Source organism: Flavobacterium sp. NRK F10 (genome assembly GCF_024054235.1).
GTDB lineage: Bacteria > Bacteroidota > Bacteroidia > Flavobacteriales > Flavobacteriaceae > Flavobacterium > Flavobacterium sediminis.
Genome location: NZ_JAMXLC010000001.1, coordinates 3,032,311 through 3,089,981, shown reverse-complemented (window position 1 = coordinate 3,089,981; position 57,671 = coordinate 3,032,311). Strand labels below are relative to the sequence as shown.

Annotated in this window: 53 protein-coding genes, 3 tRNA genes, 1 pseudogene and 1 riboswitch (1 of these 58 running past the window's edge); of the genes and pseudogenes, 25 read left to right on the top strand and 32 right to left on the bottom strand. The window is 34.2% G+C overall.

Annotation, left to right across the window (positions count from 1 at the left end):
* Positions 1-401, bottom strand: the beginning of a protein-coding gene (locus NHF50_RS14100; protein WP_245896430.1) for a translocation/assembly module TamB domain-containing protein. The gene continues 4,042 nt to the left of window position 1, outside the view; 401 of the gene's 4,443 nt are visible here — the first part of the coding sequence; its start codon is at positions 399-401; its stop codon lies off the left edge, out of view.
* A gap of 160 nt (positions 402-561) precedes the next feature.
* On the opposite strand from NHF50_RS14100, the gene tsaD reads away from it, so the two are divergent.
* The 8 genes from tsaD (at position 562) to NHF50_RS14060 (ending at position 7,453) form a co-directional block, all read left to right on the top strand.
* A complete protein-coding gene (tsaD, locus tag NHF50_RS14095; RefSeq protein ID WP_252777053.1) occupies positions 562-1,584 on the top strand; it encodes a tRNA (adenosine(37)-N6)-threonylcarbamoyltransferase complex transferase subunit TsaD in 1,023 nt (340 codons plus the stop codon).
* Between the two features lie 4 nt (positions 1,585-1,588).
* Positions 1,589-2,293: a 16S rRNA (uracil(1498)-N(3))-methyltransferase gene (locus NHF50_RS14090; protein ID WP_109570694.1), complete on the top strand. Its 705-nt coding sequence runs from the start codon at positions 1,589-1,591 to the stop codon at positions 2,291-2,293.
* A gap of 6 nt (positions 2,294-2,299) precedes the next feature.
* A complete protein-coding gene (locus NHF50_RS14085) occupies positions 2,300-2,953 on the top strand; it encodes a DUF4159 domain-containing protein (protein ID WP_252777052.1) in 654 nt (217 codons plus the stop codon).
* Between the two features lie 3 nt (positions 2,954-2,956).
* Entirely contained in the window at positions 2,957-3,469 is a 513-nt protein-coding gene (locus NHF50_RS14080) for a TrmH family RNA methyltransferase (protein ID WP_109570255.1), read from the top strand.
* A 118-nt stretch (positions 3,470-3,587) separates the two neighbouring features.
* Complete coding sequence (locus tag NHF50_RS14075) at positions 3,588-4,556, top strand: zinc metalloprotease (protein ID WP_109570254.1); 969 nt, start codon at positions 3,588-3,590, stop codon at positions 4,554-4,556.
* A 59-nt stretch (positions 4,557-4,615) separates the two neighbouring features.
* Positions 4,616-5,701 carry an AI-2E family transporter gene (locus tag NHF50_RS14070; protein WP_109570253.1) on the top strand — a complete coding sequence of 362 codons (1,086 nt, stop codon included), beginning with the start codon at positions 4,616-4,618 and terminating at the stop codon, positions 5,699-5,701.
* 4 nt (positions 5,702-5,705) lie between these two features.
* Positions 5,706-6,884: a class I SAM-dependent methyltransferase gene (locus NHF50_RS14065; RefSeq protein ID WP_252777051.1), complete on the top strand. Its 1,179-nt coding sequence runs from the start codon at positions 5,706-5,708 to the stop codon at positions 6,882-6,884.
* Between the two features lie 2 nt (positions 6,885-6,886).
* On the top strand, positions 6,887-7,453 hold the full coding sequence (locus NHF50_RS14060; RefSeq protein WP_252777050.1) for a hypothetical protein: 567 nt from the start codon (positions 6,887-6,889) through the stop codon (positions 7,451-7,453).
* Positions 7,454-7,486: 33 nt separating this feature from the next.
* Here the strand turns inward: NHF50_RS14060 and NHF50_RS14055 are convergent, their stop codons facing one another.
* From NHF50_RS14055 to NHF50_RS14030, 7 genes are all read right to left on the bottom strand, one after another.
* On the bottom strand, positions 7,487-7,873 hold the full coding sequence (locus NHF50_RS14055; protein WP_109570250.1) for an acyl-CoA thioesterase: 387 nt from the start codon (positions 7,871-7,873) through the stop codon (positions 7,487-7,489).
* Positions 7,863-7,988 carry a hypothetical protein gene (locus NHF50_RS15765; protein ID WP_256476019.1) on the bottom strand — a complete coding sequence of 42 codons (126 nt, stop codon included), beginning with the start codon at positions 7,986-7,988 and terminating at the stop codon, positions 7,863-7,865. Before NHF50_RS15765 ends, NHF50_RS14055 begins: the two co-directional genes overlap by 11 nt.
* A gap of 158 nt (positions 7,989-8,146) precedes the next feature.
* Positions 8,147-8,334, bottom strand: a riboswitch (cobalamin riboswitch).
* Positions 8,335-8,428: 94 nt separating this feature from the next.
* Positions 8,429-8,932 (bottom strand): hypothetical protein, encoded by a 504-nt coding sequence (locus tag NHF50_RS14050; protein WP_252777048.1) that lies wholly within the window; start codon positions 8,930-8,932, stop codon positions 8,429-8,431.
* A gap of 142 nt (positions 8,933-9,074) precedes the next feature.
* Positions 9,075-9,512, bottom strand: coding sequence for a hypothetical protein (locus NHF50_RS14045; RefSeq protein ID WP_252777047.1), 438 nt, complete (start codon positions 9,510-9,512; stop codon positions 9,075-9,077).
* Positions 9,513-9,640: 128 nt separating this feature from the next.
* A tRNA-Arg gene (locus NHF50_RS14040) sits at positions 9,641-9,714 on the bottom strand.
* A gap of 13 nt (positions 9,715-9,727) precedes the next feature.
* Positions 9,728-9,802, bottom strand: a tRNA-Pro gene (locus NHF50_RS14035).
* A gap of 10 nt (positions 9,803-9,812) precedes the next feature.
* Positions 9,813-9,896 (bottom strand) — tRNA-Ser (locus NHF50_RS14030).
* Positions 9,897-10,159: 263 nt separating this feature from the next.
* Here NHF50_RS14030 and NHF50_RS14025 point away from each other — a divergent pair.
* Positions 10,160-11,338, top strand: coding sequence for an acetyl-CoA C-acyltransferase (locus NHF50_RS14025; RefSeq protein ID WP_252777046.1), 1,179 nt, complete (start codon positions 10,160-10,162; stop codon positions 11,336-11,338).
* A gap of 67 nt (positions 11,339-11,405) precedes the next feature.
* The gene (locus NHF50_RS14020; protein ID WP_109570246.1) at positions 11,406-12,167 is read left to right on the top strand and encodes a C40 family peptidase; all 762 of its coding nucleotides are present in this window, start codon (positions 11,406-11,408) and stop codon (positions 12,165-12,167) included.
* A gap of 57 nt (positions 12,168-12,224) precedes the next feature.
* Here NHF50_RS14020 and NHF50_RS14015 read toward each other — a convergent pair whose 3' ends face one another.
* Together NHF50_RS14015 and NHF50_RS14010 are read right to left on the bottom strand one after the other, a co-directional pair.
* Complete coding sequence (locus NHF50_RS14015; protein WP_109570693.1) at positions 12,225-13,265, bottom strand: PLP-dependent cysteine synthase family protein; 1,041 nt, start codon at positions 13,263-13,265, stop codon at positions 12,225-12,227.
* Positions 13,266-13,348: 83 nt separating this feature from the next.
* Positions 13,349-15,409, bottom strand: a complete 2,061-nt coding sequence (locus tag NHF50_RS14010; RefSeq protein ID WP_252777341.1) for a S9 family peptidase — start codon at positions 15,407-15,409, stop codon at positions 13,349-13,351.
* Positions 15,410-15,549: 140 nt separating this feature from the next.
* On the opposite strand from NHF50_RS14010, the gene NHF50_RS14005 reads away from it, so the two are divergent.
* Positions 15,550-15,873 (top strand): YbaB/EbfC family nucleoid-associated protein, encoded by a 324-nt coding sequence (locus NHF50_RS14005; RefSeq protein ID WP_252777045.1) that lies wholly within the window; start codon positions 15,550-15,552, stop codon positions 15,871-15,873.
* Between the two features lie 72 nt (positions 15,874-15,945).
* Positions 15,946-16,434, top strand: coding sequence for a general stress protein (locus tag NHF50_RS14000; RefSeq protein ID WP_109570244.1), 489 nt, complete (start codon positions 15,946-15,948; stop codon positions 16,432-16,434).
* A gap of 47 nt (positions 16,435-16,481) precedes the next feature.
* On the opposite strand, the gene NHF50_RS13995 is transcribed toward NHF50_RS14000, so the two are convergent.
* A complete protein-coding gene (locus NHF50_RS13995; RefSeq protein ID WP_109570243.1) occupies positions 16,482-17,501 on the bottom strand; it encodes a low specificity L-threonine aldolase in 1,020 nt (339 codons plus the stop codon).
* A 47-nt stretch (positions 17,502-17,548) separates the two neighbouring features.
* Here NHF50_RS13995 and prfB point away from each other — a divergent pair.
* Positions 17,549-18,647 (top strand): peptide chain release factor 2 gene (gene prfB / locus NHF50_RS13990; RefSeq protein WP_109570242.1). Its coding sequence is split into 2 segments (ribosomal slippage): positions 17,549-17,611 and positions 17,613-18,647, totalling 1,098 coding nucleotides; the frame shifts between segments, so codons are not numbered across the junction.
* A gap of 73 nt (positions 18,648-18,720) precedes the next feature.
* Here the strand turns inward: prfB and NHF50_RS13985 are convergent.
* The 3 genes from NHF50_RS13985 to NHF50_RS13975 all read right to left on the bottom strand — a co-directional run bounded on the left by NHF50_RS13985 (position 18,721) and on the right by NHF50_RS13975 (position 24,350).
* Positions 18,721-19,764 carry a phytase gene (locus tag NHF50_RS13985; RefSeq protein ID WP_252777044.1) on the bottom strand — a complete coding sequence of 348 codons (1,044 nt, stop codon included), beginning with the start codon at positions 19,762-19,764 and terminating at the stop codon, positions 18,721-18,723.
* A 15-nt stretch (positions 19,765-19,779) separates the two neighbouring features.
* On the bottom strand, positions 19,780-22,632 hold the full coding sequence (locus NHF50_RS13980; RefSeq protein WP_252777043.1) for a TonB-dependent receptor: 2,853 nt from the start codon (positions 22,630-22,632) through the stop codon (positions 19,780-19,782).
* A gap of 167 nt (positions 22,633-22,799) precedes the next feature.
* Positions 22,800-24,350, bottom strand: a complete 1,551-nt coding sequence (locus tag NHF50_RS13975; protein ID WP_252777042.1) for a tetratricopeptide repeat protein — start codon at positions 24,348-24,350, stop codon at positions 22,800-22,802.
* A 161-nt stretch (positions 24,351-24,511) separates the two neighbouring features.
* On the opposite strand from NHF50_RS13975, the gene NHF50_RS13970 reads away from it, so the two are divergent.
* The 6 genes from NHF50_RS13970 (at position 24,512) to NHF50_RS13945 (ending at position 31,861) form a co-directional block, all read left to right on the top strand.
* Positions 24,512-25,750, top strand: coding sequence for an outer membrane beta-barrel protein (locus NHF50_RS13970; RefSeq protein ID WP_109570239.1), 1,239 nt, complete (start codon positions 24,512-24,514; stop codon positions 25,748-25,750).
* A 95-nt stretch (positions 25,751-25,845) separates the two neighbouring features.
* A complete protein-coding gene (locus NHF50_RS13965) occupies positions 25,846-27,489 on the top strand; it encodes an acyl-CoA carboxylase subunit beta (protein ID WP_252777041.1) in 1,644 nt (547 codons plus the stop codon).
* A gap of 81 nt (positions 27,490-27,570) precedes the next feature.
* Positions 27,571-29,232 (top strand): RluA family pseudouridine synthase, encoded by a 1,662-nt coding sequence (locus tag NHF50_RS13960; RefSeq protein WP_252777040.1) that lies wholly within the window; start codon positions 27,571-27,573, stop codon positions 29,230-29,232.
* A 9-nt stretch (positions 29,233-29,241) separates the two neighbouring features.
* Positions 29,242-29,709 (top strand): hypothetical protein, encoded by a 468-nt coding sequence (locus NHF50_RS13955; protein ID WP_252777039.1) that lies wholly within the window; start codon positions 29,242-29,244, stop codon positions 29,707-29,709.
* A complete protein-coding gene (locus NHF50_RS13950; RefSeq protein ID WP_252777038.1) occupies positions 29,710-31,338 on the top strand; it encodes a M1 family metallopeptidase in 1,629 nt (542 codons plus the stop codon).
* 100 nt (positions 31,339-31,438) lie between these two features.
* Positions 31,439-31,861 carry a DoxX family protein gene (locus NHF50_RS13945; protein WP_109570234.1) on the top strand — a complete coding sequence of 141 codons (423 nt, stop codon included), beginning with the start codon at positions 31,439-31,441 and terminating at the stop codon, positions 31,859-31,861.
* An 8-nt stretch (positions 31,862-31,869) separates the two neighbouring features.
* On the opposite strand, the gene NHF50_RS13940 is transcribed toward NHF50_RS13945, so the two are convergent.
* A complete protein-coding gene (locus tag NHF50_RS13940; RefSeq protein WP_252777037.1) occupies positions 31,870-32,919 on the bottom strand; it encodes an AMP-binding protein in 1,050 nt (349 codons plus the stop codon).
* Between the two features lie 6 nt (positions 32,920-32,925).
* The gene (locus tag NHF50_RS13935; RefSeq protein ID WP_252777036.1) at positions 32,926-33,813 is read right to left on the bottom strand and encodes a CPBP family intramembrane glutamic endopeptidase; all 888 of its coding nucleotides are present in this window, start codon (positions 33,811-33,813) and stop codon (positions 32,926-32,928) included.
* A 111-nt stretch (positions 33,814-33,924) separates the two neighbouring features.
* Between NHF50_RS13935 and arsC the strand changes: the two genes are divergently transcribed.
* The 3 genes from arsC to NHF50_RS13920 all read left to right on the top strand — a co-directional run bounded on the left by arsC (position 33,925) and on the right by NHF50_RS13920 (position 37,273).
* Positions 33,925-34,266, top strand: a complete 342-nt coding sequence (gene arsC / locus NHF50_RS13930; protein WP_252777035.1) for an arsenate reductase (glutaredoxin) — start codon at positions 33,925-33,927, stop codon at positions 34,264-34,266.
* Positions 34,267-34,650, top strand: coding sequence for a VOC family protein (locus NHF50_RS13925; protein WP_252777033.1), 384 nt, complete (start codon positions 34,267-34,269; stop codon positions 34,648-34,650).
* Positions 34,651-34,804: 154 nt separating this feature from the next.
* The gene (locus NHF50_RS13920) at positions 34,805-37,273 is read left to right on the top strand and encodes a TonB-dependent receptor domain-containing protein (RefSeq protein WP_252777031.1); all 2,469 of its coding nucleotides are present in this window, start codon (positions 34,805-34,807) and stop codon (positions 37,271-37,273) included.
* A 67-nt stretch (positions 37,274-37,340) separates the two neighbouring features.
* Here NHF50_RS13920 and NHF50_RS13915 read toward each other — a convergent pair whose 3' ends face one another.
* A complete protein-coding gene (locus tag NHF50_RS13915) occupies positions 37,341-37,508 on the bottom strand; it encodes a hypothetical protein (RefSeq protein WP_170108218.1) in 168 nt (55 codons plus the stop codon).
* A gap of 103 nt (positions 37,509-37,611) precedes the next feature.
* Between NHF50_RS13915 and fumC the strand changes: the two genes are divergently transcribed.
* On the top strand, positions 37,612-38,991 hold the full coding sequence (fumC, locus tag NHF50_RS13910; protein WP_252777030.1) for a class II fumarate hydratase: 1,380 nt from the start codon (positions 37,612-37,614) through the stop codon (positions 38,989-38,991).
* Positions 38,992-39,042: 51 nt separating this feature from the next.
* Here the strand turns inward: fumC and NHF50_RS13905 are convergent, their stop codons facing one another.
* On the bottom strand, positions 39,043-39,762 hold the full coding sequence (locus NHF50_RS13905) for a DUF1003 domain-containing protein (protein WP_252777029.1): 720 nt from the start codon (positions 39,760-39,762) through the stop codon (positions 39,043-39,045).
* Positions 39,763-39,772: 10 nt separating this feature from the next.
* The gene (corA, locus tag NHF50_RS13900) at positions 39,773-40,843 is read right to left on the bottom strand and encodes a magnesium/cobalt transporter CorA (RefSeq protein ID WP_252777028.1); all 1,071 of its coding nucleotides are present in this window, start codon (positions 40,841-40,843) and stop codon (positions 39,773-39,775) included.
* Positions 40,844-40,915: 72 nt separating this feature from the next.
* Here corA and hutI point away from each other — a divergent pair, with 72 nt between their 5' ends.
* Complete coding sequence (hutI, locus tag NHF50_RS13895; protein WP_252777027.1) at positions 40,916-42,154, top strand: imidazolonepropionase; 1,239 nt, start codon at positions 40,916-40,918, stop codon at positions 42,152-42,154.
* Positions 42,155-42,202: 48 nt separating this feature from the next.
* Here the strand turns inward: hutI and NHF50_RS13890 are convergent, their stop codons facing one another.
* Entirely contained in the window at positions 42,203-43,081 is an 879-nt protein-coding gene (locus tag NHF50_RS13890; protein ID WP_109570226.1) for a hypothetical protein, read from the bottom strand.
* A gap of 125 nt (positions 43,082-43,206) precedes the next feature.
* Here NHF50_RS13890 and NHF50_RS13885 point away from each other — a divergent pair, with 125 nt between their 5' ends.
* The gene (locus tag NHF50_RS13885; protein WP_252777026.1) at positions 43,207-44,235 is read left to right on the top strand and encodes a formimidoylglutamase; all 1,029 of its coding nucleotides are present in this window, start codon (positions 43,207-43,209) and stop codon (positions 44,233-44,235) included.
* 187 nt (positions 44,236-44,422) lie between these two features.
* Here NHF50_RS13885 and NHF50_RS13880 read toward each other — a convergent pair whose 3' ends face one another.
* The 12 genes and pseudogenes from NHF50_RS13880 to NHF50_RS13835 all read right to left on the bottom strand — a co-directional run.
* Positions 44,423-44,839, bottom strand: coding sequence for a hypothetical protein (locus NHF50_RS13880; protein WP_252777025.1), 417 nt, complete (start codon positions 44,837-44,839; stop codon positions 44,423-44,425).
* Between the two features lie 38 nt (positions 44,840-44,877).
* On the bottom strand, positions 44,878-45,009 hold the full coding sequence (locus tag NHF50_RS15760) for a hypothetical protein (RefSeq protein WP_256476018.1): 132 nt from the start codon (positions 45,007-45,009) through the stop codon (positions 44,878-44,880).
* A 52-nt stretch (positions 45,010-45,061) separates the two neighbouring features.
* Positions 45,062-45,613 (bottom strand): STM3941 family protein, encoded by a 552-nt coding sequence (locus NHF50_RS13875; protein WP_252777024.1) that lies wholly within the window; start codon positions 45,611-45,613, stop codon positions 45,062-45,064.
* Positions 45,614-45,620: 7 nt separating this feature from the next.
* A pseudogene (locus NHF50_RS15850) lies at positions 45,621-45,689 on the bottom strand (hypothetical protein); the annotation flags it as partial.
* 388 nt (positions 45,690-46,077) lie between these two features.
* Positions 46,078-46,440, bottom strand: a complete 363-nt coding sequence (locus tag NHF50_RS13870; RefSeq protein ID WP_252777022.1) for a hypothetical protein — start codon at positions 46,438-46,440, stop codon at positions 46,078-46,080.
* A 65-nt stretch (positions 46,441-46,505) separates the two neighbouring features.
* A complete protein-coding gene (locus NHF50_RS13865) occupies positions 46,506-47,156 on the bottom strand; it encodes an RHS repeat domain-containing protein (RefSeq protein WP_252777021.1) in 651 nt (216 codons plus the stop codon).
* A gap of 244 nt (positions 47,157-47,400) precedes the next feature.
* The gene (locus NHF50_RS13860) at positions 47,401-47,955 is read right to left on the bottom strand and encodes a hypothetical protein (RefSeq protein WP_252777020.1); all 555 of its coding nucleotides are present in this window, start codon (positions 47,953-47,955) and stop codon (positions 47,401-47,403) included.
* On the bottom strand, positions 47,924-49,141 hold the full coding sequence (locus NHF50_RS13855; protein WP_252777019.1) for an RHS repeat domain-containing protein: 1,218 nt from the start codon (positions 49,139-49,141) through the stop codon (positions 47,924-47,926). The genes NHF50_RS13860 and NHF50_RS13855 overlap by 32 nt, the downstream gene beginning before the upstream one ends.
* A gap of 57 nt (positions 49,142-49,198) precedes the next feature.
* Entirely contained in the window at positions 49,199-49,621 is a 423-nt protein-coding gene (locus NHF50_RS13850; protein WP_252777018.1) for a hypothetical protein, read from the bottom strand.
* Between the two features lie 32 nt (positions 49,622-49,653).
* A complete protein-coding gene (locus NHF50_RS13845; RefSeq protein WP_252777017.1) occupies positions 49,654-53,694 on the bottom strand; it encodes a DUF6443 domain-containing protein in 4,041 nt (1,346 codons plus the stop codon).
* An 11-nt stretch (positions 53,695-53,705) separates the two neighbouring features.
* Positions 53,706-56,858 carry a hypothetical protein gene (locus NHF50_RS13840; RefSeq protein WP_252777016.1) on the bottom strand — a complete coding sequence of 1,051 codons (3,153 nt, stop codon included), beginning with the start codon at positions 56,856-56,858 and terminating at the stop codon, positions 53,706-53,708.
* A 20-nt stretch (positions 56,859-56,878) separates the two neighbouring features.
* The coding region (locus tag NHF50_RS13835) for a T9SS type A sorting domain-containing protein (protein WP_252777015.1) at positions 56,879-57,671 on the bottom strand (793 nt) is incomplete at its 5' end.

The following is a 57,671-nucleotide window of genomic DNA, read 5'->3' as shown; positions in this document are numbered from 1 at the left end:
GCATCGACTTTCATTCTGAACTTACCGGATGAAGGAGTACCGTCGTCAAAAGCTGCTACAAACTTATCCAGATTAGTCTCTTTTTCTCCTTTGTATTCGATGATCTTTGTATCCAGTCCGTGAATGGTGACTTCTCCCAGATATGGATGTCCTTTTTGGTATAGTGCTTTGAAATTTAAAATGGAAGTATTAAGTTTTTCTATATAGAACAACGTGTCTTTGTGGTGATCTCTTACCAGCACATCTCCCAGCTTTACATTTCCGAAAGGAGAAATAGCCACACGATCAATAGTAATATCCGTACCAAACTCCTTATTCAGTGCGTCAGTGGCATAACGTCCTAAAAAAGTTTGTACAAAAGGTAACGACAATAATATTCCTAACAGCAGTAAGAATAACAAAAGGTAAGTTACCGTGCGAACTATTATTTTTTTTACTTTTCCGATAGCTTATTTTATTCGTAAATTTGCTGAAAAATCAGCAAAAAACACAATTTAACAAAAGTAATGAATTTTGTAAGATATTTACAAGTTAGAATTCATCAAATTTTATGCCTTTTTTATGAGTACTGAAAACATTTACACCTTAGCAATAGAAAGTTCTTGCGATGACACTTCAGCAGCTGTTTTGCTTAACGATAAAGTACTATCGAATATTGTGGCAAGACAGTCTGTTCACGAAGAATATGGTGGCGTTGTTCCGGAGCTTGCTTCCAGAGCTCACCAGCAAAATATTGTTCCTGTTGTAGATGTTGCCTTAAAAAAAGCTGGAATCCGAAAAAATGACCTGTCTTGTATCGCTTTTACACAAGGACCGGGACTCATGGGGTCTTTACTTGTAGGTGGTTCTTTTGCTAAATCTATGAGCCTTGCATTAGAGATTCCTCTTATTGCCGTCAATCATATGAAAGCACATATTCTGGCTCACTTCATTGCAGAAGAAGGATTTGACAAACCTACCTTTCCGTTTTTAGCTTTAACCATTTCCGGAGGACATACTCAAATTGTAAAAGTAAACAGCTTCTTTGACATGGAAATAATCGGCGAAACTACTGACGATGCGGTGGGTGAAGCTTTTGATAAATCTGCTAAAATACTAGGATTACCTTATCCCGGAGGACCACTAATTGATAAATTTGCCCAAGAAGGAAACCCCAAGGCATTTCCGTTCACTAAACCCAAAGTAGATGGTTTAAATTTCAGTTTCAGCGGATTAAAAACACAAATTTTATATTTCATACAGAAAAAAGTCGCTGAAAACCCTGATTTCATAGAAGAGAATAAAGCCGATATCTGTGCTTCCATTCAATATACCATTATCAATATATTAATGGATAAGCTAAAAGAAGCCGTCAAACAAACCGGCATTAAACAAATTGCTATTGGTGGCGGTGTTTCTGCAAACTCCGGAATTCGTAAAACGCTGAAAGAAGCTGAAAAAAAATACGGCTGGAAAACTTTTATTCCTAAATTTGAATACACAACCGATAATGCGGCTATGATCGGCATTGTGGGATATTATAATTTTTTAGAACATAATTTCAGTCACTCTGATATTGTTTCTAAAGCAAGAATCGAATTTTAAACACATGCAATTATTCTATAACGCTAACATTCAAGATTCGGATACTTTCTTTACTTTTGACAAAGAAGAAAGCAGACATATTGTCAAAGTATTACGCAAATCCGAAGGTGATATTGTCTTTATAACAAACGGCTTAGGTACTTTATTTACATCTGAGATTAGCATTGCTTCAGATAAAAAATGTGAAGTTAAAATCACAGAGATCCGCTCTTTTCCTAAATCAGAATATCATTTACATATTGCTGTAGCACCGACAAAAATGAACGACCGACTGGAATGGTTCTTAGAAAAAGCAACTGAAATAGGCATTCAGGAGATCACACCTGTTATCTGTGAACATTCTGAGCGTAAAGTTTATAAAACTGACCGGGCTGAAAAGATTTTACAATCAGCCATGAAACAATCGTTACAATATTATTTGCCAAAAATCAATGAACCGGTTTCTTTTAAAGATTTTATTCAGAAGGCTACTGCCCAAAATAAATTCATTGCCCATTGTGTGGAAAGCGAACGAAAATCATTAAAAGATTGCATCAAACCAAAAGAAGAATACCTGATCTTAATTGGTCCCGAAGGTGATTTTTCCGAAAAAGAAATTGAATTAGCTTTAACCAATAACTATCAGGCTGTATTGCTTGGCAACACTCGCTTAAGAACAGAAACAGCTGCTTTAGTAGCATGTCATACGGTTGCCCTGTTAAATGAATAACTGACTATGAAAAAAAAGAGATTGATTTTTAATTTAGTAATAAGTATACTACTGTTTAATTGGGGATTCTCTCAGGATATTGCACTACTTAAATATTCCGGCGGAGGCGATTGGTATGCTAACCCTACTTCCTTACCTAATTTAGTAGCATTCTGTAACCAAAATGCTCATACTAAGATCAATCCTAAAATCAATACGGTAACAGCCGAAAGTTCTGAATTGTTCTCCTACCCTTTTGTTCATATGACCGGACACGGGAATGTTCTCTTTTCACCCAATGAAGTTGAGAATTTAAGAAATTACCTGAATTCCGGCGGCTTTTTACATATCGACGACAATTACGGAATAGACGAATATATTCGCAGGGAAATTAAAAAAATTTTCCCGAATGACGATTTAGTTGAAATTCCTGTAAACCATCCTATTTTTAAGGCTCCTTATAAATTTCCTAACGGACTTCCGAAAATCCATGAACACGACAATAAAAGACCTAAAGCTTTCGGAATCTTTAGTGGTGACCGGCTGGTATTGCTTTATACTTATGAATGTGACTTAGGAGACGGTTGGGAAGACACAGAAGTACACAACGACCCCGAAAGCGTTCGTATGAAAGCGTTACAAATGGGAGCCAATATTCTCTATTATATTTTCAGTAACTAAAATTTGGAACAACTTACCCATTATAACAGTTCTTTTGAACCCCGTCGTTTCCCTATAACCGTTATTTGTGATGCGGTTTATTTTCAGCAAAATATCGGCAGTATATTTAGAATTTGTGATGCATTCGGTGTTTCCAAAATCCTCTTTACCGGAGAGCATTTTATTTTTTCGGAACGAAAAATCAACAAAACTTCCCGCAATACTCACAAAACAGTTCCTTTTGAAATTATAAAAGATAAAGAGCTTCTCATTGAGCGACTAAAAAAAGACAACTTTTACCTTATTGCTATTGAAATTACGGATAACAGTATCCCTATCGAAAACCTTCAGTTAAAAGACAAAAAGGCAACACCATTAGCACTCATCATCGGAAATGAGATCTCCGGGATATCAAAAGAATTATTACGTATATCTGATCAGACTGCCCATATCAATATGTATGGTCAAAACAGTAGTATGAATGTTGTACAAGCCTTATCCATTGGACTTTTCGCAATAACACAAGCTATAAAATAATATTCTTACAAAAATTTTCTTCTATTTTTTAGGTTTATTAACTTTTTATTATAAATTTGTTATAATAATTTAAACTATTAACCTAATTGTATTTTTATTAACAAATTTTTTTAAAATTATGAGAAAATTATTTTTATCTGTTGCCGTAGCAGCGGTATTATTTTCTTGCAGCAATGAAGAAAATAATAGTGAAATGGAAATCAGTAACAATTCGGTTACTAGTAGAAATTGTGCTTCAAACGATGTTTTGGAAGCTCAATTAAAAGAAAATCCACAATTAGCCGTGAAAATGGCTGAAATTGAAAATTTCACTGAAAGCTTTTTAAACAATCCTACGAGTCAAATGCGTTTAGTAAACGGTAGTATTGAAATCCCTGTTGTGGTGAATGTTTTATACAACTCTGCTTCTGAAAATATTTCTTTAGCACAAATCCAATCTCAAATTGATATCTTGAATCAGGATTTTAACGGAAATAATCCCGATTTCAACCAAGTTCCTTCACTTTTTAGTGGTGTAAAAGCAGATATCGGAATCTCTTTTGTCTTAGATAATGTCATCCGAAAATCAACCCGAAAATCATCATGGGGAACCAGAGATGCCATGAAAAGTAGCAAAAGAGGCGGAATTGATGCTACTAGCCCTGATACTAAGCTAAACATCTGGGTTTGTACAATCGGTGGCGGAATCTTAGGTTACGCTCAGTTTCCGGGAGGTTCTTCTTCTACTGACGGTGTCGTAATTGATTCCAGATATTTCGGAAATACCGGTACTGCAACAGCTCCGTTTGACAAAGGTAGAACTGCTACTCACGAAATCGGTCACTGGATGAACTTAAGACACATTTGGGGTGACACAACTTGCGGAACTGACTATGTTGCGGATACTCCGACTCATAATACTGCGAATTACGGTTGTCCGTCATACCCTCATTATTCTACATGTAGCGGTACTCCGGTAGAAATGACAATGAACTACATGGATTACACTGACGATGCTTGTATGTATATGTTTACAAACGGGCAAAAAAGCAGAATGATGGCTATTTTTGCAGCCGGTGGTCCGAGAGAAACTTTTGCTCAACCTTAAAAAATATAAATTACACATAAAAACTCGCCTTCAAACGGCGAGTTTTTTTATTTTTGTATATGACTTCAAAAGAACTATCAAACGGAATATTACGAACTATAGGCATACTTTGCCTTATCGTTGTGGGTTTTTATCTGGCTTACAAATTATCAGCTCTTTTGATTTACATTCTTATTTCACTGGTACTAACCTTATTGACGAATCCTGTAGTTCAATTTTTAAAAAGGAAATTAAAATTCAAAAATACCTTAGCTGTTATTACTACCTTGTTCTTAGTCTTATTACTTATTTCAGGTTTCATATTGCTCTTTGTTCCACTTTTAATCACTCAGGGACAAAACCTTTCCTTATTAGATATCAAAACTTTAGAAAATAATTACAACGAACTCATACAAACCATTAGTCATTTTTTAGAAACAAATGGTTTTCATTTAGAAGATGTGGCAACCAGCGATATCTTTTCAGCTTTAAACCTTAATTTTTTATCTGATTTTTTTAACAGTCTGTTAAACTTCATCAGTAATCTAGGTATCGGATTAGCATCTGTACTTTTTGTCACTTTTTTTCTTTTAAAAGAGAAAGATTCTTTTTTCAATGCTTTCAAAGCTGTTTTACCCGATGAACAAAAATCAAAGGTGTTAACATCAATAGACAAGATCAACCAACTTTTGAGCCGTTATTTCGGAGGCTTATTACTTCAACTTTTTATCATTTTAATCCTGAATCTCATTGTTTTTTTGATCTTTGGTGTTGAAAATGCTTTTATAATTGCATTGTTGTGTGCTATTTTAAATATCATTCCCTATTTAGGTCCATTATTAGCCATGATCGTAGCAAGTTCTTTAGTAATGCTAAGTGGCATAGGTCAAGATTTTATAAATGATGTCTTACCGACAACCCTTTATGTGATCATTGGAATGACTATTGTTCAATTAATCGATAACAACATTAACCAACCTATTATTTTTTCAAAAAGTACTAAAAGTCATCCATTAGAAATATTTTTAGTCATTTTAGCTTCAGGAAGCTTATTTGGGGTTTTAGGAATGATTGTTGCAGTCCCTACATATACAGCTTTAAAAGTGATCGCTAAAGAATTTTTACCCAATAACAGACTTATTAAAGCTTTAACCAAAAACATTTAATCTTTTGAAGATACAAGCTTTACTCGACAAAGAAGTTCAGGATTTTATTAACCGGAATATCGATCAACAGGTTACACAATTAGCTTTACAAAAAAAACAATTCAACGGAATAGCATTAAGTGAAGTGGTACAACAGGTAGCTGCAAAACAAAAAGCAGAAAAAAAATTGCCCACTTGGTTTGCTACTGCAAATATCATTTATCCGTCAAAAGTTTCAGTTGAACAAACTTCCTCAGAGCAAACTGCAGCTTATAAAGCTTCATTAATCAGCGGAAAAACATTATTAGATGCCACCGGCGGTTTCGGGGTGGATGATTACTATTTCGCACAGCAATTTCAAAAAGTCATTCATTGCGAATGGAACCAGGAACTATCCGAAATTGTGAAGCACAATGCTGAACTCTTAAAAGTAAATAATCTGGAATGCCTTTCCGGTGATAGTACTGAAATCATAAAAAAACGGGATCAACAACTAGACTGGATTTATATAGATCCGTCACGCCGACATGATCATAAAGGAAAAGTATTCATGCTAAAAGATTGTGAACCGAATGTTCCTGACCTGTTAGAATTCTATTTTCAATATACTTCTAACATCCTCATAAAAACGGCTCCGCTACTCGATCTAAAAGCCGGTTTAAGTGAGTTAAAATACGTAAAGAAAATTCACATTATTGCACTTGATAACGAAGTTAAAGAATTGCTTTGGGAAATTCACCGCAATTATGAAGGTGACCTTAGCATTTCTGCCGTTACAATTGAAAAAGGAAAGCCATTAAAAAGTGAGTTCAATTGGAACACAAACTATCAGTCCACATTCAGCAAACCTAAAAAATATTTGTTCGAACCCAATGCTGCTTTATTAAAATCCGGTATGTTTGACGCTGTTTCTGCTGTTTTTCACATCGATAAATTACACCAACATTCCCATTTGTATACAACTGACGAAGACTTAAATTTACCGGGACGTAATTTTATAATTGATCAGGTAGTTCCTTTTGATAAAAATTCAGCCAAAACATACCTTCTCAATCAAAAACTTAATATTTCTACCCGGAACTTCCCCTTGAAACCGGAAGAATTAAGAAAGAAATACAAAATCAAAGACGGTGGTGATACTTATGTATTTTTCACAACTAATTCAGAAAATAAAAAAATTATCCTATTTTGCACAAAAAAATAAATATGCGCTATTTAATTCTATTTTTACTAGCCTCTGTTACTCTTTTCTCTCAGTCTAAAAGTTGTAAATATGAAATTGAAGAAAAAACAGATTCCACTTCTTTAAGAATACTGAAAGAGCAACTTTTCTCAGAAAAAGTTTTCGGTTCTAAAAAAGAACTTATACAAGCAACCTTATTAAACAATAACGGAATTCCGACTTTAGGTCTACAAATCGTAGAAAAAAACACGATTTTTATCCCTACCAAATGTCTGAACAGAAGTTCAAAAGTTATACTTCAGCTAGAAAACGGTAAAATTGTGACCCTACTAAGCATCAATGAAGATATCTGTTCTGCTTTGAGTTATATTGAGGAAGACAAAGCTAATATTCGTATATTGAATGCTTATTTTGTCTTTACAAAACAAAACTACGACGAACTCAAAAGCTCTCCGGTTTCACTGATGCGGATACAATTTTCAGGCGAAAGTCAGGATTACATCATCAAAAAAGAGATACAATCAGAACTTTTAAAAGAAACCTTCTACCCAAGTCGTTTATTTATGGATTATCTGACATGTATTGAATAATAAAAGCCCGTAAAACGGGCTTTCTTTTTCAGATCAACTTACTATTCTTACAGGCTGTTTATCCTCATTCAAAGCAACAAACGTAAATTCTCCATGAATTGCTTTGTCTCTTTCTTCCGAATACATCTCCTCAATAAATATTTCTACAGAAACTCTTAAACTGGTATTGCCTACATGGCAAACTTTACCAACTAACTCTATAATAGTTCCTCCGGGAATCGGTTTTTTAAAATCAATTCTGTCACTACATACAGTAACTACTTTCTGCCTGCAGAAACGCGTTGCCGCAATAAAAGCTACTTCATCCATCAATTGCATTGCCGTTCCTCCAAATAACGTATCATAATGATTGGTCGTATTAGGAAATACAGCTTTAAAAATTCTGGTTTCCGATTGTACGATTCTTTGCTCAATTGTCATAACCTTCTTTTTTCAGCGTTAAACAATTCTCTTTGAGACTATTACCTCCGTCTGTTACCGAAGTAATAGTAATCCGACTATCAGTTCGCGGATAGTCATACTGAAATACTGTCATTTCATTTACTTTTAAATATTAAACAATGATTTAAAAGTTCTTCGAATAACTTCTCAGCACATTTTGCAATAAAAAAAGAGAATAGATTAAGTATCGGTCGGAATTAAAACACCACCGATTCGACACCAAAATTGACTCTGACTTCAGATCGCGAAAGTACCGTCATATCAGAAACAGGCAGGTCTCCTGGCTTGTAACAATTTTTACCATCCTTCCCGTTATAAGAAACAGTGGATCACTAAGGATAAAAATCATGAAATTACTTACAGTTGCGCGACAGCTCCGGATTTACACCGGATTCCCTATTAATGTTCCGCTAAGAACAACCTTTTCCGTTTGATAGAAACTACGTAAAGAACAATAGCGCTAAGGTAGGAACTTATTTTAATTTTGATAAATAATTTTCGATTTTGTTGGTTTTCCAAGCCTATATAGGCAATTTAACATCCGCAAAAGATACTAATACTCCACTCCTTTTGTTTAGTAGGTGTTATCTCATAATAACAACCCGCTCCTTTATCTTCCGGACCGTAAATATCTTTACCACTATACCATTTATTTTTTACATCTCCGGCTTCGGCACTATATATTTTTTCAATCCATTTTTTAATCTTCTCTTTTTCTATTTTAGGCAAAAAGATGTTAATTGTAACTCCTCCTTCTTCATCACAATTATTTACAACGTAACGGATATTATTTTCAAATGTTTGTTCAAAAGAACAAATACTATCTTCAATATAATCGGATCTTTTAATCTTAATTTTCTCGGAAGTCGGTTTATAATTCTCTAAAAAATACAGATAGACTATCTCTTCTGAAAAGTCTTTTGATTTTGCTTTTTCTTTCAATGCAATGATATCCGGATCTTTCAATTCAAAATTCTGAGCAGTAATGACTATAGAAACAAAAAGAAAAAAGATACTATATAAGATTTTGATTTTCATAATTCTACACTAATAAACAGTTGCTTTTTTGATCTTAATTCAAAAATACAGAAAAATTACAGTCCGTAAAAAATCCATCTGTCTTTTATCGAACTATTTCTTAAAAAAGTTAAATGTGTTACCAATAATCCGGAAAGGATTATTATTTTCTGTTTTTCCTAGGGAAACATCCAAAAGGAGAACAAAACCAATTCAATAAATCTGAAACTATCATACTTTGCATTCCCTCCGTTTCATCCTCAAAAAATAACTTATTGTCTTTTATAAACAGAGGAAAATCTTTCGGTAGATCTAAAGCATAAATATATTCTTCATTTTTATCTGAAATAAAGATCAATTCATTTACTCCTTTTCCGGAAAGGTTAATATGAGATATCAACACTTTATACTTTATCTTATTTCCAGCAATAATTTCTCCCAAATAATTAACTTTCTGACTAATGCCTGATTCAGGTTCTTCAAATACATAATCTTTTTGAAGCTTTACATTTTTAGAGAAATCAATATAACTCTCAATTACCTGAGAATTTAATTGTGAATTAAATAGAAGAAAAAAAATAAAAATAACGAGTCTTTCCATTTTTGTTTTCATAAAATTTATGCACTCCTGAAAATAGAACATTGTATCTGATTTCTCTAATCTAAGGTACACTAATAACAATATTTAAAAACAAAAAAGCCTAGTAAATAAATTTACTAGGCTTTTTGTGATCCCGTCAGGATTCGAACCTGAGACCTACTGCTTAGAAGGCAGTTGCTCTATCCAGCTGAGCTACGAGACCATTATTTTATCCGTCGGGGTGGCAGGATTCGAACCTGCGACCTCCTGGTCCCAAACCAGGCGCGATGACCGGGCTACGCTACACCCCGAAAAAAGAAGCGGAGAGACAGGGACTCGAACCCTGGCATCGGTTACCCGATGACAGATTAGCAATCTGCTCCGTTACCACTCCGGCACCTCTCCTTAAATCTTTAAAAGAACTTATCTTTTTTGCGGTTGCAAATGTAAGCCTTACTATTATTATTTACAACTATTTTCTAAAGTTTTTTCATTTTTATTTTAAAAAAAAATGAAACGATTTAAAATTCAAACAGATAGCAAAACAACTTTTTTTACTAAAAAAAAGAACTCTCCCTTATTTACGTTAATAATTCACTATTTCGATTGATTTAAAGAATTTTTTTGGAATAAAAATAGTAAATTCGCAAAAACTAAATAAACACATCATGAGTAAAAAAGTTGTTATTGTTTCTGCAGTCAGAACTCCGATCGGTAGCTTCATGGGAGCTTTATCCAGTGTACCGGCTACAAAATTAGGAGCAACTGCTATAAAAGGAGCACTAAATAAAATCAATTTAAAACCGGAAGAAGTTGACGAAGTATTAATGGGAAATGTTGTTCAGGCTAACAACGGACAAGCTCCTGCACGTCAAGCTGCGTTATATGCCGGAATACCTAACACTGTACCTTGTACAACCGTTAATAAAGTATGTTCCAGTGGTATGAAAGCAATCATGCAGGGCGCTCAGGCTATCCAATGTGGTGATGCTGATATTATCGTAGCCGGTGGTATGGAAAACATGAGCTTAATCCCTCATTACGTACACATGAGAAATGGTGTTAAATTCGGGCCTGCTACTCTAGCCGATGGTTTACAACGAGATGGTTTGTTTGATGCCTATGACAACCAACCTATGGGGGTATTTGCTGATCAATGTGCAACAGAATACCAAATTACCAGAGAAGAACAAGATCGCTTTACAGTTCAGTCTTATGAAAGGTCTGCAAAAGCTTGGGAAAACGGGAAGTTTGATTCAGAAATTGTTCCAGTGGAAGTTCCGCAACGAAGAGGAGAACCTATCTTAGTATCTAAAGATGAAGAATTTACCAATGTTAAACTAGATAAAATCCCAGTATTATCTCCTGTATTCACAAAAGAAGGAACTGTTACTGCTGCCAATGCTTCTACAATCAATGACGGAGCTGCAGCTGTAGTGTTAATGAGCGAAGAAAAAGCTAGCGCATTAGGATTACAACCATTAGCATATATTAAATCTTTTGCCGATGCTGCTCAGGAACCAAAATGGTTTACTACTGCTCCATCAAAAGCTTTACCTAAAGCTTTACAGAAAGTAAATCTAGAATTAACAGATATTGATTTCTTTGAGTTTAACGAAGCATTCTCTGTTGTCGGTTTAGCCAATGCTAAGATTTTAGGTTTAAGTGAAGATAAGATCAATGTTAACGGCGGGGCTGTTTCATTAGGACATCCTCTGGGATGTTCGGGAGCGCGCATCGTTGTTACCTTGTTAAATGTATTGGAACAAAACAATGCTAAATTAGGAGCTGCTGCTATCTGTAATGGTGGTGGTGGTGCTTCAGCTATTGTAATCGAAAAAGCTTAATATATTTCCTTTATAAAACATCGGATATCCTATCCGGTGTTTTTTATTTAATATTATAATTGTTTTAATGTTCGGAATTTGTAATCTTGCCATAGTTCCCATTCGTTCTGAAGCATCAGACAGAAGCGAACAGGTTTCCCAATTGTTATTTGGAGAATTTTTTAAAATTATTGAAGAAACTCCTAAATGGAGTAAGATTGAAACCGCTTTTGACCAATACACGGGTTGGGTTGACAATAAACAATTTTTTAAAATTTCCGAAAATCAATATGCAGATCTACTGGAAACTCCGGAAGTTCTGAATGCTGATCTGATTGAATACATTACAAATCCTGAAAACGAGTTGATCGCCATTCCTTTGGGCTCTTCACTTTCCTTTTTAAGCCACGAAAATATTAACACTAAGAATTATGCTTTCGAAGGGCTAAAAACATGTGGTATTAAGTCTAAAACCGCTATTGTTAAAACGGCTTTCATGTACCTTAACGCTCCTTATCTGTGGGGTGGAAAATCCCCTTTCGGAATAGACTGTTCCGGCTTCACGCAAATGGCTTATCGATTGAACGGATATCATATTTTAAGAGATGCTTCCCAACAGGCTACTCAAGGAGAACCTCTTAGTTTTATTGAAGAAAGTGAACCCGGAGATTTAGCCTTTTTTGATGATGAAGAAGGGAATATCATCCATGTAGGAATTATGATGGAAAACAATCATATTATTCATGCATCCGGAAAGGTTCGAATTGATCGTCTGGATCATTTAGGCATCTACAATGCCGAAACAAACAGACATACTCACAAATTAAGAGTTATTAAGAAAATAATTTAAAATATAAAAAAGCTCCGAATCGGAGCTTTTTTAGTATAGAGATATTATAATTTTCTATTATTTAATCACTTCTACTTTTTGATTAGCTTCTATATTTACGCTATCAAAAAATCCTTGATCATTCATCCACTCATCACTATATACTTTACTCATATAACGCGAACCGTGATCCGGGAAAATAATAACGACATTACTGTCTTTTGTAAACTCACCTTCCTCAGCATATTGACGAACTGCTTGTAGAGCTGCACCTGAAGTATAACCTACAAACAAGCCTTCTACTCTTGAAATTTCTCGTGCTGTATGTGCACTTTCCTCATCTGATACTTTCATAAATTTATCGATTGCATCAAAATCAGTTGCTGTAGGGATCAAATTCTTACCTAAACCTTCAATTCTGTAAGGATAGATCTCATTACTATCAAACTCACGGGTTTCGTGGTATTTTTTCAGTATTGAACCGTAAGCATCCACTCCCAGAACTTTAATATCAGGATTCATTTCCTTTAAGAACTTAGCAGTTCCTGAGATAGTTCCTCCTGTACCGCTACACGCCACTAAATGGGTGATTTTTCCATTGGTTTGTTCCCAAATTTCAGGTCCGGTAGTTTTATAATGCGCTTCAATATTTAATTCATTAAAATATTGATTGATATAAATTGAACCTTTTGTTTCTTCGTGTAAACGTTTTGCTACACTGTAATAAGACCGTTCATCGTCAGCTGATACATGAGCCGGGCAAAGATATACTTTGGCTCCCATTGCTCTTAACATATCAATCTTGTCTTTAGAAGATTTAGAACTAACTGCTAGTATACACTCATATCCTTTGATAATACTAACCATTGCTATACTAAATCCTGTGTTTCCTGAAGTCGTTTCGATAATGGTATCACCCGGTTTAAGTATTCCTCTCCTCTCTGCTTCTTCAATAATATATAATGCTATTCTATCTTTTGCAGAATGTCCAGGATTAAAGGCTTCTACTTTTGCATAAAAGTTACCTTCCAGATTCGATGTAACTTTACTTAATTTTAACAACGGCGTGTTCCCTATTAGTGCAAGAACATTATCGTAGGCTTTTATTTCTTCTTTCATAAATAAAAAATTAGTTGTGGTAGGCTTTCTGTATTTATTTTTGACAACCCCAAAACCATGCAAATTTAACAAAAAAAGTTTAACTATTCCTTAATTTTTTCTAAATCTAACAAAAACGCAAATTCCTTAGCTAATTCTTTCAGTGCTTCAAAGCGCCCTGAAGCACCGCCATGACCCGCATCCATATTTGTATCTAAAAATAAGAGATTTTTATCAGTTTTCATATCTCGTAATTTGGCTACCCATTTGGCAGGTTCCCAATATTGCACCTGCGAATCATGTAATCCTGTGGAAATGTACATATTAGGATAATCCTGTGTCTTAACATTATCATAAGGTGAATACGAAAGCATGTAATCATAATATTCTTTATCGTTAGGATTTCCCCACTCATCATATTCTCCAGTCGTTAAGGGAATAGAATCGTCCAGCATCGTTGTAACTACATCTACAAAAGGAACTTGAGCTATGATCCCATGATACAATTCCGGTGCCATATTTGCTACTGCTCCCATCAACAAGCCTCCGGCCGATCCTCCTTCCGCATACAAATGCTCTCGGGAAGTGTATCCTTCTTTTATCAAATATTCAGAGCAATCAATAAAATCAGTAAATGTATTTTTCTTTTTTAACAACTTTCCATCTTCATACCAATCTCTTCCTAAATCTTCTCCGCCTCTGATGTGAGCTATCGCAAAAATAAATCCTCTGTCTAATAAACTCAAACGTGTTGTAGAGAACCAAGGATCCATTGAAGAACCATAAGAACCGTAAGCATATTGCAATAACGGATTTTTTCCATCCTTTTGAACTCCTTTTCTGTAGACTAAAGAAACCGGAACTTTAGTTCCGTCTTCAGAGGTAGCCCAAATACGTTCTTCCTGATAATTATTTTTATCGAATTTGCCTCCAAGCACTTCCTGTTCTTTTAAAACCGCTTTCTCTTTGGTACGCATGTTAAAATCAATCACCGATGAAGGCGTAGCCAATGATTGGTAAGCAAAACGCAACAATTCTGTATCAAAATCAGGGTTTGTAGTTGTGTAAGCGGTATAGGTCTCACTTTCGAAAGGCAGATAATAAGGCTCTTCCCTACTCCACGGGCGAATCTGAATTTTATTCAATCCGTTGGAACGCTCTTCAACTACCAAATAATCCTTAAAAATATCAATTCCTTCTAAAAGAACTTCTTTCCTATGCGGAATCAGATCAACCCAATGCTCAGAGGTCGTAGCCTTTTCGGGAGTCTTCATCAATTTAAAGTTAGTTGCCTTATCTTTATTAGTCAATATATAAAAGCTGTCTCCGAAATGAGAAATGGAATATTCTACTCCTCTTACTCTTTTCTGGAAAACACGAAACTTCCCGGACGGATCATTTGCCTCTAAAACCTGATATTCTGAGGTCAACGTACTTGTAGAACCGATAACCAGATATTTTTTAGATTTTTCTTTATATACAAACGTATAAAAAGTATCATCCTTTTCATGGAAAACCAATTCGTCTTTAGCCGGTTCTGTTCCTAATATATGCTTATATATTTTATCAGAACGAAGAGTTTGCGGATCTTTTTTAGTGTAAAAGAAAGTTTTATTGTCACTTGCCCAAGCTGTACTTCCTGTGGCATTCTCAATAGCTTCCGGTAAAATTTCACCGGTCTTCAGATTTTTAACTTTAATTGTATACTGGCGTCTTGAAACGGTATCTACTCCAAATGAACACCATTCGTTATCTTCACTCACACTGATACCATTCAAATTAAAATAAGAATGCCCTTTAGCCATTTCATTACAGTCAAACATAATTTCTTCCTGAGCATCCAAACTTCCTTTTTTACGAGCATAAATAGGATAATCTTTTCCGGTTTCAAAACGAGTAATGTAGTAATATCCGTTGTAAAAATAAGGAACTGAGGTATCGTCTTCCTTAATTCGAGATTTCATCTCCTGAAATAAATCTTCCTGAAGTTTCTTTGTATGAGCCGTCATTTTCTGATAGTACTCATTCTCTTTTTCCAGATAAGCCACAACTTCCGGATCTTCTCTTTGGTTTAACCAGTAATAGTTATCGATTCTGACATCGTTGTGTTTTTCTAATTTATACGGTATTTTTTTGGCAATCGGGGGCTGCACATCTGTATTCATTTCTGATTTTTTGGAATTACAAGAAAGAACAAAAGTAATGGAAATATACAGGACGACCGAAATTTTTCTCATGAATTTATAGATTTATTAATGAGTATAAATTTACTAAATTTGTCGTTCAAAATTAAAATTTAACATTTATGTTCGGAGACTTAATGGGTATGATGGGAAAAATCAAAGAGACCCAAGAAAAAGTAGAAGCAACCAAAAAACGTTTAGACACCGTTTTAATTGACGAAAAAAGTTCGGATGGTTTATTAGGAGTAACCATTACAGCCAACAGAACTATTAAAAACATTACTGTTAGTGACGATCTTTTACAGGACAAAGAAATGCTGGAAGATTATCTGGTAAATGTTTTAAACAAAGCTATTGAGCGTGCTACTCAGGTTAATGAAACCGAAATTGCCGCAGTTGCCAAAGAAGGGATGCCTAATATCCCGGGAATGGATTTATTCAAATAAATTAACTTTTCTCTAATAGTGTTTCCGTTGAAAAGCCTTAACTTTATATAGTTAACTTAAAAAACAGAAATCATGAAAACATTAGTTGCAGTTTATGAAACTCACAAAAAAGCACTACAAGCAGTTGATCAACTAAAAAATAATGGTTTTGATACTGAAAAAGTTTCTATTTTAGGTAAAGCTGATTTAATCAACAATCATGTACACATTAAAACTAACGACACTGCTGAAGCAGCGGAAGTCAGTTTAGGAGTGATTGCCGGAACTACATTAGGAATACTTACAGGAATAGGAGTTTTTACTATTCCGGGACTTGGTTTTCTTTACGGCGCGGGTGCTTTAGTTGGTGGAATTGCCGGAGCTGATTTAGGAGCATTCGGCAGCAGTATTATTGCTATATTAACCTTTGCAGGTGTAGAAAAGCACAATGCTAAAAAATATGAGGATCATTTGAATGAATGTAAATTCCTTCTTTTTGTTCGAGGCGATCAAAGTGATATTGATACTGCCGAAAAAATTCTGAATACTGACAAATTACATTTGGAATTAGATAGTGAATAAATTTCAGATGTGTTTTTATAAAAAAAGGATTCTGCAGAATCCTTTTTTTATAATTTATCTAAAACTTCCATCACATAATCATGCATTACCTGACGATAGTCTAAATGCGTTACCATCCTAAGTTTTCCTTGCCCCATAGAACTGATTAAAATATTCTTTTGTTTCAGTTTTTCAATAAAATCCTGTTCATTAACAGTAGGCTTCAATGTAAAGATCACTATATTAGTTTCTGCCGGTTCTACTGTCATAACCCATTCTTTTTTTGATAATACCTGAGCCAGGTCCTGAGCGCGCTCATGATCTTTTGACAACCTCTGTATATTATGTTGTAGCGCATATAATCCTGCTGCTGCTAAATATCCGGACTGCCGCATATTACCTCCGAACAATTTACGGACACGCATTGCTTTTTTCATATCCTCTGCCGAACCTACCAAAACAGAACCTACAGGTGCTCCCAGTCCTTTAGATAAACAAACTGAGATCGTATCAAATAACCGACCGAAATCTTTAGGATTTTGCTGTTTTGCAATCATAGCATTCCACAAACGTGCACCGTCTAAATGATATTTTAATCCATGCTCTTCACAGACTTGTCCTATAGCTTGCATATCTGAAAGATCATAACATGCTCCTCCCCCTTTATTTGTTGTATTTTCAAGACTTACCAATCGGGTTACAGGAGCGTGATAAAACTCGGGGTCATTAATCACTTCTTTTACCTGCTGAGCCGTAATCTTTCCTCTGCTTCCATCTACTAAATGACAAGAAACACCACTGTTTGCAGCAACTCCGCCTCCTTCATACAAAAAAATATGAGACCATTTATCGCAAATAACCTCATCACCCGGTTTAGTATGCAATCGTATAGCTGTTTGATTTGCCATTGTACCACTAGGAAAAAACAAAGCCGCTTCTTTACCGAACAAACTTGCAGTATAACGCTCCAATTCGTTTACTGTAGGGTCTTGTTTAAATACATCATCCCCTACTTTTGCCGTAAACATTGCCTCCAACATTTCCTGAGTTGGTTTGGTAACTGTATCACTTATTAAATTTATTTCCATATATCAAAAGGAATGTCTTATTTTTGTGTCGTAAAACTACAATTTTTATGGTAAACACAGAACAAGTTAAAGATATTATTGATCGCCTTGGTGCGTTAAGGAGGTATCTTTGACATCGATAAGAAACTGATCGAAATCACTAACGAAGAAGAAAAAACCTTTGCCCCTGACTTTTGGGACAACGCAAAAGAAGCGCAAGTTATTGTTCGCAACATCCGCTCAAAGAAAAAATGGGTTGAAGATTACAACAAAGCTGTTGAATTATCTGATGAACTTCAAATTATGTTAGACTTCTACAAAGAAGGTGATGTAACTGAAGAAGAAGTAGACGAACAATATGATAAAACCATCACGCATATAGAAGATCTGGAATTCAGGAACATGCTTTCTGATGAAGGAGACAGTATGAGTGCTGTATTGCAAATTACTGCCGGAGCCGGAGGGACTGAAAGCTGCGACTGGGCTTCTATGCTAATGCGTATGTACTTAATGTGGGGCGAAAAACAAGGATATAAAATTAAAGAACTGAATTTTCAGGAAGGAGATGTTGCCGGAGTAAAAACCGTAACCATAGAATTTGACGGAGATTTTGCTTTCGGTTATCTGAAAGGAGAAAACGGAGTACACCGATTGGTACGTATTTCGCCTTTTGACAGTAATGCTAAACGTCATACTTCTTTCGTTTCCGTTTATGTTTATCCTTTGGTTGATGACACTATTGAGATTGAGATCAATCCGTCTGATATTGAAATCACTACTGCTCGTTCCAGTGGTGCCGGCGGACAAAATGTAAACAAGGTAGAAACTAAAGTACAATTGGTTCACAAACCGACCGGAATTCAAATTCAGTGCTCTGAAACCCGTTCGCAACACGATAACCGGGAAAGAGCAATGCAAATGCTACGTTCTCAATTGTATGAAATAGAATTGAAAAAGCGTTTAGAGAAACGAGCTGATATTGAAGCCGGGAAAATGAAAATCGAATGGGGCTCTCAGATCCGAAACTACGTAATGCATCCGTATAAATTAGTGAAAGATGTAAGAACCGGATTCGAATCTACTGATGTTGATGCGGTCATGAACGGAGATCTTGACGGATTCTTAAAAGCCTATCTGATGATGACGGGACAAAAAGATGAAGAATAACAATAAAAAAGGGCTTTTAAAAAAGCCCTTTTTTTAGAATCAACTTTAAAAAATAATAACACAATTTTTCTTTTTAAGGTTGAGTTGTTGTTTTCTCAATTTCATCTATAATTTTTCCGAAATCGTAAAAATAGAACTCTTTGGAATCATTCATGGCTACAAATAATCCTTTGGGATAATCAGTACCTAAGTTTGTGGTTACCACATCACAACCATCAGTTTCAACTGTAGTCAAGTTTACCGCTTTGATGAAAGCATTGGTTTGACGATCAAACACATTGAATGTTCCTCTTTGTTGATCTGAAACAATAATATAACCGCCTTTTGTTGTTGTTTTTGCAATAGCAATACCTTCAATATCGCTTAAGAATTTATCCTGACCGAAAACTGACAACTCTTGGTTTCCTCTTGAAGGTTCGGCATAATATTTACGTACTCCAAACTCTTCATCTGAATAATAAATATATCCGTTTTCTGCATCCACAGCTATGGCTTCAATTTCTTTCTTACCACTGAATTTTCCAAATTTCCGAACCAAAACTGCTTGTAAACCTTTTCCCGTTGGTTGCAATTCATATTGGTATAAATAACCTTCGGCTGGTCCTTCTTTTCTTCCTACGATTGCATATACTCTATGATCTGTCGGTGAATGATACAAGGCTATTCCCATAGGCCATTGATAAGCTTCATTGGTTTCGTCTTCAAACACTTTAAACCCTCCTTTATCTAAAGGCTGCATATCCGGAACAGAGAATACTCTGATCTGTTGTTCTTCTCTTTCGGTGAATGCTATGATATCGACCTTTACTGAATCATTTAACGGAACTTGGTAAACCAAATCAATATTGTTTGGTCTTTTCATGTTACGAAGTGTTTTCTCTTCTATAATTTTTCCCTCCAGATCAAAAGCATAGATCGCTCCGTCAGTTTCTTTATCCGTTCCGAACACAATACTTTCAGCAGAGTTTTCCGGGTTTACCCAAATTGCCGGATCGTCTGTATCATTTATTGTTTTTTCTGTAATTACATCAGGAGTTATAGGTGTTAAATCAGACTGTGTTTGGCAGCTCACGGCTAAAATTGCCGCAGCAGCATTTATTAAATAAATAGTTTTCATTGTAAAAATTAGTTCTTAATATAAATCATATTTAATACCGAATGTTAAGCGTCTTCCATAGTATTCCGCTTGTTGTGTCCGTTTACTGATCGATTGGTAGTAACGCAAAGGCTGATCGGTAATATTTTTTAATTCGGCATAAAGTCTCAAATTTTTAGACAAAGTTACACCTAAATTGAAGTCTAAGAAAAATTGTTGGTCGTAATAACGATCCTCAAACTGGTTGCCTCCTATTTCATCGATATAAGCATCGGAGAAATTAGCTGATAAGCGGGCATTAAAATACTTGTGATTATATCCTAAAGATCCGTTGAACATATTCGGTGACGTGTTAGGTAAATCTAAATCATCACGTTCCTCTCCGTCTTCATTTCGAATCCCTTTTGCATCAGAGGTCAAATAGGTGTAATTCAGATAGACATTGAAATTTTTAGCAAAACCGGGTAAGAAGTCTAAATTTCTTTGAAACGAAACCTCAACACCAAAAATTGATGCCCTATCACCGTTTAAAGGTTGGTATACTCTATAACCGGATGTTCCCGCTCCATATAAGTCTGCGTCTATTTCTGTCTGGAACTGATAAATGAAATCGCTGATATCTTTGTAAAACAAACCTCCTGAGATCAATCCTACACTTTTGAAATAGTATTCTCCAAGCAAATCAAAGTTTGTTGAAGTGGTTGGCTTTAAATCGGGATTTCCTACATAAATTTCTTCGTCAGAAGTTACCACATCTAAGCTCGGAATTAAATCCACATAATTGGGTCTTGATAAAGTATTCGTAACTGCAAACCGAATGACAGCATTATCATTTGGTGTATATTTAAAGTGAACACTTGGCAACACATTGGTATAACTGTTTTTATCCGTAATGGTTCCCACAAGTTCTTCTTCGTCTTCTATTCTGTTACCGGTTGCTTCTAACGATGTATTTTCAACTCTTACTCCAAGCATTAAACCTAGCTTATTCGTAATTTGTTGAGTTGTCATAACATAACCTGCCCAAACATTTTCACTTACATCAAAATTAGCTCGCAGAAACTCATCAGGAACTGCTTCTCCGTTTACTAAAGTCAATGAACCTAACCAATCGGCACTAACATAGCTCCCTAATTGGTATTGACTACCCGGTAAAAAATCTGTATTCGTGTAATCTTTAAGACCTGTCAGATCCATTGTAGGATAAGTATCTTCTAAATCATATTCAAAGAAATTATTGTTTCGGTTCTTATTTTTAAAACGTGTTTTTACTCCTAACTTAACCGTACCATTCCCGAAAAAGTCAGCCGGAACTTCAAAATTTACTAAGGCGTTAATATCCTTTTCTTCTGTGTACTGGTATTGCTCAGTAATTTCATCGTATTCAAAATTTCCGTAATTTGTCTCATCTGTAGGGTTTACTGCATACATTCGGGGAAACTCTGTATCGGTATTATCATTAAAAACGTTGTATTCTGACTGGAAACCGACATATCTTTCATTTTTTCGTTCCTCAGACGCTTTTGCAAATGAAACCATCCAATCTGTTTTTACTGTTCCCAGCAAGTGCTTCCCTCCTAATGAATAATTCTGCATTCTCTGATCTTCTAAACGCCGACTTTTATTTCTGTTATTACTGATCCCTCCTTTTGTTTCACGAGTAATTTCTGCCGGAAAGCTTGTCAAATTTCCGTTTGTAACTGTGAAATCACTAAGAGTAATATCTTCTCCGTCCAGAATTTCATATTTAGTTCGGTAACGATTCTCCCTATCATCACGCCAGTTGTACATTGATTTAAAATACAATTCGTTGGTGCTGTTGAACTGGTAATCAAAATTTAATGCAAAACTTCTGCGAACTCTTTGAACCAAATATTTACGGGTTTCAAAACTTTTAGTGTATGGATTTACAGCTACTTCTTCCAAAACAGGTTCGCCATCGCCATCAATTGCACCGGTATTGTATTCAAACTTATCATCCCATTCAGCTTCGATATTATCCGAACCGAAATCAGTATCATTAATGGAGGCGGATGCCATCCATCCAAATTTTTTATTTTTGGAACGATTACCCACTAAAAATGAACCGTTTAAAATTCGCTTATCCGTAATAAAGCTAACTCCGGAACCTAATGTTGAAGACAAACGGAATTTTTGAGGCGCCGTTGCTGTGACCAGATTTACGGAACCACCTAAAGCATCACCATCCATATCAGGTGTGATCGTTTTATTAACTCCAATAGTCTGGATCATATCAGACGGGATCAAATCCATCTGAACATTTCGATTATCTCCTTCGGCAGAAGGAATTCTGCTGCCGTTTAGTGTAACTGAATTTAGTTGAGGGGACAAACCCCGTACAATAATGTTTCGGGCTTCCCCCTGATCTACCTGCATAGTAATTCCTGGAATACGTTTTACAGCATCTCCGATGTTTGCATCCGGAAATTTTCCGATTTGATCGGTGGAAACAACATTCGTTACATTCATATTATTTTTTTGCGCATTTAGCGCTTTCGATTGGCCGTTTCCGTATCCTACTAACTCTACTTCATTTAAGTTTAATTTTTTGGGACTTAGTTGAACGATCACATCAGCCGTTTGACCAACTTCAATAGTTACATTAACTTCTGAATCTTCATATCCTAAATAAGTAACTTTCAATTTATAGGTTCCGGCAGGAACTGACACAATAGAAAATTTACCGTCAAAATCCGTTACGGCTCCTTTTTTTAGGGCTTCGAGAACTACATTAGCTCCCGGAAGGTAAAAGTTATTTTCATCAACAACTTTTCCGGTTACTGAACCGTTCTGAGCATTGATTTTGGCAAATGAAAACAGTAGAAATACCGTTACAAATAACCATTTTAGCTGTGTTTGTTTTTTCATTTCTTTATAATTTGATTTTGACCCAAAACTATAATTATCAATAGATTCGGTAAAAATATAGAAGGCAACAAATAAGAAACGATCCGTTTTTTTAAGGAAACAAGAAGGCAACATTAAGATTGAATTTACATTGTGATAACTTTATATGTAAATAGGATAAAAATAAGCTATAAAGCCAATAAAAAAGCCACTAAATCTTCTTTCGTATCAAGAGGCAATTTCTTTCTGAAACGATGGCGGGCTACCCGTACACTATCCGGTGTAACTCTCAGGATTGAGGCTATTTCTTTTGAGGATAAATTCAGACGCAACAAAATACCCAACTTTAATTCTGTCGGTGTTAAAGTTTCAATAGCTGCTTCGGAAAGGTTTTTTGTAAAATTAGGATGTATCTCTTCAAAAAACACGTTAAAATCGTTCCATTCGCTATCTTGCTGCAACGTAAAATCAATTTCCGAACAAAGGTCTTTTAAGTGTTTTTCATAATTAACCGATTGTCGCTGTGTTAAATGTTTTAGTTTTGCGGAAAGTTCGGTCAATAATTTATTTTTTTGAACTAAATGCAGACTATAGCGCGACAAAGCTGTATTTTTAACCTCTAAATTGCGATGCAGGTTCTTTTTTTCCTTTGCTTTAAGCTCTAATTCTGCCTTTAATTTCTCCTGTTCCAATTCCTGCAATTTCGTATTTATTCTCCTTCTCTTTCCGGCATACAAAAACCATAAAAAAACAGAAATAAAGAAGATTCCTAAGATCACGACTGATAAGATTAAACGAGTGGAATTGAGTTTGTTTTGCTCTTTCAGAAGTTTGATTTGTGATTCTTTCTGATTGATCTTTAAATCCGTCAACAATACATTTACCTGATTTTGATTTTCTGCTTTAAGGGATAATTCTTTAAAATTTTCTGCCTCTAAACGGTAATTATAAGCTTTTTCGTAATCTCCTTGTAAAGCGTAGGCCTTAGCCAAATCTTTAGTAGCACTTTCTAAAAGATGATTGTCATTGACCTTTGTTGCCACTTCCAAAGCCTGTCGGGTAATCGTAATCGCTATAGTTAAATTTCCTTTTTTTCTGTAAACATCACCTATATTATTCAACACATTAGCCTCTGCTTTAGAAGAAGTTCCTTTGACCAATTGATAACTTTTCTCAAAATACTCAAAAGCTTCATCATACTGCATTAAGTCTTCATAAATGCTTCCTATATTTTCATAAACCTTAGCTCTAATCTCTCTATGTCCCTTTTCACTTAAAGCACTCAAACTTTTATTTTCAAACTCCAATGCTTTCATATAATTACCTTGTTTCTCATAAGAAGAACCAAGTGTACTATAAGCTTTAACCAAACCTTGCTTGTAATCCAATTGCTTAGAAACTGATATTGCCTGTTCTATAAAGGGAATAGCATTTGCATATCGCTTTGTGTTGTTATACAATTCTCCGACTTCAATATTCGTTTTTACAAAAAGTGAATCTTTTGAATTATTCTGATAATCCTTTAATACTGAGTTAAAATATTCTAATGCATTAGCATACAATCCGCTTTCAGCATAAATTTTACCTATTAAAAACCTCTTCTCTAAAACAACCGGAGTAGAATTATGTTGAATTGCCTGCTCTAATTCTTCTTTTAATTGCTTTAAATTTTGAGCATTAACTGTCGGGGAACAACAGATAATCAAAAGTAAACTGAACAGTAAAAAGTTATATCTCATTTTTAAACTCTAAATTCACAAAGAATACAATTCTGATTAAAACTAAGGTTAATAATTGGTTATTAAATAATTAGTTTTTACTATAATCATTACATAAAAAAACGATTTCTATTTAGCAGAAAAAGCTTATGTTTGTACCACTCTAATTAACTAATTTATTTATGAAAAAAAGTATTTTAACTGCCATTGCCTCTTTAATTACATTCCTTTCCTTCTCCCAAACAAAATTCCTAAGTGGGTATTATATTGACAACACCGGAGAAAAAGTAGAAGGTTTTATAAAAAACACTGACTGGAGAAATAATCCTTCAAAGATCATTTTTAAAACGGCCCCTGAAGCTAGTCCGAAAGAAGTTGATATTGAAAACTTAAATGAATTTGAGATTTACGACAATTCCAGATATATTAAATATACTGTCGACATTGAAAAATCATCAGACAAAATTAACCTGATTAGTAATTCACCCAACCCTGTCTACACTAAAGAAACAGCTTTATTAAAAGTATTGGTTTCCGGAGAAAAGTCACTCTATAAATATGAAAAGGAAAACATTGTAAAATTTTTCTATTCAAATTTTAATGACAAACCTAAACAATTAATATACATTCAATATCATCCGTCAGCGGATACTTTAAAAGTTTTAAAGACCCAACTGAACAATGTTTCCAGCGAAAGTATTTTAACCAATAATGAATACAAAAAACAATTATATGAAGATGTGAATTGTAATTTTGAAAGACAGTATATACAAAATGTCAAATACGATGCAGGATCATTAATCAAATACTTTGAAAAATACAACAGTTGCAAAACAGCTGATTATACTACTTTTAATAACAAAACTGCAAAAATTAATATAAAACCTTCACTTAAATTAAACTATAGCAATTTTAATTTTGAATCTTTTAATATTGATACTGATAAAGGTGTATTTTTCGGAGCTGGTGTAGAATTCGAAATAGTACTTCCGTTCAACAATAATAAATTCAGCTTTATTTTAGATCCCAACTATAATACTATCAAACAAGATGCTACCAGTCGTTATTATTTAAGTCCCAATGTTTATACCGAAAAAGAAGGTGAAATAAAGTTAAACTACGTAAACATACCTATCGGTTTAAGATATTATGTTTTCCTTAATGATAATTCTAAGATATTTTTCACTCCGTCTTTTGATCTGAATTATGCTATCGGAAAGTCTAACGGTTATTATGCAGGCGGAGAAAAGATCTCAGGTTTTACGCCTAAAACCAGTTTCGGATTAGGAGTAGGTTATGCCTATCAAAAGCTATTTTTTGAAGCAAAACTACAATCAAAAACCGTATTATTCGATTATTATTCGCAAGATAACAACAGTTTAAAAAATATTAGCCTTGCCATAAAATATCAACTTTTCTAAGTTGCTTAAAAATCCAAGTGTTATACTTGGATTTTTTTTATATAATTTCATTCTCTTTTCTTATTTTAGCGCATACTTTTTAGATTTCGCAAAAAATGGATATAAATTTTAACAAAAACGAAGATTTCAACAAACTTTTAATTTCAGATTTAAAGAATAAACTAGCCAAAGTTAAACTAGGCGGTGGTCAAAAACGAATCGAAAAATTACATGCCGAAGGAAAGATGACTGCCCGGGAACGTATTGATTATTTATTAGATACTGATTCAAAAAGTATTGAGATCGGTGCCTTTGCCGGAGAAGAAATGTATCCGGAACACGGAGGATGTCCTTCCGGAGGAGTTGTTGTTAAGATAGGATATATTCAGGGAAAACAATGCATTGTAGTAGCTAATGATGCTACCGTAAAAGCCGGAGCCTGGTTCCCTATTACCGGGAAAAAGAATTTAAGAGCACAGGAAATTGCTATTGAAAACAAACTACCGATCATTTATTTAGTAGATTCTGCCGGAGTATATTTACCCATGCAGGATGAGATTTTTCCTGACAAAGAACATTTTGGGCGAATTTTCCGCAACAATGCTGTAATGAGCAGTATGGGCATCACGCAAATCGCAGCCGTTATGGGAAGTTGTGTGGCCGGTGGCGCTTATTTGCCCATTATGAGTGATGAAGCGCTTATCGTAGATAAAACCGGAAGTATTTTCTTAGCTGGAAGTTATCTGGTAAAAGCAGCCATAGGCGAAAGTATCGATAACGAAACCTTAGGCGGTGCCACTACTCATTGTGAAATTTCAGGAGTTACTGATTACAAAGCAAAAGACGATAAAGACGCTTTAGACAGAATCAAATCGGTCATAGGAAAGATCGGCGATTATGAAAAAGCCGGATTCAACAGGATAAAAGCTCAAAAACCGGCTGAAAAAGAAGAAGATATTTATGGTATTTTACCTAAATCCCGTGCAGACCAGTATGATATGATGGAGATCATCAAACGCTTAGTCGATAATTCAGATTTTGATGAATACAAAGCCGGTTACGGACAGACCATTATTACGGGCTATGCCCGCATCGATGGTTGGGCTGTAGGAATTGTTGCCAATCAACGTAAAATTGTGAAAACAACCGGTGCCAAAACGAAACCAAGCGAAATGCAATTCGGCGGTGTAATTTATTCAGATTCTGCTGATAAAGCCACCCGTTTTATAGCGAATTGCAACCAAAAGAAAATCCCTTTGGTTTTTCTTCAGGATGTAACCGGGTTTATGGTTGGCAGTAAATCAGAACATGGCGGAATTATTAAAGACGGAGCCAAAATGGTCAATGCTGTTTCCAACTCTGTGGTTCCTAAATTTACTGTTGTAGTAGGAAATTCGTACGGAGCCGGTAATTATGCCATGTGTGGGAAAGCTTATGATCCCAGATTGATATTCGCTTGGCCAAGTGCTCAATTAGCCGTTATGGGGGGCGCTCAGGCAGCAAAAGTATTATTACAGATCGAGGCCGCCTCTTTAAAAAAATCTGGAGAAGAATTAACTCCGGAAAAAGAAGCAGAACTATTCAATAAGATCAAGGCTAAATACGACGCTCAGGTTTCCCCGTATTATGCTGCCGCTCGTTTGTGGACCGATGCTATTATTGATCCATTGGAAACCAGAACCTGGATTTCTATGGGAATTGAAGCCGCTAACCATGCTCCTATTGAAAAACCGTTTAATTTAGGAGTGATTCAAGTATAAATATTAATTTTGTGATCCCGAACTTGTTTCGGGATCTTTTTTTAGCAGCTGAAATGAATTCAGCCTGACAACCTAATTTTTATGCTTTCAAAATTCCGATATTTCAAAACTGATATTTCAGGTATTTCATTACCCGAAAAATTTACATTCCCTTTTTATTACGAACCTCATGAACTGAGTAGAATTGCAGCACAAGAACTTCAGGAATATTTAAAGACCCAAACTGATTTTGAACACAACTTCGGTTTACAAAAAGATCAGGAAGGGTTTGTAATCGGAAAAATGTTTGGCGTTCTGGTATGCCTTGATCAAAATGAGAAATTAGGTTATTTATGGGGTGTTTCGGGAAAATTAGCCGATAGCAACCACCATCTTTATTTTGTTCCTCCGGTATTTGATATGCTAACGCAAAACAGCTTTTTCAAGCAGGAAGAAGCTATTTTAAACCAATACAACCGGAAAATAGAAGCTTTAGAGCAAAGTATGGCTTTAGCAGAAGCCAAAAAAAATTTAGAGCAAACAAAAGAAGAAGCACAAAATGATATCCGACGTCAGAAACAGCGTATTAAAGACTTAAAAATTCAACGGGATGAAAAACGTGCTTCCTTTGATAATTTGTCGCCAACAACAATTGAGCAATTAGAACTCGAACTTTCTAAAGAAAGTAAAAAAGAAAGCATTTTACTCAAAAAAATGACAAAATATTGGAATTTAACTGTCGAAAGTCGAAAATCAAAAGTCGAAAGTTTTCAAGCTGAAATTGATCATTTAAAACTAGAAAGAGCCAATAAATCCTCAGAATTACAACAACGATTATTTGCCCAATACGCCTTTTTAAATCAAAATAAAAAATTAAAAAGTGTAGGTGAAATTTTTGACGATAATCCTCCTGCAGGTGCCGGTGAATGTGCTGCACCTAAGTTATTGCATTATGCTTTTCAAAATAATTTAAAACCAATTGCCCTAGCTGAATTCTGGTGGGGACAATCACCAAAATCAGAAATACGCAAACACAAACAATTTTACCCGGCTTGCAGAAGCAAATGCGAACCTATTCTGGCTCACATGTTACAGGGCATAGAAATGGACGAGAATCCGCTCTTAGAAAACCCCGCCGAAGGAAAAGATATCGAAATTGTTTTTGAAGACGATCATTTAGCAGTTGTGAATAAACCTGCCGAATTTCTTTCCGTTCCCGGAAAAAATATACAAGATTCGGTTTACGAACGTGTCAAGAAACGCTATCCCGAAGCTACAGGTCCACTGATCGTTCATCGTTTAGACATGTCGACCTCCGGTTTGTTATTGATCGCCAAATCAGAAGAAATCTATAAAAAACTACAATCGCAGTTTATCAAACGAACCGTTAAAAAAAGATATGTGGCTTTGCTTGACGGCATTGTAAAACAGCCGGAAGGCATTATTAATTTACCATTGCGAGTAGATTTAGACAATCGCCCGCATCAATTGGTTTGCTACGAATACGGAAAACCCGCCGAAACACATTTTAAAGTCGTCGAAATAAAGAATAAAAAAACACGCATCCACTTCTTCCCTATTACCGGACGAACACACCAATTGCGTGTTCATGCGTCACATAGTCTAGGATTGAATTGCCCTATTATTGGCGATGATTTGTACGGAACCAAAGCAGATCGTTTGTATCTTCATGCCGAAGAAATTACATTTATACATCCTGTTTTAAAAGAAAAAATGACTATTTTTAAAGAAGCAGAATTTTAAGTTTTTAAAATGAAGAAAATAACATTTGTATTAATATTTTTATTCTTAAACGTATATTCACAATTTAAACTTAATTATACAGATATTCAATTAGAATATAGAAATCACTACACACACAAAAATTATTTTGAAGTCTCAAAAATAATTAATGAAAATGAAGAAGAATACGCAGATTTTATTTTCTCAAAAAAAGATAGTTCACTTGTTTCTATTCATTTTAAAAAATCAAAAGGTTATTCAGATATAGATGCCAAAAAGCTTATAAATAAATTTATTGTCGATTTCAGTCCGACAAAAGTTAAAACATGGGAAAATTGGAGCTTATACTATGATGAAAAAAACAAGATTCTTTTGATAAAAGCTTTTGAAAATCATTCATCAGAAAAGATAAAAGAAATTAATATTACAATTGATTCAGAAATAATTAGTAATATGTTATTAAATTTGTTTAATTCTGGCATTAATTTTAATAAATAGATGAAAAAATCACTTTACATATCCCTTTTAATCATTGGCTTCCAACAACTATCAGCTCAAAACTTTACCCACAGAGATTCCTTACAGGGTGGTTTACGCTTGGAACGTACTTGTTTTGACGTCCAACGGTATGATTTGAATCTCACTATCAATCCTGATGAAAAAAGTATTACCGGATACAATCAGGTTACCTTTAAAGTAATAGAACCTACGCAAAAAATACAATTGGATCTGTTTGACAATATGAAAGTTGATTCTATTGTGTGGAACAACCAAAAGCTAAACTATACAAGAGATTACGATGCCGTTTTCATCAACTTTCCGCAACCAATCGATCAAAACTCGATAGAAAAACTTAGATTCTACTATTCCGGTAAACCTAAAGTCGCTAAAAATGCACCTTGGGATGGCGGATTTGTTTTCAGTAAAGATGATAACAAAAAAGATTTTATTGCTGTAGCTGTCCAAGGAACTGGGGCTAGTTTATGGTATCCGTGTAAAGACTCACAAACGGATGAACCTGATAACGGAGCTACTATAAAAGTGGCTGTACCTAATGGTTTAATGAATGTTTCTAACGGTCGGTTTACAGGTTCTCAGGATTTAGGAAACGGATACACCCGCTGGGATTGGGAAGTAAAAAATCCAATCAATAATTACGATATCACAGTGAATATTGCCGATTATGTCCACATTCATGATACTTACGAAGGTTTGGACTTAGACTATTATGTTTTACGGGAAAATGAGGAAAAGGCCAAGCAACACTTTGAAGCAGATGTAAAACCCATGTTTGCCTGTTTCAATAAAAAATTCGGAAATTATCCGTTTTGGGAAGACGGTTACAAATTAGTAGAAACTCCTTATTTAGGAATGGAACACCAAAGTGCTGTAGCTTACGGAAACAAATACCGAAAAGGCTATTTAGGCAGGGATCTATCCAGAAGTGGTCTTGGAATGGGCTTTGACTTTATTATTATTCATGAAACCGGACACGAATGGTTCGGAAATAGCATTACCAGTAAAGATATTGCAGATATGTGGATTCATGAGGCTTTCACTACTTATAGTGAAACCGTATTTATTGAATGCCAAAAAGGTTATGAAGCCGCTATGAAATACATCAACGGTCAAGGCTTTAATGTACAGAACGACCGACCGGTTATAGGACAATACGGTGTAAATAACGAAGGAAGCGGTGACATGTATTATAAAGGCGCTCTACTGTTGAACACCTTGCGACATGTGATTAATGACGATGCTAAATGGTGGAAACTATTACACGATTACAGCGAGCATTTTAAAAAACAGATCATTGACACCGATCAGGTGGTCGCTTATTTCAATGAAAAAAGCGGTATGAACCTTACTCCCATTTTTAACCAATATTTGAAAACTACTCAAATCCCTGAACTGGTCTACAAAACAGACGGCAACTATTTCTATTACCGTTGGGATAATGTAAACGCTGATTTCAATATGCCGGTAGACATTGAATACAACCGAAAAAAAGTACGTTTATATCCTACCACTCAGGAACAAAAAATAAAATTGCGCAAACTTAAAAAATCAAAGAGCTATCAAATTTTTGACAATAATTTCTTTATCAAATTAAAGGAAGAGTTGTGAATTCAATATTTTTTTAAACATTAAATTATTTAATTCTTAAATTATTTTAATAATTATTTAATTTTCAGTAAATTAGCCTTATATCAAAAAACTAAATGTAATGGCTACAATTAGAGAATTAAACAAATGGGCTAATGCACACACTTATTATCCGTTAGATCTGGTACGTGTTATTTTTGGTGTCTTTTTGTTTCTGAAAGGGGTAACTTTCATTACAGAAACAAACTATTTACATGACATTTTAAATACTGCAGGGAATTTTGGCAGTGAAATGTTAATTATACACTATGTTTCCATGGCTCACATTGTGGGAGGAACAATGATTTGCATTGGCTTCCTGACTAGATGGTCAGTATGGGTACAAATGCCTATACTTATCTGCGCTCTTTTACTGAATTTCTTTAGTGAGTTTAACACTAGTAATTTTGTTCAGGCTTCTGCTGCTCTACTTCTGGCGATTTTTTTCGTTTTTTACGGAAGCGGAAAGCATTCGGTGGATTATTATCTAAAAATGCATAAATAAAAAACGGGCTATACCAGCCCGTTTTTTTCTAAAGTCTCTTTACGATTAATTTTTCCGTTTTCCGTTTCACTGAATCTGGATATATAAACAACTTCCTTAGGCTTTTCATAAGTATCCAATACTTCAAAAATCTTAGTATCTATATTATCCTTTCCTTCTATTGCCAACACTACTTTCTGACCTAAATGCTTATCCGGTTTAGAAGTGATAAAATAGCGGGATTTTAACTTACCATCCAATTTTTTTTCAACCAGTTCCGGAATAATTTTTATTCCTCCGGAATTAATGATGTTATCTTTCCTTCCTATCCATTTGAATGTATTCTTTCCGGTAATTTCAACCAGATCGTGTGTAAAAATCTTCTCGTCTGAAACTCTGGGAGCTTCAATAACTAAACAACCTTCAATATCCTTAGCAACTTTTATACCGGGTAAAACAGTGAATACCTCTTCTCCTATAGGTTTGGCAGCAATATGAGTAATGGTTTCCGTCATGCCATAAGTTTCATAACTTTTCGTCTTTTTCCCCTTAAGACTTTCTATAAGATCCTGAGAAACTTTGGCTCCGCCAATAATCAGTTTGTCAATCTGTTCTATATTTTCTAGAGCATGTTCGACTTGTAGCGGAACCATCGCTGCAAAATCATAATTCTTATAAGTATGCGCTAACGGATTGCCTTTAGGTGAAACCATATCCATTTCTAATCCTAAAATAATGGATCGAACGAGCATTAACTTCCCTGCAATAAATCGGGCAGGTAAACAGTTTAAAGCTGTATTCCCGGGTTCCAATTCAAAAAAATCTCCCGTAGCCAAAGCTGAGTTGACCATTGCTTGTTTATCAATTCTTACAATCTTCGGTTCCCCCGTTGTTCCCGAAGTTTGTGCCTCAACATAGTCTTTTGCATCAAACCAATCCAAAAGAAACATTCCTACTTCTTTTTCAAAATCTTCCCCTTCTTTGATCAGACTGTAAGCCAATTGAAAAAGAGAATCTCTATCTAAGTGAAAGCCGTTTATTTTAAATCGGTTGTGAATATTTGTATAATGCGGTGTCATAATATTTTAATCTTTTAAAGTTCCGAAAAGTTTAGTTTTCCAATCGTGCCAATTATATTTTTTAGCAAAAACAAAAATCAAAACAGGATAAATTACCACGATCGGAAACAACACATCAAAACCGATGCTCGGTTCAGATATATCTTTAAATACAGAATAGGTCTGAAAAGCAGTCCAATCTGATGTTACTAATAGTGCTCCTACTAAATTATTAGCCGCATGAAAACCTAAAGCTAATTCCATTCCATCATCCAAGAGTGTTATGATTCCCAGAAAAAAACCGGTACCTATATAATATATCATTATATAATACCCTATTTTCTCGACTTCAGGATTTGCAGCATGCATTAAGCCAAACAGAACAGAACTGACAAACATTCCTGCAAAACGACTTTTGGTTTCCAAGCTTAACCCTTGTAAAATTTGTCCTCTGAACAAGTATTCTTCGAAACTTGTCTGCATCGGGATCAAGATAATAGCCATTATAAAAAACACGGCAAAATTCACGGGTTGGAAATTAATCTGAAAATTTTCCGGAGCAATGTAATAAGCCCATAAGGTCATTACTATCGTAAATACTGCCCATACAGTAAATGAAAAACCGATGCGTTTCCAGTCTATTTTTTCTCTACCCGTTGTAAAAACAGTTAAAGGAATCCTTTGTATAAATTTAACCCATACTAAAACGATCAGCAAACCTAAAGCTAAAGGAGCAATCAAATACAGAAATGTACGGTTAACTCCGAAGTTAAGTATCGACTCCTGCATCACTTTATTGGTATCTACACTGGCTGATAAAATAAAATTAATCGCCATTAATAAAATGAAACTAACAGGAATAGGCCAATAAAGTAAAAGATAAGGCTTCAGTTTTTGAATTCGCTCTAAATACATATACAATGTGCTTTACTTACAAAGGTAAAGTTTTAAGTAAAAAAAAGACAAGTATTTTATTTCAAAATTTACTTTAAGTATCTTTACACTTTAAATTCAAAGATAGCATTTATGATAACAATATACCATAACCCAAGATGTACTAAATCCAGAGAAGGTTTGTGTGAACTGGAAAACCTGAATACAGAATTTACCATAAGAAAATATTTAGACGAACCTTTCACCAAAGAGGAGTTAAAAGAAGTAATTCAAAAATTAAACATAAAACCTATAGAATTAGTACGTACAAAAGAAGCCATCTGGAAAGAAGAATACAAAGGCAAAGAACTTACTGATGAGGATATTATAGATGCCATGCTTCAACATCCTAAGTTAATTGAACGTCCGATCGTAGTTAACGGAAATGAAGCCGTAATTGCCCGTCCGAAAGAAAAAATACAAGATATTTTATAAATGATCTTACGAGTTGCCCGACATACCGATGATCTTGAAGGTTTAATTCATTTTTACACTAAAATACTGGAATTGGAAATAATCGGCGATTTCCGTAACCATAATCATTATGATGGTGTGTTTTTAGGCAAAAAGGATCAGAATTGGCATTTGGAATTTACCACCTCCAAAGACAAAACTACGCATCATTTTGATGAGGATGACCTGATGGTTTTCTATCCTACGGATGAAAGCACCTATCAAAGCATTCTAAAAAACATTGAAAACCAACAAATTAAAAAAGAAAAAGCCAAAAACCCATATTGGAACGAAAATGGAATCTTAATTCGTGACCCCGATGGTTTCGGAATAATCGTCAGTCCTTTAAAAATAAATAAAGGCTGAAGGCTACTCATACATCAAATTACTCCTGATCTTGCCTGTTCCTAACCGAACAAAAGCTTCTTAAAATTTCTGTTTTCATTTTTTAACAAAGATTTGTGATTTTACGCTTAAACCAAAGTTTATTTTTGTCGTCTAAAGAAATAAACTTTAATAAATGCAACGAGTACTCACCACTATTACACTATTACTATTAGCCACAACTACTGCTTTTTCTCAGGGAAATACAGGAGGAAAAAAAATTAAAATCACCGGAAAGATCATTGAAAAAGGTACAGATTTACCTTTAGAATACGCTACTGTCGTATTTCAAGATGCTAAAAATCCTGAAAAATTATCAGGTTCCGTAACTGATATGGACGGTAATTTCAACTTTGAAGTAACTGCCGGAACCTATAATGTGCGGTTTGAGTATATTTCTTTTAAGACCGTAGAAATTAAAACCAGAACTTTTACAACAGATACTGATTTCGGTGCTGTTTATCTGGAAGCCGATGTGTCTCAACTAAAAGGTGTTGAATTAGTTGCTGAAAAATCAACCGTTGAAATTAAACTTGACAAACGAATTTACAACGTAGGAAAAGATATGACCGTTAAAGGCGGAACAATAAGTGATGTTTTAGATAATGTGCCCTCAGTAACGGTTGATCCGGAAGGAAATATCGCTTTAAGAGGTAATGAAAATGTTAAGATTTTAATTGACGGAAAACCTTCAGGTCTGGCAGGGATTAACATTGCCGATGCTTTAAAATTACTTCCTGCCGATTCTGTAGACAAAGTAGAAGTTATAACCAATCCGTCTGCACGTTATGATGCTGAAGGTGGTGGTGGTATTATTAACATTGTACTGAAAAAAGGTAAAACTAACGGCGTAAACGGATCTATTGTATTAACAGCCGGTGATCCTGAAAACTATATGGCTAATGCCAGTATCAACAAAAAGACTGAGAACTTCAACTTATTCTCTAACTTCGGATACAATTACAGAAATTCTCCCGGTAATTCCTCAACGGACTCTCGTTACTTAAACGATGATAATTCAACTAAAAGCTATAGCGAAGAAAGAAGAAAAAATCACCGTCAGAATGAAGGATACAATGCTAATTTCGGTATTGACTGGTCGTTGACAAAATCATTGACCTGGACAAATTCTGTGACTTTTGCTGAAAGTAACGGTAAAAACCCTGATGATGTATACCTTACCTATTATGATGCAGATCATAATTATGATTATACTAAAAACCGTTTTAATGACGGAATCAGTGATAACTTCAGAATTGAATATGCTACCAACTTCACAAAAGATTTTAAAAAAGAAGGCCATAAATTAACAGTTGACATGGCTTTTTCACAAAACCGTGAAGACGATAGCTCTACAATTACCGATCAAAACCTGGACGGTACTCCTTATCTTTTATACGAAAGAACTTTAAATAATAACAGTCAAAATCGCAATCTTTTCCAAACGGATTATGTATTGCCTATAGGCGAGAACGGACGTTTTGAGGCTGGATACAGAGGTTCTTTTCAAAATAATTTAACTGATTTTGTTATCGAATCAGAAGATAACGGAAGTTGGGTTCGCAATGATTTATACTCTAATTTATTGGAATACAAAGAAAAAATCAATGCCCTTTACATGCAATACGGGAACAAATTCAAAAAATTCTCTTATTTCTTAGGTGTTCGTTTTGAAGACAGTAATATTGATGTTAACTCCATTACATCAAACGATTATAACAAGAAAAAATACAACAATTTCTTCCCTTCTGCTACTTTAGGATATGAATTCAGTGAAAGTAGCTCTATGAGCTTAAGCTATAGTAAACGGATCAACAGACCCAGAGGACGTTTTTTAAATCCGTTCTCATCTTACTCAAGTAATATTAATATCTTTCAGGGAAATCCCGATCTGAATCCTTCTTATACTAATGTCTTTGATCTAGGCTATTTGAAAAGATGGAACAAAGTAACAGTAAACACTTCTGCTTACGTAAACCTTACTGACGATTCTTTTCAATTTGTAAGAAGAGAATCCGGAAATTTTGTAGACGACGTTCCGGTTATTGTTAGTACACCTATTAACTTAGCCAAAGAATACCGTGCCGGTTTTGAGTTCAATGTTAATTACAATCCTTTTAAATGGTGGCGATTGAATTCTAATTTCAATTTATTCCGAAATGAAACAAAAGGAGAATTCAGCTATGTTGATTACCAAAACAATCCTGTAGTTCAGAATTTAGACAATGTGGCAACAACCTGGTTTACCCGACTAAGTTCAAAAGTAACCTTACCTTATAAAATTGACTGGCAGACTAATATTATGTATCGGGCACCGCAAACTACAGCTCAGGGAAAACGTTTGTCTATGACATCCGTAAACTTAGCATTCAGTAAAGACGTTTTAAAAGATAAGGGAACCTTATCCTTAAATGTCAGCGATTTATTTAACAGCCGTAAAAGACGAATGGACACCTACCTACCGGGAAGTGTTGACTCCTACTCAGAATTTCAATGGAGACAAAGACAAATCAACTTCTCTTTCACATACCGTTTTAACATGAAAAAAGAAAAAGACCAGCAAAGAAGAGATGACGGTGGTGGTGACGGAGAGTTTATGGGTTAATTATTATCATAAAAAAAGTCCTGATGTACTATCAGGACTTTTTTGCTTTTAACTAAGAATCAATTCGTTATTCTTGGTTATTGCGTTTTTTATCTCTTCTCTCTTTGATGAATTCTTTAATAGCACCACCTAACCAGTAAGGTACAAATGAAGCCAAGAAAATCATTAACCAAAATCCGATTGTAAGGATGGTTAAGAAAAGTAAAAAACCTAAATACTGTTGAAATTCAAACATGTTTTCCGGAATTTTATGAATTCAGCTCAAAGATACTATTTTTAGCATTATGATAACAAACTTTCTTCTATAAAAATTCTAACTTTATAGAAAATATGATACAATGTACAGAATTGAAAAAGACACCTTAGGTGAAGTCAGTGTTCCGGCTGATAAACTTTGGGGTGCACAAACTGAACGTTCCCGCAATAATTTCAAAATCGGTGCTCCGGCCTCTATGCCACATGAAATTATTGAAGCTTTTGCCTATTTAAAAAAAGCGGCCGCATTTACAAATACTGAATTGAATGTTTTAACGGAAACAAAGCGTGATCTTATTGCTAACGTTTGTGATGAAATACTGGACGGGAAACTCGACGAACATTTTCCGTTGGTCATTTGGCAAACCGGTTCAGGGACACAATCTAACATGAATGTTAATGAAGTGATCGCCCACAGGGCCCAACAATTAACGGGGAAAGATTTTAGTGAAGATTTTATACTGAAGGCTAATGACGATGTTAACAAATCGCAATCGTCAAACGATACCTTTCCCACAGCAATGCATATTGCTGCCAGCATTCAACTGATTAAACATACCATTCCGGCGATTGAAGTTTTACAAAAAGCATTGAATGCAAAAGCTGAAGAATTTAAAGATGTTATCAAAATAGGCCGTACCCATTTAATGGACGCTACTCCCCTGACCTTAGGTCAGGAATTTTCGGGTTATGCCCAATTACTGGCAAACGGTTTAATAACGCTGAAACAATCACTTGAACCTTTATCAGAATTAGCTTTAGGCGGAACCGCAGTCGGAACCGGTCTGAACACTCCTAAAGGCTATGATACCCTGGTGGCTCAATATATTTCTGAATTTACCGGCATTTCATTTCAAACGGCACCTAATAAATTTGAGGCGCTTTCTGCCCACAATGCCATTGTACAAGGTCATGCTGCTCTGAAACAGCTTGCCGTATCTTTAAATAAAATAGCAAATGACATTCGGCTTTTAGCTTCCGGACCGCGTTCGGGTATCGGAGAGATCCTTATTCCTGAAAATGAACCCGGATCATCCATTATGCCCGGAAAAGTAAATCCTACACAATGTGAAGCTTTAACTATGGTAGCTGCACAGGTAATGGGAAATGATGTAGCAATAACGATCGGAGCCACACAAGGACATTATGAACTAAATGTCTTTAAACCTTTGCTTATTGCTAATTTCTTACAATCTTCCCGATTACTGGGCGATGCTTGTTTATCGTTTACTGAACATTGTGTTAACGGTATTGAACCCAATTATAAAAGGATAGATGAATTATTAAAAAATTCACTGATGTTGGTTACTGCTTTAAATACTAAAATAGGTTATTATAAAGCAGCAGAGATCGCGCAAACAGCACATGCGAACGGAACTACTTTAAAAGAAGAAGCTATTCGGTTAGGATATGTTTCAGAAGAAGATTTTGACCAATGGGTCGATCCGAAGAAAATGGTTTGATTAATTCATTTTTAACATGGAGTGAAGAGCCTTTTATTGCATCAAGGCTTTTCATTTTTTATTTATAGAATTAGAATTCTCAATCTTAGCTATAATATCATTCATCATATCAATTTGAATTTTCTGAATTTCCAACATAGATTGTTCCTGGTGTAAAATTAAATGGTCGATCTTTTCATGCAACATCCGAATCTCTAATTCAGATTTCAAATTAATCATATAATCATTTTTGGCACGTTCACGGTCTTTTTCTTCCTGACGATTTTGGCTCATCATAATGATGGGTGCCTGTAAAGCCGCTAAACAAGATAAAATCAGGTTCAGTAATATGAACGGATATGGGTCAAATCCTTTATTCAGTAAAAAGAAAACATTAATTAGTATCCATGCAAATAGAAAAAACATAAAAGACAAGATAAATGTCCAGCTGCCGCCAAATTCAGCTACTTTATCCGCTATTTTTTGTCCAAAAGTATATACCGTCTGTTCTTCTATCAACTGACTCAAATTACTTCTATTAGTCATCGAATCTAATACTGTTCTCTCTAAACCGGATAACTCTCCCTCTTCATTTAATAATAAGGACCCTATATACTTTTCGCGATAATAATTCAACTCAGATACAGAAATAACACTACTCTTGGTAAATGTCGGATATTCCCCTAAGATCAGATCAAATATAGGTTTACGAACAGATCTTCCATAGACTTTTTCACTTAAAGGAAATTCTTTATGTGAAATAGAGCTGGTAAAAATATCTTTTTTGGACATGACTAATCAATTAAAACCAACGTTTCTTTTTAAAATAACGAATCATTACGAATACTAACAAAGCCATTACAGTTAGTACTACATAATAACCATAACGCGTGCTGAGTTCCGGCATATTGTGGAAATTCATTCCATACAAACCTACTATAAATGTCAAAGGCAAAAAGATAGATGATATAACCGTTAATGTTTTCATCACTTCATTCATCTTGTGATTTTGTGTAGTGTAATAAAAATTACTGGCACTATCAAGCGAGCTCATATCGTATTCTATCTGATCTAAAAGTTCAATTGTTTTTTGATGCAACCTGCTAAAATACACAAAATTACTCTCCTGTATACTGTTAAAATCATCGTCTTCCTTGATCGTCTTGATCGTAAATAAAGCTTCTTTTAATGGTATTAAAGAACGTTTTAAGAAGTGAAATACTTCCCGTAACTGTTCAATTTCTTCTACTATTTCAGGTTCATCTGATGTCTTGGATCTTTGTTGCAGGTTTTCAATTCTTTCTTCCTTCTTCTCAATAGTGATGTAAAAGTTCTCTATTACGGCGTCGAGCAACAGAAAAAGTAAATAATCTACTTTCTTTTTGCGTACCACACCACTATTAGTTCGCAGCCTTTCCCTGATGTGAGTAAAAAAATCTCCTCGCTTTTCCTGAAAGGAAACCACTAACCCTTCCTGAATTAAAAAACTGATCTGCTCTATGGAAATGCTTTCATTGCCTTCAGATGGCAAAATAGATTTTATACTGAAAAACAGAGACTCATCAAGCTCGTCAAGTCGGGTTCCCCGAGTTATATTTAAAATATCAGAAATAATAATACTGTTGAGCTGTAAATAATCTGTAAGTTCCCTGATCGCTTCTACATTCGTTAACCCGTGTAAATTTAACCAATTACATTGCTCCGAATCTCTGTTTTTTATAAAATCAGTTACGGAAACATTCTGGTACTCCACTATATTGTTCTCATTGTACACAAACAACTGCATTTCAGTTTTTCTGTCAGTGTAAATACCATTGTATTCCAGTGGTTGAAAGTTAACTTTTCGTCCTTTTTTATATTTTAATTTTCTCAAAGTCTCAATTTTTGTCTCTATAAAGATAGGAGTTTTTAAAATTCGGGCTTATTTTTACCCAAAATATTTTCTATGCTTATACTATTCAAAAACATAAAAGAACTATTACAAGTAAGAGAAAGTCATATTGCCTATATCGCAGGTGAAGAGATGAAAAAACTTCCTAAGATTGATAATGCTTATTTATTGATCGAAGATACTATTATCAAAGATTTTGGCCCTATGACCCAATGTCCGAATCCGGAAAATACCACTGTTGTAGATGCAAGCGGTTGTGTTGTTCTGCCTACCTGGGTTGACAGTCATACTCATTTGGTCTATGCCGGAGACCGGGTTCAGGAATTTGCCGATAGAATTAACGGTTTGTCCTATGAAGAAATTGCCGAACGAGGCGGCGGAATCCTTAATTCAGCCAAACGATTGAATGAAACTTCAGAAGATGAAATTTATGAACAATCAAAAAAACGTTTGGAAGAGATCATCAAACTCGGTACCGGAGCAGTAGAAATAAAATCAGGATATGGTTTAACTACAGAAGGAGAATTAAAAATGCTCCGCGTTATAAAACGTCTAAAAGAAAACTATGATCTTCCTATTAAAGCCACTTTTCTAGGAGCACACGCTTTCCCTGCCGAATATAAAACAGATCATCAGGCTTATATTGATCTAATGCTCAATGAAATGCTACCTGAGATTGCCAAAGAAAATTTAGCCGACTATATTGATGCCTTTCTTGAAACCGGATATTTTTCTGTTGATGAAACTATTCAGATCATGAAAGCCGGTAAACAGTACGGCTTAACTCCTAAAATTCATGTGAACCAATTTACAGCGATAAACGGTATTCAGGCTTGTGTTGAAAACGGTGCTCTAAGTGTAGACCATTTAGAAATAGTAACTGACGAAGATATTGCTGTTTTAAAAGAGAGCAACACTATGCCGGTGGCTCTGCCTAGTTGTTCTTACTTTATTAGTATTCCTTATACTCCTGCCCGAAGAATGATAGATTCCGGTTTGCCGTTAGCATTAGCTACCGACTACAATCCCGGTACTACTCCATCAGGCAATATGAACTTTGTAGTCGCAACAGCTTGCATAAAAATGAAAATGACACCTGAAGAAGCTATTAATGCCGCTACATTAAATGCTGCTTATGCGATGGGGATCGAAAACGAAACTGGAACTATAAGCAGAGGAAAAAAAGCGAATGTAATGATGACAAAACCTGTTACTTCATTTTACCAGATTCCTTATGAATTCGGGTCGGTGTTAATTGACAAGGTTATGATCAACGGAATGTTTATCGAATAAAAAAAGCGCTTAGTAAGCGCTTTTTTTATTTTTATAAATCGAAGAGTTTTATCTCAAGTTAAAGCTTGTTTTAGAAACATTTTCTCCGGATGCAGTAAATACATTTACAAAGTAAGTTCCTGCCTGAAAATCTTCACCTGAAACTTCTTCATTTACCTGAACCGTTTTATTTTCATATTTTACTGTTGTAGTGAAACTATAGGTCAGTGTTTTATCACCTACAGGGATTGTTTGTTTCTCACCTAAAATATTGTTTTTGCTATCAATTATCTGAACATAATAGGTTTTATCTTCAGATTTCGCTATTTGGTTTTCAGCAATTAAGAAGCTTACTTTTAACTTATTAGCTCTGCTTGCCTTATCTGTTTCAACTTGTTTACCTGAACTTTTTTCTTTAACGGCTAATACATTTAAGTTCAATACCGCTAATTTCGACCCTTTTTCTACTGTTTGAGCCAAACCTTCATTTTGCATTAACAAAGTGTCAGAATATTTTTTAGAAGCATTTAATTCCGTTTGAGTACTGTCTAAACTCGATGTTAGCGCAACATTCTGCTCTTTTAGTAATTTATTTTCTGCAACTAAGTTATCCATCTCTCTTTTCAAGCGGAAATATTCATTTTTATAACGCGATAAATCCCCTTCTGATTTTTTTACCTGCTCTAATAACTTTTCCATTTCAGCTTTCTGATCTTTGATCTCATCCTCCAGTCCGTTTTTTTCCTTAGACATTACGTCTAATTCTGCAATTCTGGCTTCTAAATCATTAGCAATAGAATCTTTTTCTGTTAAAACTTCGGTTTTTTCTTTTTTCAATCCGGAGATATCCGAACTTAATTTAACAATGTAACCAACACTGGCAATTAGTAACAATATCAATACTAAAAAGACTGCTTTTAGCTTTGAATTATTAGGCTTGTTTTCCATAGAGATAAAGGTTTTAATTATGATTAGATAATAGCAAATCTACAATTTATTAAGTATTTTGTCAATTTATTAGGTAACTAATTTTAAAATAGTAATTTTGGTTATGGAATTACTATAAAAGCGCAATGGAAAATATCAAATTGTTAACCTCACAGGAGTTAGCTAAAATTACCCATCACAGAAGCGGTGAAATAAAATTCGGAGAACGTATTCAAGTGGTACCTGAAAACACTGATATTCTTGACTTTATTAAAAATTCTACAGCCTCTTTTGTCCTTTTAGGCTTACCGGAAGATATCGGTGTAAAAGCTAACTTCGGGCGAACCGGCACCGCTTCCGCATACGAAAATACCCTTAAAAGTCTTGTTAACATCCAACACAATAAGTTTTGTAAAGGGAGTGATCTGTTGATCTTAGGGGCTTTGAACCTCGATCAGGAAATGCAGGAAGCACAAAATTTATCCATCTATTCTAAAGAAGAAAAAAAACGTTTATTTCAGTTAGTAGAAAAGATCGATAAAGAAGTATCTCATATTATTCATCAAATTATAAATACCGGCAAAACGCCTATCATTATCGGTGGTGGTCACAATAATGCTTATGGTAATATTAAAGGTTTGGCATTAGCCAAAGGAAAGCCGGTAAATGCTATCAATTTTGATGCCCATACTGATTTCAGAGTTTTAGAAGGTCGTCATTCCGGAAATGGTTTCAGTTATGCTTTTGAAGAAGGTTTTCTGAAAAATTATTTTGTATTCGGTTTACATGAAAACTTTGTCTCTAAGAGTGTTTTCAATACGTTAAAAGAATTGAACGAGCGTGTTCGCTATGTTACCTATGAAGAGATTGAAGTCAAAAGAGTAAAAGAGTTCAACTCTCAGATGGCAGAAGCTTTGAATTTTATAAAGAATGATCCTTTCGGAATTGAATTGGATCTGGATGCTATTCCGGGAATCTATTCCAGCGCTATGACGTTAAGCGGTTTTAGTGTACAACAAGCCCGGGAGTATGTGTATTACTTCGGCAACCATAAAAATGCTTCTTATTTGCATATATGTGAAGGAGCTCCTGACCTGGATCATACAAACAACAGTCACCTTACAGGGAAGCTGATTGCTTATCTGGTTACTGATTTTATGAAAAGTAAAATGTGATTTTTTTGACTGAAATTCGCAAAAAGGTTAGCTATGTCTTATAAAACAATAGAAGCATTATAAAGAACTTATTTTAAAAGGCGAAACGGTTAGGAATCGCCTTTAATAATATTATTTATGAAAACTGCTAGAATTTTCCAAAAAATGAACCATTGGCTCTGAAACATTATCCGATTTTCTTTCAATATTATTTTTTATCTATAAATTCGTTTGTTAATTTCTTGATATACTTTTTTTGCTTTAAGTAATTTATATAACTATTTAAAAAAACTATTACTAACACTAATAAGAATATAATTAACGGTATTTTTTCAAAAAAGGTTAAAATTCCAAAAAAAAGACATATATATAATGGAAATTTATAACTACGATACTTATAATTAATCTTTGTATTACCTTCAAAAGAATTAATGTTAATATTTCCATCTTTAGTATAAGCGAAACTGTTTAACCGACTTTGATTATTAAAGAACTTATTTTTAAGAATCAACATATTTTTTTCAATAAGCACACTATCAATTCCTTTCTCTTTTAAATGACTTTGAAGATGCCTTAAAAACAATTCTTTCTCTTTTATTTCTTTAGTTTTTATTACAATATTCATTTTCTAAGTGTATTTATCATTTAAAATGATATTATAAATTATTTCACAGATTTCTTTTTATGGTCATAAATCTTACCTTTATTTTCTGCCCATTCTGCAAAACTATAATTAGGTGTTTGTAAACCCGTTGCTCCCGTGATGTCTGTACCGTCAACATTTTTGCTGATCAATTGCCTTAGTTTATCATAAGACTCTTAAATAGATGAAAAAAGGCGAAACGGATTAGGAATCGCCTTGGTGTTTACTCCTACTTGAATCATAACTTTCAATTACCAACTTTTCTAATTCCTCAAAAGTACATTCCAATGTAGAATGAGCTATGTGAACTATTGTACCATATTGAACTTTATTAAATTTTGCATAAAATTTAAAGACAATACTATTTAATCTATTAAGGTAGTCGTCCTCATTTTTTAAATCTAATAATAAAATTTTTCCATTACCGAATTCTTTAACTCGTACATTATTTACATCAGACCATTTAATTAATCCTAGATTTAGATATTCTGTATTATTAATTATCCCATTTTCATTTATCTCTAATCCAATATTTAATTTATAAAGTTTATTAATTATTGGATATAAATAAAGAATAGAAAATATTATTCCTGAAATTCCAATTAAAAAAATCAAGTATTTACTTCTAAAAATTACAGAAGTAAAAGTGTCAGGGTAAAAAACAAACAATAAACATATTAAAAGAAAAATGATTAAAACAACAATAGATTTATACATCTTTTTCTTATTTAATTTGATTTTAACATCTTTTATCATAAACAGTCTAGTTATCAATTATGTTATTATGAACCAGAATTCCATTTGCAAAGAAATTGTGATTGTCTTCAATTTCAGTTAATTTAGAATTATCAAACGATTAACTCATTAAAAATTAAATCATTAACTTTAAAACATTACTGATGATTTAAGCGAAACGGTTAGGAATCGCCTTAAAAAACATTTATGAAATAATATTGATATAAAAATATTAAAATGGGAATTAAAACACTCAAAAAGAAAAGAATCAAATCTTTCTTAAAGAAAGAAATTTTGCTATTAAACCTAATAAAAAACATTAATAAAATCTGAAACATTAACATTAAATAGGGTATTAGCATCCTATAACCATTTATTCCATCACCTGAACCGAAAATTAAAAATTCAAGTAAAGCTCCAATAATCTGTAAAGCTATATATAGAACACAAAAAACGAAAAAATATATTATTCTAATTTTCATAATTTACTGTACTGTTACTTTAATTCCATAAGACTTCATTTTATCAATGAAACTATTTATTAATTTATCATTATTACCTCCACTACCGTTAAAAGCATCCAGAAATGCTCCTAATTCTTTTTGAAAAGACTTTATTCTATGGGATTCTCCTAAATTACCTTTTTCAGAAGAACTTTTAAAAGCTGCATTTAGGTTACCCATATCATCTCCTGATAACATATCCCATGTTCTATCTATCGAATATCCATCAACACCATCTGGAGACGTTAAAGAATTTAATTGATGAGGAGCTAAATTTAAAACAAAATCAATTACATTATTTGAATCTGCAAATAAGCTTGAATTCTCTTTTATTAATTTTAACAATTGCTCCGTATATCCAACACCAAAAGCTCCGCCTCTACTATGTGTATAAATTTGAATTTTTTCAATTATTTTACCTGTTTTTGGTCTTTTTCCTGCTTATTTAATATAGTTTGCCAATCAGCATCAGCTTGCAATCTACCTCCCATTCTTCTATCTGAAGCAAAAGTAGGGTTACTCTTAGATGGAAAAGATTTTCCATTATAATGATTCCAGCCCCTATCTCCATCTACAAAATGTAATTCCCCTCCAGGATTAGCAATCCCAGAATTTTTTATTGTATTAATTATTTCTTTAGTCCAATACTTCTCATTTGCTCTATCACTATCAGAACCAACTTTACCATTAATTAATATTGGTAACTCTCCATCAATATCAATATACACTAAAGGCGAATTAAGTGAATATACAAAAGGTGAAGACATTTCCAAAAGCTCGGCTTTAGGGTCAATATTCATCCAACGCCCTAAAGCAGAATCATAATTCCTTGCGCCGTAATCATACCAGTTTAACCCCAGTTCATCTTGGTACTCCTTCCCATTATATTTCATTTGGTAGAGTTTTCTGCTACCGGCAGCTACCGGATCTATCCCTACATAATACCCGTCTCCGGATTGCGAATTGGTTACTATAAAATCATAGGTATTATCGCTGTTGTATTTGGTATACTTTAACCCAAAAGGATAGTAATACCGGTGCCGTACCGGCTCCTTTTGCATAGCTCAATCTTATATTCCCCAGGTGATCTGTGTAGTTAAACACATAATTGTACGCATTTGCACCTGATTTTGTAGGTTGTGTTATGTTAACATAACCCTCTGCATGCCGGGAAAAACTTCAAAGAACTTATTTTTAAAAAGGCGAAACGGTTAGGAATCGCCTTAATTAATTTGATTTTTAAAACCTTTTAATACATCTTAAAAATAGATCACTAAATCTGAAAAACTACCGTTTTTGTTTTCTCTATTCAATAAAATAGCTTATCTGTTTATCAAAAAACCATTTGTCCTTATCTTTTTTAAAAAGTAATTCGAATAATGTCCCATCTTCACGAACAATTATGTAAAACTTGTTTTCCTTTTTATTGAATAAAGGTTTAGAAATTGCTATGTAACAATCAGCATCATTTCTTTTTTCTTGAGATTTTTGAAAATTGTATCCATATTGTTCCAAACCAGATATTTTTAGTTCTTCGTTTTCAATTATCTGCCTATTTATATAGTTCAGATCTTGTTCTTTTAAAAGCCTAGCCACATAATCAGGATAAGAGTCAAATTGTATTAAAGTATCATTATCTAAATCTTCATATAACATAGCTGAAGGATTAGTTATCTGAATGTCTAAAAATGTGCATTTTTTAAAAAATAAATCACTATTTACAGAATCAGAAAAAACTTCATTTAGTATTCTAATCTTTTCTGCATTTGAAAGTCTTTTATTTTTCCCACAGCTTAAAAGAAATAAAACGAGTATTAAAATTAAAAACTTAATCTCCTTTATGTTGATTTTCCAATTCATTTCTTGTAATGTTTATGTTATATTTTTTATAAATACTAATTAGAGCAGGTAATGCAAATCTTGAATATACTGAACTCTTTGTCTTTGCATATTCATGATGATATTTTTGACTGTGATCCCTGACATTTGACATATTGTCAACTTTATTTTTTATTTCCTCAGGAATAACAGAATTATTTAAATCCCCATCATCTTTATAGTCTTTAGCTAATAAAAACGCATGAATATAACTTTCATGGAAAATAGTTCCCGTTCTGCTTAAAATATATTTAATCCTTTTTTCCTCATTATTCCTATCTTCTTTATAACTTTTCGCATCAATATTATTGGTATTCAAATCTCCATTTATATAGATACCTAAAAAAAGTCTTTCCTTTCCTTTTTTAGTCATCCAAGGGCGAGGATTCATTGCACCATTTGAACCTTCATCTCCTTTTCCTATACAATCATCACATTTCCTACTGTTCATTCCAACTCCGTATCCAATATCTATACCGGCATCGTGAAAAAAACCATTTTCTGTATATGTATGATTACCAATTGTTTGTCCAGCTTCCGCAAATAAAGAGAGGAAGGCTATTCCTTCTTTAGAATTTGCAAAATTCAAAAAGGCTTCTGCTAAATCTTTATTCACATACTCTCCATTTTTATTTTTCTTAAGTATTTGTGATACATCAATTCTCATGCCATCAGGATCAAGAAAATAAACAGGGTTGTTTGAAGCGTAAACATAAGGTGAGTTCCTATCATAAAACTCAGCCATTGGATCAATATTCATCCAACGCCCTAAAGCAGAATCATAATTCCTTGCGCCGTAATCATACCAGTTTAATCCCAGTTCATCTTGGTACTCCTTGCCATTATATTTCATTTGGTAGAGTTTTCTGCTACCGGCAGCTACCGGGTCTATCCCTACATAATACCCGTCTCCGGATTGCGAATTGGTTACTATAAAATCATAGGTGTCGCTGTTGTATTTCGTATGCTTTAACCCAAAAGGATAGTAATGGTTCTCTTCCATGATCTTAAGGGTACTGGTTGCCGGATCTATTCCATAACTCAACCTGATGTTCCCCAAATGATCGGTGTAGTTGAACACATAATTATAGGCAAAGCCACAACTGCTCAAAAAACCACAAGTTTCCGTAACGTTCACATAACCTTCTGCATACGGGAAAAACTTCAAAAGAACTTATTTTTTAAAAAGGCGAAACGGATTAGGAATCGCCCTTTTTTAATAAAATTATTTAGTATACCTATTTTCTATTCGGGCTAACTTTTCAATCATCATAGTAATACTAGACAAGTCAGTTGAAAATTCAAATTTCAAATCGCAGATATTTTCTTTATCTTTAATATTTCCTTTTATTTTAACTTCTTGAAAATCATTGCTTGTAATATAAATATTAAAATAAGAATCTATATTCACAAAATTTACATTTTTCAAATCATTGTTTATTAACTTTTTTAGGTTTTCTTTTAATAGCTTTAAATCCAAAAGTTCTATATCTAAAACATCTTCTTTTTTAAATCCACCTATGTTTAAATCCATTTTTGTTGACAAGAAAATTGGAGACTCAAAATATTCTTGATTAAAATCTCCAAAACCAATTTTATTATTACCTGTTTTGTCTATAAATTCTATAAAATTATCGTTATCAAACATATACTATTAATTTTTATTAATTATTATTAAACTTATTTAAAAGGTACAAAGTTTCGATGAAAAATTGTATTTGTTTTACTTATTCCAATTTGATAAACTCCTTTAGTACCATTAATTGAACCTCCTAATTCATGCCAATTTGCACCATCTTTAATTCTTTGAGACCAAGTACCATTTTGAATAATATGCCTATCAAATGAATTTGGAAAATTATGAAACACATCTCCCTGATTACTTAACCTAGGATGATATGTAATTTCATTAAAACGGGGATTATAATTAAACGTTTTTGATAATCCTCTACCCATAAATGAATTTAATGCTTGAGATGGAGCAATAACCTGACTCATCGTTGTAAATCCATTTACAAAAAATTGAAGCTTAAACATTAATTCTGCATCATTTGACTCTTTTATAAGTTTCAAATTAACTTCTTTATGCCAATTTAAAGCATCTTCACTAGAATAATTTCTATATGCATCTATACCATATTCTGTAATCCATTGTTCAAGGGTACCTCCGTAACCAAATTGTCCATTAACCATTTCAGATGTCCAAGAGTTCCCACTATTATAGTATTGTTCTTCTCCTTGAGTTACAACGACTTCATTTAACTGAATTGGATTGTTTTCATTAACTGCCTTTTCATCACCTCCACCTCCATTAGAAGCAATAACATTACCTGGCAAATTTCCTTGACTATCTACTAACCTTTTTCTACCACCAATTCCCTCAGTCTCTTCGTAACCTGGCAACTGAGAATCTGCTCCACTAGGGTCAGCCCAATAAACAGGATTATTATCAAATGCATTATATGGTGACATTGAATGATGTATAACAGGGTCTTGTACTACCCAACGAGCTATAGCTGGGTCATACTGACGCATATCCATTGCATACATGTTCAGCCCTAGTTCATCCTGGAACTCTTGTCCGTTGTATTTATATTTATAAACCGATTCCACTGTTGTAGTAGGTCCTTTTAATACTACGGCTCCTGCTGTTCCTTTTTGATACAACAACTCATCACTATTGTAATTAGCATGTTTTAATCCAAAAGGATAGTAATGGTTCTCTTCCATGATCTTAAGGGTACTGGTTTCAGGGTCTATTCCATAACTCAATCTGATGTTCCCCAAATGATCGGTGTAGTTGAACACATAATTATAGGCAAAGCCACAACTGCTCAAAAAACCACAAGTTTCCGTAACGTTCACATAACCCTCTGCATGCGGGAAAAAGCTTAGCTTAGCACCTGTATACTGAAATCCCTGAAGATAATCCGTAACCGTATTCAAATAAGATACAAAACTGATCACATGTTTTTGTACCTTTTGTCCTGTTGCATTATAAAGGTATCCAATTTTTGCACTGGTTCCAAATATAATTTCTACCGGAAGGTTTAAATGATTGTACGTGATATTGGTTATACCTTTGTGGGTGTCACTGATCATGTTGCCGTTGGCATCATACGCATAATCGTCATCCGGATCATATATCCCGTTACTATCATCCTTGAAACCCGATGGCATATTGGTACTGTCGAATACTTTTAACAATTGGTTACCGGTATCGTTATTGGAATACGTATAGGTCAGGTTGTCTATTTCCTGTTCTGACTGGGTACCGTCGGTATCGCGGTCTCCGTTTCGAACCAAGGTTTTTATGTTACCGTTCTTATCGTAACTTACTTGTTCTTTGTAGTTGTTAAAAACGGCTGTCGCTTCCGGTTTAAGATAATCTGCATTGGTCAATCGGTTTAAGTCGTCATACGAATAGTTGTATTTTCGCAGGACGTTATCATTTGCCGTTCGCCAATACGTAGCCGAGATGTTTCCGTTATACAAAGCATCAGGTGCTGCATCATGGATCGCCAGAGGAGCATAGTCGTTATAATCGATCTTAAAGTTAAACAGGTCATTGCCTGTCATAACATTATTAACATCATTAATGTTTGTTAACCAACCTCTGATGTTGTAGGTATAGTCTACCGTTTGTAAAGCGGTTGCTCCCGTAACGTCTGTACCGCCAACATTTTTGCTGATCAATTGCCCCAGTTCGTCATAGGTGTTTTTGCTGATCAATTGTTCGGCAGTCTGGTCGATCTGCTGTTTGTGTAGCAACAAGCGGTCTTGGTCAGTATAGGTATACATATCTTTAACCGTTACAGGAGTTGCTCCGGAATTGTACTGATGCGTAGTCAGGGTATAGTCTACTTTCCCTGCCCAGTCCAGTTTGGTATCTACCTGGGTATAACCACCTAAATGATTGGTTGTATAAGTCCGTACTGGTCGGTATCTATCATCGTATAGGGTATAGGAAGTCTCTGCGGTAGAACTTCCCGGTGTGTCTAAAACACGTACCCATGTTCCGGTGGGTAATCCTTTAACATTAGTCGCCAGTGTTTGCCCTTCTACGTCATTAGGCAAAGTAGGGGCTCCGGCAAAGGTATAATCGTCGTAATAATTCTCTGTTAAAACTTCATTTTGTGACAATGTAAATGGGGTACCGCTACTATTAATACTGCTTTGATTGGTGTATCGGTTATTCGCATCGACCGTCATTTGTTTCCATCCGGTTTTAGCCACTCGTCCGAATACATCGTATTCCGTAATTAGCCAACCGATGTCGGTTCCCCCGTAAGGCGTAAATGCCGGTCCGGTTGCTACAGGTCGGTCCAGTTTGTCATAAATGATAAATTCCCACTGTTTACCGGGTAATTTTTTTTCAACCATTCGGTTGCGATCATCGTATTTGTATTGGTAACATAAGGGATCTAAAACAGTGCTGTCGGTTGAAGGAGTATAAATCGTTTCATAACCTAGATTAATACTAATAGGCTGAGTCAGGTTTTGGGATATTCCGGGCAGTTGTGTAAAATATAAAGTGGGATCATTTGGTGTATAATCTTCAAAAAATAATTTATTATTTTGAATTTGAACTATAAATTGATGATTCCCATTATAATAAAAATCCACATAACCAAGAGTCATGTCCGGAATAGGTTCAGGGGCATTGATTTCTAATTGTTTACTTAAATCAAAAGTTGCTGAATTAAAACCGGCACTAAATTCTAATCTTATCGTATTATTCTCAATGATCAGAGACATATTCCCCCCACCGGAAGTAACAGGATCTCCATTGGCATCAATTAAAAAATCTGATATATAATAACTTTGACTATAATATGTAACCGGATCCTGTGTAACGGTAACATTTGCTACGGTATCAGAGGCTAGTGGTGGAATAACATAGATCAGGTTTCCTATTTTATCATAAACATAATTCGTGTCATATTTTTGCCCGTTATTATACGTTCTTTTTAAAATTACTCTTCCTAAATCGTCTATATATTCTTCTATGGTATTGTTTACACCTGATGTCCAGTTTTCATTTTTGGTTATATTTTTATAGAGTGTTCCGGGAGCATAGTATCCTATACAGTTTAAAGAATAAGCATATAGTTCTGTGCTACTAACATAGTTTCGGTTGACTTCAAATTGAAATACCTCGTCTGACGTTGAATTAAGATCATAAGCAAACTGAACTTCATGACCATTGTCTTTTTTCCAGATCTCTCCGGGAGCAGCTTGTTTTAACAATCTATTCAAAGGAGAATCATCAAATGTTTTTTCGCTAAAAGGATAATCCGTCGTTTCAAAACCGGGGTCGGGATTACTACTGTAATAATTTGCCTGATTTATATCGGAACTTAAATCGAAATCTAAACTGGCTGCCTGACTGACATAAGGCAAAAATTCTTTCGTTTGCCTGCCGAACTCGTCATAGGTTATGTATGTAATGATATCTTTTCCCGTACCGGATTGTTTGTGACTAATCTGTTGTATAGGATACCCTAAACCATTGTAATAATTTACCTGAATAGTTGCCACATCTATATCCGGGTTTGCTACCTGATTTTGGTTCGCTTGTTTATATGTGGTTTGCTTGATGTAATTCTGATCCTGACTTTGTCCTAGAGCAAGAACAGGAACCATAGCAAGAATAAACCCTAACTTTTTAGCCATAAGTTTATCTTGTATCTTTTTGAACTTGTGTATCTTCGTTTTCATTTGTCCTTGCTTTAGTTTTGAGGTCTGTAGTGATATTCATATTCGTTTAAGATATTTCCGTCTTTATCTTTTACATATTCCAATCGGTTATTACTGTCGTAATAATACATTATTTTATCTCCTTTTGAATCTGTAATACAACTGATGCCAACAAGTGGTTTATGAGTATACGTAGTAACCATAGCACCAGGAAGGGAATTTCTTAAGTTATCCAGAGCTATCTGTAGTTGAGCTTCGGTACCTGTGTCCGAAGCACTTTGAACAGCCTGAATCAATGACGATTGAATTTGTGAATATTGTGCATTTTCTATTTTAGCAACAATCAAGGTTTTATTATATCCCCAGATGACAGAGGTATAAATATCATTTTCTCTGTGAAACTGGATCAGATTACTTTTATCATCATATAAATCATAGAATGTATTTATCTTTTTAGATGGGTCAGGGTTACCTCCCGGTAATTCTTCTATCGTGCTAGGCAAAGTAACTGTATTAACCTCTTGGTATACATAATTAAAATATTTTTTAACAGATCCGTTTTCTGAAATTGAGGTACTTGACGGTAGATCTAATATATTTTTATTGATTAAATCTGTTGTAGACATCATATTTGTTGATTCACTGTAAATGGTATTCCCGTTAGCATCATTTATAGTCTTTCCTGTTGGAATATTATTATTATTGTAGTTATAATATGTTGTAGTTTCTTTATTACCTAATGGAAAATACTCAATGTTTTTCACTCTTGACCGAAATACAGAATATCCCTTTACTGGATAAGATGTTAAAATTGAATTAGGAACAGCATTAACGTCACAATAACTACCATAATTATTTTCACTACAAACAGCACAAAAATGTTTTAGGTAATAATCATAACCGCTTATTTTTATCCCATATAATGACTCACCTGTAGATTTTGTAGTATAAGTGAATTCATTTGTCCTTAATAATAAATTTGATTCATTAAAAAAAGATTCACTGAGTAAATTTCCATTCAAAACATTTTGTCCATTTGAAAAATATAAAGGTGTGAAATTCTTACTTTGAGTTGGAATAAACATATTAAATGGGAAGTTGTAAAAATTTCTAACTATTTTTCCATTTTCAGATATACTACTTTCCTTTATTTCTACAGAATCATAACCGATATAATCCTCTTGATTGACAATAGATGTTCCGTAATTAGAACTTAATCCAGCTTCCAAAATAGTTGCTGTATATGTATTTATTTCAGTCGTATGGTTAGAAGTACAAGGCAATATGTCGATAACTTGAGCTACACTTAAAGAATATTGCTTAGCCAATTTCTTTTTAAAAATATTCTTACCCCCTGTATAACTATATATTTTTTGTTTAAAAATTTCATTATCTGAAGAATAAGAACTTATTTTTTTTATTCTTAAACCACCTCCATATACATCTGACAAATTTCCATTATAAATGCTATTATCATATGTATTATCAAATTGTATAAAATTTGTAAAATGATGTAATTCAAATTCAAAATCACTATATCCCCCCATTGGATAAATTATCCTTTCTATAGTTCCTGCTTTCATAAAGTTTAAATTAGACATAAAACTATTTTGAGAATTATCAGAATAATTATATCCTAGTTCTTGTAAATTAGGAAACAAATTTGTGTTATTATGTCCATTATAAAAACCCCAAAAATCAATCATTTTTGAATCTTTAGGAGGTAATTCAATTGTATTATATTGAAAAATATATGGATTATCATTATCAATTGATACTGAATTTAATTTTAATCTTGCATTTTTATAATCAAGCTGGTTTCCAAAATAAGAGTAATTAAATGTTATGTTTTTAATTAAATCATTCTTAATATTCTTAACATTAATATTTGTTAACTTCTTCATTCCCTCATAATCGATTCGATCCTCATAACTAAAATTAATTTCTTCTTTTTCTGTTGTTATCTTTTTTATGAAATAATAATTTTGCGTTTGATTTGTATAGTTAGTTGTCCACATAAAATCATCCTGAGGTGATATATTTCCTATATCTGGATCAGTAGAACCCATTAACACTAAACCAAAAAAGTGTTCAATTCCTCCACTAACAAGACTTGACTGTCCTACTTGAGATGGCTCTAATCTAGAAAAGCCATCATAATAACCAGCTATGGTACTCAAATTTGTTAATGTAGTCAAGTTTAATTTTTTGTAATAATTATAACTTTTTTTAAGAAGTTCATTAACTTGATTCGTTTCATATTCAAATTCAACAAGGTTGTTTTTACTAGTTATTACTTTTGTAAGTTTGAAAACCTTTTGAACATTTGTTCCTACTGAAGAATATCCTGAAGAATAACTACGAATTATATCAAAAAATCCAGTCCCGTATGAGTCTGATTCAATTTTTGTATAAATTTCAAAAAAATAACTATCTCCTTTAGGACTTACTATCTTTATACTAGAATTCTCTTTAGAAATTTTAAATTCATTTCTGCCATTAATTACAATGAATAAAATTTCATCATTAACAATTTTTGTTGAAAAAACTAATTCTACACCTTCTATATAAACGGTAAAGATATCTGGTTCAGAATCATGATACTGTCCACAAACAATTTCCCATGCGTAATTTGCATCTGAGCTACAAATATAATTTCCATCTTTCTTTATAAAATTTGTATAATTAATGGCAAAATAATTAGGAATATTAGACACAATATGTTGTCCTCCATACTCACAATAGTTCCCACTTATAATACCAACTGAAGGATGAAAATTACCGCGGCTTATAAAAATAGGATTACCTGTATAAGCAGGTAAATCACTATATTTTACAACAGAGTCATCTAGTTCATCTTCATCCATTACAGTTTGTATGATTGTAGGTAAATTTAGACTCCACCCTAACCCAACTACTCCTGCTTCTTCAGCAACTTTTATTCCTCCTGAGTAATAATCTAATTTTAATGGAATATTTAACCCGCCACACTTAATTTGATATAATGGTATTGATATATCTGCTAGCCCCCTATATTCATTAACCGATATATCTCCATATTTAGTGTATTCATATACTGTTGGATTTGTAGGAAACGAGAAATTTAAATCTCTTTTACTCTCATTTTGAGATATTAAATTATTCAAACTAAATATTGAAAATATTAATATCAATATTTTTTTCATATACTCCATTTTTAAAAAATTTATTTCTTAATTACTTTAACACCCCCGGTTTCGGTATCTGTTTTTATTTCTACTACGTAGATTCCGGTTGGTAGGTTGGTCAAATCTACCGGTATCGTTTTTTCGCCTTTGATCTCCGTACGGCTGATTGTTCTTCCGCTTAAATCGTATAAAGTCGCTGTTCCTTTGCTGTAGTCAAAGCTTACAATTACATTGGTAAAATATTCCGTCGGGTTCGGTACCGCTTCCAGGTCAATGCGGGCTTTCTCTTCCTTGTCCTTGTCTTTGAGCTTTACCACCCAAAAGTCATTACCGCCTTTGGCTGTCTTTTTGTCTTTTGAGGCAGTGCCGTTTGAGGTCCCTGCCAAAAGATAACCTCCATCGCGGGTTTCCAGCAAGCGTTTCATCACTTCATCGCCTTTGCTTCCTACCGTTTGACTCCAAAGCTCCTCTCCGTTAGGCTTGATCTTTAAAGCAATATAATCGTTGATCCCTTCTTTGTCTTTCCTGATGGTTTTAACAGGTGTTTTTTGTCCGCTTTTGTCCGCTTCACTCTGGGCGTAACCGCCAATGATAAACGTACCGTCTTTGTTCTCTACCAGTGAGGTTAAGATATCGGCTTTGCCATAGTTATACGTTTGTTGCCATTCGATCTCACCCGACTCATCGAGCTTTAACACCCAGAAATCGGTTCCTTCACGGTTGGTCTTCGATTTGGAATACGTCGCTCCGGAATTGGAGTTCCCGCCTAACAGGTAACCGCCATCCCGGGTAGGGATCAAAGCATTCAGATTATCGTCCTTTTCCCCGCCA

Excerpts from the sequence above, each read along its gene's own strand:
- tsaD (WP_252777053.1), top strand. The coding sequence starts at position 562 with ATGAGTACTGAAAACATTTACACCTTAGCAATAGAAAGTTCTTGCGAT.
- NHF50_RS14090 (WP_109570694.1), top strand. The coding sequence starts at position 1,589 with ATGCAATTATTCTATAACGCTAACATTCAAGATTCGGATACTTTCTTT.
- NHF50_RS14085 (WP_252777052.1), top strand. The coding sequence starts at position 2,300 with ATGAAAAAAAAGAGATTGATTTTTAATTTAGTAATAAGTATACTACTG.
- NHF50_RS14075 (WP_109570254.1), top strand. The coding sequence starts at position 3,588 with ATGAGAAAATTATTTTTATCTGTTGCCGTAGCAGCGGTATTATTTTCT.
- NHF50_RS14070 (WP_109570253.1), top strand. The coding sequence starts at position 4,616 with ATGACTTCAAAAGAACTATCAAACGGAATATTACGAACTATAGGCATA.
- NHF50_RS14060 (WP_252777050.1), top strand. The coding sequence starts at position 6,887 with ATGCGCTATTTAATTCTATTTTTACTAGCCTCTGTTACTCTTTTCTCT.
- NHF50_RS14055 (WP_109570250.1), bottom strand. The coding sequence starts at position 7,873 with ATGACAATTGAGCAAAGAATCGTACAATCGGAAACCAGAATTTTTAAA.
- NHF50_RS15765 (WP_256476019.1), bottom strand. The coding sequence starts at position 7,988 with ATGACAGTATTTCAGTATGACTATCCGCGAACTGATAGTCGGATTACT.
- NHF50_RS14050 (WP_252777048.1), bottom strand. The coding sequence starts at position 8,932 with ATGAAAATCAAAATCTTATATAGTATCTTTTTTCTTTTTGTTTCTATA.
- NHF50_RS14045 (WP_252777047.1), bottom strand. The coding sequence starts at position 9,512 with ATGGAAAGACTCGTTATTTTTATTTTTTTTCTTCTATTTAATTCACAA.
- NHF50_RS14025 (WP_252777046.1), top strand. The coding sequence starts at position 10,160 with ATGAGTAAAAAAGTTGTTATTGTTTCTGCAGTCAGAACTCCGATCGGT.
- NHF50_RS14020 (WP_109570246.1), top strand. The coding sequence starts at position 11,406 with ATGTTCGGAATTTGTAATCTTGCCATAGTTCCCATTCGTTCTGAAGCA.
- NHF50_RS14015 (WP_109570693.1), bottom strand. The coding sequence starts at position 13,265 with ATGAAAGAAGAAATAAAAGCCTACGATAATGTTCTTGCACTAATAGGG.
- NHF50_RS14010 (WP_252777341.1), bottom strand. The coding sequence starts at position 15,409 with ATGAATACAGATGTGCAGCCCCCGATTGCCAAAAAAATACCGTATAAA.
- NHF50_RS14005 (WP_252777045.1), top strand. The coding sequence starts at position 15,550 with ATGTTCGGAGACTTAATGGGTATGATGGGAAAAATCAAAGAGACCCAA.
- NHF50_RS14000 (WP_109570244.1), top strand. The coding sequence starts at position 15,946 with ATGAAAACATTAGTTGCAGTTTATGAAACTCACAAAAAAGCACTACAA.
- NHF50_RS13995 (WP_109570243.1), bottom strand. The coding sequence starts at position 17,501 with ATGGAAATAAATTTAATAAGTGATACAGTTACCAAACCAACTCAGGAA.
- NHF50_RS13985 (WP_252777044.1), bottom strand. The coding sequence starts at position 19,764 with ATGAAAACTATTTATTTAATAAATGCTGCTGCGGCAATTTTAGCCGTG.
- NHF50_RS13980 (WP_252777043.1), bottom strand. The coding sequence starts at position 22,632 with ATGAAAAAACAAACACAGCTAAAATGGTTATTTGTAACGGTATTTCTA.
- NHF50_RS13975 (WP_252777042.1), bottom strand. The coding sequence starts at position 24,350 with ATGAGATATAACTTTTTACTGTTCAGTTTACTTTTGATTATCTGTTGT.
- NHF50_RS13970 (WP_109570239.1), top strand. The coding sequence starts at position 24,512 with ATGAAAAAAAGTATTTTAACTGCCATTGCCTCTTTAATTACATTCCTT.
- NHF50_RS13965 (WP_252777041.1), top strand. The coding sequence starts at position 25,846 with ATGGATATAAATTTTAACAAAAACGAAGATTTCAACAAACTTTTAATT.
- NHF50_RS13960 (WP_252777040.1), top strand. The coding sequence starts at position 27,571 with ATGCTTTCAAAATTCCGATATTTCAAAACTGATATTTCAGGTATTTCA.
- NHF50_RS13955 (WP_252777039.1), top strand. The coding sequence starts at position 29,242 with ATGAAGAAAATAACATTTGTATTAATATTTTTATTCTTAAACGTATAT.
- NHF50_RS13950 (WP_252777038.1), top strand. The coding sequence starts at position 29,710 with ATGAAAAAATCACTTTACATATCCCTTTTAATCATTGGCTTCCAACAA.
- NHF50_RS13945 (WP_109570234.1), top strand. The coding sequence starts at position 31,439 with ATGGCTACAATTAGAGAATTAAACAAATGGGCTAATGCACACACTTAT.
- NHF50_RS13940 (WP_252777037.1), bottom strand. The coding sequence starts at position 32,919 with ATGACACCGCATTATACAAATATTCACAACCGATTTAAAATAAACGGC.
- NHF50_RS13935 (WP_252777036.1), bottom strand. The coding sequence starts at position 33,813 with ATGTATTTAGAGCGAATTCAAAAACTGAAGCCTTATCTTTTACTTTAT.
- arsC (WP_252777035.1), top strand. The coding sequence starts at position 33,925 with ATGATAACAATATACCATAACCCAAGATGTACTAAATCCAGAGAAGGT.
- NHF50_RS13925 (WP_252777033.1), top strand. The coding sequence starts at position 34,267 with ATGATCTTACGAGTTGCCCGACATACCGATGATCTTGAAGGTTTAATT.
- NHF50_RS13920 (WP_252777031.1), top strand. The coding sequence starts at position 34,805 with ATGCAACGAGTACTCACCACTATTACACTATTACTATTAGCCACAACT.
- NHF50_RS13915 (WP_170108218.1), bottom strand. The coding sequence starts at position 37,508 with ATGTTTGAATTTCAACAGTATTTAGGTTTTTTACTTTTCTTAACCATC.
- fumC (WP_252777030.1), top strand. The coding sequence starts at position 37,612 with ATGTACAGAATTGAAAAAGACACCTTAGGTGAAGTCAGTGTTCCGGCT.
- NHF50_RS13905 (WP_252777029.1), bottom strand. The coding sequence starts at position 39,762 with ATGTCCAAAAAAGATATTTTTACCAGCTCTATTTCACATAAAGAATTT.
- hutI (WP_252777027.1), top strand. The coding sequence starts at position 40,916 with ATGCTTATACTATTCAAAAACATAAAAGAACTATTACAAGTAAGAGAA.
- NHF50_RS13890 (WP_109570226.1), bottom strand. The coding sequence starts at position 43,081 with ATGGAAAACAAGCCTAATAATTCAAAGCTAAAAGCAGTCTTTTTAGTA.
- NHF50_RS13885 (WP_252777026.1), top strand. The coding sequence starts at position 43,207 with ATGGAAAATATCAAATTGTTAACCTCACAGGAGTTAGCTAAAATTACC.
- NHF50_RS13880 (WP_252777025.1), bottom strand. The coding sequence starts at position 44,839 with ATGAATATTGTAATAAAAACTAAAGAAATAAAAGAGAAAGAATTGTTT.
- NHF50_RS13875 (WP_252777024.1), bottom strand. The coding sequence starts at position 45,613 with ATGATAAAAGATGTTAAAATCAAATTAAATAAGAAAAAGATGTATAAA.
- NHF50_RS13865 (WP_252777021.1), bottom strand. The coding sequence starts at position 47,156 with ATGCAAAAGGAGCCGGTACGGCACCGGTATTACTATCCTTTTGGGTTA.
- NHF50_RS13860 (WP_252777020.1), bottom strand. The coding sequence starts at position 47,955 with ATGAATTGGAAAATCAACATAAAGGAGATTAAGTTTTTAATTTTAATA.
- NHF50_RS13850 (WP_252777018.1), bottom strand. The coding sequence starts at position 49,621 with ATGTTTGATAACGATAATTTTATAGAATTTATAGACAAAACAGGTAAT.
- NHF50_RS13845 (WP_252777017.1), bottom strand. The coding sequence starts at position 53,694 with ATGAAAACGAAGATACACAAGTTCAAAAAGATACAAGATAAACTTATG.
- NHF50_RS13840 (WP_252777016.1), bottom strand. The coding sequence starts at position 56,858 with ATGAAAAAAATATTGATATTAATATTTTCAATATTTAGTTTGAATAAT.